The 57,671-nt window shown below is 32.7% G+C and carries 44 protein-coding genes (1 of these 44 running past the window's edge); 38 read left to right on the top strand and 6 right to left on the bottom strand.

Going from position 1 to position 57,671, the window contains the following annotated elements; genetic code table 11:
• The 3 genes from QWY78_RS05900 to QWY78_RS05890 all read left to right on the top strand — a co-directional run.
• On the top strand, positions 1 to 384 hold the end of the coding sequence (locus QWY78_RS05900; protein WP_290217507.1) for a SusC/RagA family TonB-linked outer membrane protein. It extends 2,628 nt beyond the left edge of the window; only the last 384 of its 3,012 coding nucleotides appear in the window; its start codon lies off the left edge, out of view; it ends in the stop codon at positions 382 to 384.
• A 192-nt stretch (positions 385 to 576) separates the two neighbouring features.
• On the top strand, positions 577 to 1,767 hold the full coding sequence (locus QWY78_RS05895) for a RagB/SusD family nutrient uptake outer membrane protein (RefSeq protein WP_290217505.1): 1,191 nt from the start codon (positions 577 to 579) through the stop codon (positions 1,765 to 1,767).
• The gene (locus tag QWY78_RS05890) at positions 1,767 to 4,241 is read left to right on the top strand and encodes an alpha/beta hydrolase family protein (RefSeq protein ID WP_290217503.1); all 2,475 of its coding nucleotides are present in this window, start codon (positions 1,767 to 1,769) and stop codon (positions 4,239 to 4,241) included. The genes QWY78_RS05895 and QWY78_RS05890 overlap by 1 nt, the downstream gene beginning before the upstream one ends.
• Positions 4,242 to 4,356: 115 nt before the next feature.
• Here the strand turns inward: QWY78_RS05890 and QWY78_RS05885 are convergent, their stop codons facing one another.
• From QWY78_RS05885 to QWY78_RS05870, 4 genes are all read right to left on the bottom strand, one after another.
• Positions 4,357 to 4,638, bottom strand: a complete 282-nt coding sequence (locus QWY78_RS05885; protein WP_290217501.1) for a DUF6520 family protein — start codon at positions 4,636 to 4,638, stop codon at positions 4,357 to 4,359.
• A gap of 27 nt (positions 4,639 to 4,665) precedes the next feature.
• Complete coding sequence (locus tag QWY78_RS05880) at positions 4,666 to 6,231, bottom strand: DoxX family protein (RefSeq protein ID WP_290217499.1); 1,566 nt, start codon at positions 6,229 to 6,231, stop codon at positions 4,666 to 4,668.
• Between the two features lie 154 nt (positions 6,232 to 6,385).
• On the bottom strand, positions 6,386 to 7,183 hold the full coding sequence (locus tag QWY78_RS05875; protein WP_290217497.1) for a hypothetical protein: 798 nt from the start codon (positions 7,181 to 7,183) through the stop codon (positions 6,386 to 6,388).
• Positions 7,184 to 7,193: 10 nt separating this feature from the next.
• The gene (locus QWY78_RS05870) at positions 7,194 to 7,820 is read right to left on the bottom strand and encodes an N-acyl amino acid synthase FeeM domain-containing protein (protein ID WP_290217495.1); all 627 of its coding nucleotides are present in this window, start codon (positions 7,818 to 7,820) and stop codon (positions 7,194 to 7,196) included.
• Positions 7,821 to 7,948: 128 nt separating this feature from the next.
• Here QWY78_RS05870 and QWY78_RS05865 point away from each other — a divergent pair, with 128 nt between their 5' ends.
• Positions 7,949 to 8,704: a helix-turn-helix transcriptional regulator gene (locus QWY78_RS05865; protein ID WP_290217493.1), complete on the top strand. Its 756-nt coding sequence runs from the start codon at positions 7,949 to 7,951 to the stop codon at positions 8,702 to 8,704.
• Here QWY78_RS05865 and QWY78_RS05860 read toward each other — a convergent pair.
• Complete coding sequence (locus QWY78_RS05860) at positions 8,696 to 9,472, bottom strand: ThiF family adenylyltransferase (protein WP_290217492.1); 777 nt, start codon at positions 9,470 to 9,472, stop codon at positions 8,696 to 8,698. The genes QWY78_RS05865 and QWY78_RS05860 overlap by 9 nt on opposite strands.
• A gap of 146 nt (positions 9,473 to 9,618) precedes the next feature.
• On the opposite strand from QWY78_RS05860, the gene QWY78_RS05855 reads away from it, so the two are divergent.
• The 8 genes from QWY78_RS05855 to QWY78_RS05820 all read left to right on the top strand — a co-directional run bounded on the left by QWY78_RS05855 (position 9,619) and on the right by QWY78_RS05820 (position 15,175).
• Positions 9,619 to 10,458, top strand: coding sequence for an RteC domain-containing protein (locus QWY78_RS05855; RefSeq protein WP_290217490.1), 840 nt, complete (start codon positions 9,619 to 9,621; stop codon positions 10,456 to 10,458).
• Between the two features lie 230 nt (positions 10,459 to 10,688).
• A complete protein-coding gene (locus tag QWY78_RS05850; protein WP_290217489.1) occupies positions 10,689 to 10,952 on the top strand; it encodes a helix-turn-helix domain-containing protein in 264 nt (87 codons plus the stop codon).
• A gap of 16 nt (positions 10,953 to 10,968) precedes the next feature.
• Positions 10,969 to 11,562 carry a hypothetical protein gene (locus QWY78_RS05845; protein ID WP_290217486.1) on the top strand — a complete coding sequence of 198 codons (594 nt, stop codon included), beginning with the start codon at positions 10,969 to 10,971 and terminating at the stop codon, positions 11,560 to 11,562.
• A complete protein-coding gene (locus QWY78_RS05840) occupies positions 11,516 to 11,767 on the top strand; it encodes a DUF3853 family protein (RefSeq protein WP_290217484.1) in 252 nt (83 codons plus the stop codon). Before QWY78_RS05845 ends, QWY78_RS05840 begins: the two co-directional genes overlap by 47 nt.
• A 1-nt stretch (position 11,768) precedes the next feature.
• Complete coding sequence (locus QWY78_RS05835; RefSeq protein ID WP_290217482.1) at positions 11,769 to 12,485, top strand: hypothetical protein; 717 nt, start codon at positions 11,769 to 11,771, stop codon at positions 12,483 to 12,485.
• Between the two features lie 54 nt (positions 12,486 to 12,539).
• On the top strand, positions 12,540 to 13,670 hold the full coding sequence (locus QWY78_RS05830) for a hypothetical protein (RefSeq protein ID WP_290217481.1): 1,131 nt from the start codon (positions 12,540 to 12,542) through the stop codon (positions 13,668 to 13,670).
• Between the two features lie 418 nt (positions 13,671 to 14,088).
• Positions 14,089 to 14,931, top strand: coding sequence for a DUF8464 domain-containing protein (locus QWY78_RS05825; RefSeq protein WP_290217479.1), 843 nt, complete (start codon positions 14,089 to 14,091; stop codon positions 14,929 to 14,931).
• Positions 14,932 to 15,028: 97 nt separating this feature from the next.
• A complete protein-coding gene (locus tag QWY78_RS05820; protein WP_290217477.1) occupies positions 15,029 to 15,175 on the top strand; it encodes a hypothetical protein in 147 nt (48 codons plus the stop codon).
• Between the two features lie 53 nt (positions 15,176 to 15,228).
• Here QWY78_RS05820 and QWY78_RS05815 read toward each other — a convergent pair whose 3' ends face one another.
• A complete protein-coding gene (locus tag QWY78_RS05815; protein ID WP_290217475.1) occupies positions 15,229 to 15,405 on the bottom strand; it encodes a BF3379 family histone-like protein in 177 nt (58 codons plus the stop codon).
• 645 nt (positions 15,406 to 16,050) lie between these two features.
• Between QWY78_RS05815 and QWY78_RS05810 the strand changes: the two genes are divergently transcribed.
• The 26 genes from QWY78_RS05810 to QWY78_RS05685 all read left to right on the top strand — a co-directional run bounded on the left by QWY78_RS05810 (position 16,051) and on the right by QWY78_RS05685 (position 56,841).
• Positions 16,051 to 16,449 carry a single-stranded DNA-binding protein gene (locus QWY78_RS05810; protein ID WP_290217473.1) on the top strand — a complete coding sequence of 133 codons (399 nt, stop codon included), beginning with the start codon at positions 16,051 to 16,053 and terminating at the stop codon, positions 16,447 to 16,449.
• A gap of 34 nt (positions 16,450 to 16,483) precedes the next feature.
• Positions 16,484 to 17,011: a prtrc system protein e gene (locus tag QWY78_RS05805; RefSeq protein WP_290217471.1), complete on the top strand. Its 528-nt coding sequence runs from the start codon at positions 16,484 to 16,486 to the stop codon at positions 17,009 to 17,011.
• Positions 17,012 to 17,035: 24 nt separating this feature from the next.
• Positions 17,036 to 17,254, top strand: a complete 219-nt coding sequence (locus tag QWY78_RS05800) for a PRTRC system protein C (protein ID WP_290217469.1) — start codon at positions 17,036 to 17,038, stop codon at positions 17,252 to 17,254.
• Positions 17,255 to 17,346: 92 nt separating this feature from the next.
• Positions 17,347 to 18,564, top strand: coding sequence for a hypothetical protein (locus QWY78_RS05795; protein ID WP_290217468.1), 1,218 nt, complete (start codon positions 17,347 to 17,349; stop codon positions 18,562 to 18,564).
• Positions 18,565 to 18,594: 30 nt separating this feature from the next.
• Positions 18,595 to 19,347 carry a PRTRC system protein B gene (locus tag QWY78_RS05790; protein WP_290217466.1) on the top strand — a complete coding sequence of 251 codons (753 nt, stop codon included), beginning with the start codon at positions 18,595 to 18,597 and terminating at the stop codon, positions 19,345 to 19,347.
• Positions 19,347 to 20,153: a PRTRC system ThiF family protein gene (locus QWY78_RS05785; protein WP_290217517.1), complete on the top strand. Its 807-nt coding sequence runs from the start codon at positions 19,347 to 19,349 to the stop codon at positions 20,151 to 20,153. The genes QWY78_RS05790 and QWY78_RS05785 overlap by 1 nt, the downstream gene beginning before the upstream one ends.
• Before the next feature lie 1,064 nt (positions 20,154 to 21,217).
• Positions 21,218 to 23,380 (top strand): hypothetical protein, encoded by a 2,163-nt coding sequence (locus tag QWY78_RS05780; protein ID WP_290217464.1) that lies wholly within the window; start codon positions 21,218 to 21,220, stop codon positions 23,378 to 23,380.
• Positions 23,380 to 26,016 (top strand): hypothetical protein, encoded by a 2,637-nt coding sequence (locus tag QWY78_RS05775; RefSeq protein WP_290217462.1) that lies wholly within the window; start codon positions 23,380 to 23,382, stop codon positions 26,014 to 26,016. Before QWY78_RS05780 ends, QWY78_RS05775 begins: the two co-directional genes overlap by 1 nt.
• A 4-nt stretch (positions 26,017 to 26,020) precedes the next feature.
• Positions 26,021 to 26,590 carry a hypothetical protein gene (locus QWY78_RS05770; RefSeq protein ID WP_290217460.1) on the top strand — a complete coding sequence of 190 codons (570 nt, stop codon included), beginning with the start codon at positions 26,021 to 26,023 and terminating at the stop codon, positions 26,588 to 26,590.
• A 775-nt stretch (positions 26,591 to 27,365) separates the two neighbouring features.
• Complete coding sequence (locus QWY78_RS05765; protein WP_290217458.1) at positions 27,366 to 34,076, top strand: hypothetical protein; 6,711 nt, start codon at positions 27,366 to 27,368, stop codon at positions 34,074 to 34,076.
• A gap of 12 nt (positions 34,077 to 34,088) precedes the next feature.
• Complete coding sequence (locus tag QWY78_RS05760) at positions 34,089 to 41,792, top strand: COG1470 family protein (RefSeq protein ID WP_290217456.1); 7,704 nt, start codon at positions 34,089 to 34,091, stop codon at positions 41,790 to 41,792.
• Positions 41,793 to 41,803: 11 nt separating this feature from the next.
• The gene (locus tag QWY78_RS05755) at positions 41,804 to 42,385 is read left to right on the top strand and encodes a hypothetical protein (RefSeq protein WP_290217453.1); all 582 of its coding nucleotides are present in this window, start codon (positions 41,804 to 41,806) and stop codon (positions 42,383 to 42,385) included.
• Between the two features lie 18 nt (positions 42,386 to 42,403).
• Positions 42,404 to 44,173: a patatin-like phospholipase family protein gene (locus QWY78_RS05750; RefSeq protein WP_290217451.1), complete on the top strand. Its 1,770-nt coding sequence runs from the start codon at positions 42,404 to 42,406 to the stop codon at positions 44,171 to 44,173.
• A 7-nt stretch (positions 44,174 to 44,180) separates the two neighbouring features.
• The gene (locus tag QWY78_RS05745) at positions 44,181 to 45,164 is read left to right on the top strand and encodes an SH3 domain-containing protein (RefSeq protein WP_290217448.1); all 984 of its coding nucleotides are present in this window, start codon (positions 44,181 to 44,183) and stop codon (positions 45,162 to 45,164) included.
• A 51-nt stretch (positions 45,165 to 45,215) separates the two neighbouring features.
• Positions 45,216 to 48,173: a hypothetical protein gene (locus QWY78_RS05740; RefSeq protein WP_290217446.1), complete on the top strand. Its 2,958-nt coding sequence runs from the start codon at positions 45,216 to 45,218 to the stop codon at positions 48,171 to 48,173.
• 2 nt (positions 48,174 to 48,175) lie between these two features.
• Positions 48,176 to 48,847 (top strand): hypothetical protein, encoded by a 672-nt coding sequence (locus QWY78_RS05735; RefSeq protein WP_290217444.1) that lies wholly within the window; start codon positions 48,176 to 48,178, stop codon positions 48,845 to 48,847.
• A gap of 289 nt (positions 48,848 to 49,136) precedes the next feature.
• Positions 49,137 to 49,382 (top strand): SH3 domain-containing protein, encoded by a 246-nt coding sequence (locus tag QWY78_RS05730; protein ID WP_290217442.1) that lies wholly within the window; start codon positions 49,137 to 49,139, stop codon positions 49,380 to 49,382.
• Between the two features lie 48 nt (positions 49,383 to 49,430).
• Positions 49,431 to 51,593, top strand: a complete 2,163-nt coding sequence (locus QWY78_RS05725; protein ID WP_290217440.1) for a hypothetical protein — start codon at positions 49,431 to 49,433, stop codon at positions 51,591 to 51,593.
• 80 nt (positions 51,594 to 51,673) lie between these two features.
• Positions 51,674 to 53,308 (top strand): hypothetical protein, encoded by a 1,635-nt coding sequence (locus QWY78_RS05720; protein WP_290217438.1) that lies wholly within the window; start codon positions 51,674 to 51,676, stop codon positions 53,306 to 53,308.
• Between the two features lie 3 nt (positions 53,309 to 53,311).
• Positions 53,312 to 53,932, top strand: coding sequence for a hypothetical protein (locus QWY78_RS05715; RefSeq protein WP_290217437.1), 621 nt, complete (start codon positions 53,312 to 53,314; stop codon positions 53,930 to 53,932).
• Positions 53,910 to 54,089, top strand: coding sequence for a hypothetical protein (locus QWY78_RS05710; RefSeq protein WP_290217435.1), 180 nt, complete (start codon positions 53,910 to 53,912; stop codon positions 54,087 to 54,089). Before QWY78_RS05715 ends, QWY78_RS05710 begins: the two co-directional genes overlap by 23 nt.
• Positions 54,090 to 54,095: 6 nt before the next feature.
• Positions 54,096 to 54,710: a hypothetical protein gene (locus tag QWY78_RS05705; protein ID WP_290217433.1), complete on the top strand. Its 615-nt coding sequence runs from the start codon at positions 54,096 to 54,098 to the stop codon at positions 54,708 to 54,710.
• Complete coding sequence (locus tag QWY78_RS05700; RefSeq protein WP_290217431.1) at positions 54,711 to 55,475, top strand: hypothetical protein; 765 nt, start codon at positions 54,711 to 54,713, stop codon at positions 55,473 to 55,475.
• The gene (locus QWY78_RS05695) at positions 55,459 to 56,076 is read left to right on the top strand and encodes a hypothetical protein (RefSeq protein ID WP_290217429.1); all 618 of its coding nucleotides are present in this window, start codon (positions 55,459 to 55,461) and stop codon (positions 56,074 to 56,076) included. Before QWY78_RS05700 ends, QWY78_RS05695 begins: the two co-directional genes overlap by 17 nt.
• A 142-nt stretch (positions 56,077 to 56,218) precedes the next feature.
• Entirely contained in the window at positions 56,219 to 56,440 is a 222-nt protein-coding gene (locus QWY78_RS05690; RefSeq protein WP_290217427.1) for a hypothetical protein, read from the top strand.
• Between the two features lie 131 nt (positions 56,441 to 56,571).
• Positions 56,572 to 56,841 (top strand): hypothetical protein, encoded by a 270-nt coding sequence (locus QWY78_RS05685; RefSeq protein ID WP_290217425.1) that lies wholly within the window; start codon positions 56,572 to 56,574, stop codon positions 56,839 to 56,841.
• Positions 56,842 to 57,671 lie beyond the last annotated feature (830 nt).

Below are 57,671 nucleotides of genomic sequence, written 5' to 3'. Positions count from 1 at the left end.
TATAATTACAACAGCCAAATGTCGTTGCCGGGAACCATGATCAATCAGCCTTCCGAGGTAAATAATGTATGGTCTGCAACAAGTCCCACAGGTTATTATATGTCTTACTCAACAGGAACTAACGCTGTGAAAAATATGTCGCATTATAACTTCACAAAAAGCACTGCAGCAGTGAGTGATGCTTCTTATATCCGATTAAAAAACGTTCAGGTGAATTACAAAATACCATTGCGTGATTCGGTTATTAAAGAAGTGAATATTTACCTGCAGGGACAGAATCTGTGGACGGTGACGAACTATTTCGGGCTGGATCCAGAGTTTATTGTGACGGGGTATTTACCTCCACTCAAAACATGGTCTTTAGGAACACAAATTAATTTTTAAACTTATCCAATGAAAAATTTTCAATTTATCATCTTATTACTCGGCATTAGTTTATCTTCAAACAGCTGTGAAAACCTCATCGATACCGACCTGCCCTACAACCAGATTGGTACAGAACAGGTGTATGCAGATACGCAGTCTGCTAATGCCGCACTTTCAGGTTTATATGCGGAACTGTGGCAATCGTCTGTATTGTCAGGGGATACTACAGGTTCGGGCGCGATTTTGGGAACTTATGCAGATGACCTCACCTGTTTTGTAGAACCCTCTTCCAATTCGATTACTGATCTCTACAACAACATTCAGCAGCCAACTAACAATGTAGTTTACAGTTTTTGGTCTAGAGCGTATCAGCATATTTACTATACCAATGCGATCATAGAAGGAGTGCGGGCTTCCACAGGTATTCCCCAGAGGGATAAAGATCGGCTGATAGGGGAGGCGGTCACTATTCGAAGCATCTTGTACTTGTATCTGCAGCAGATGTTTGATGAAATACCCTATACTTCAGTTACAGATTATAATTATAACAGCAAGCTGTCGAAACTGTCAGAACCCGCTCTGCTGAACCAACTGGAGAACGATTTGCAGTCGGCAATCCCACTGCTGGAAGACGCTTACAAAAATCCAGAAAGGATTTTTATTAACCGAAAAGTAGCAGAACTTCTTCTGGCTAAAGTTCATCTGCTGAAAGGGGATTGGCATAAAGCAGAGTTACTGCTAAGTGGGATTATACAAGCGCCCGAGTATACTTTTGAGAATGACCTTACTAAAGTATTCTTGAAAACAGGCAGCCATATACTTTGGCAGTTAAAGCCTGCTAATGCAACAGATGCTACTAAGGAATATTTGCTGTACAATTTTACCGTCAGTATTCCCAAAACTTTCAGCCTCAGTGATCAATTGGCTGATTCTTTTGAACCCAATGATTTGCGAAAGCAAAAGTGGATTCAGACTTTGGTATTTAATCAAAAGAACTATTATCGCCCCATAAAGTATAAAAATCCTGCGAATGCCAATACTAATGAATACTCAATCGTATTCCGATTAGAAGAGGTTTATCTGCTATATGCAGAAGCGCTGACGCAGCAAAACCGACCGAACGAGGCTGCTCTATATATTGACAAAATTCGACAGAGAGCCGGTCTTACGATACTCCCAATGCAAACCCCAGACACCATGCTTACGAAAATCAAAGATGAATGGAGGCATGAGTTTTTTGCCGAAATGGGGCATCGGTTTTTGGATTTGAAACGGCTGAATCAACTGCAGGATCTGAATATCAGCAAGCCCAACTGGCAATCCTTTCACAAAGCTTTACCGCTTCCCGGGAAAGAACTGCTGATTAATCCCAATCTTAAACCTCAAAATACAGGCTACTGATGAGAAGTTTATTTTTACAGCTATTTTTAAGCTTGGGTATCTGGTTTCATGCAGATGCCCAGATTCAAAATTCATTAGATAAAAGAGCGGAAACCACGTACCAGCCCAAATATCATTTTTATGATCTTGGGCATAAGTCGAGCTCTGAAAAAGGAGACTGGATCACTTTTTATAAGCTTTATGACGGTAACAATGATACGCTCATGATCAAAAACACCCAGTATAACCATTCTTTTACAAGGGTAAATACGAAGGAGCAATTGTGGATTGGAGATCATTGCATTGCCATCAGTACTCCAGAGAAGACAGAATTGCTGGATCTCCAAAACGGAAAAAGTAGTATGCTTCCGCCAGCAGATAAATTGTGGTTTTTGTCAAAATCTAAACGGCTGGTTTTATTGCATCAAAATACGCTGGTTCTCTACGATACCACCAGGAAGATGGTGACCGAAATTAGTGTAGATGTGGAAAAGGTATTTGTAGATGAAGAAAATGTTTATGCTGTACGCAAAAACGAAAAATCCCAGAGCTTGTATTATTTATCAGGGAATACTTTAGTGCCGGTGTATAGAACGGATAACTCTATAACCAATATTCAAAGCCTTGCTTCAGGAGCAGTACTCAGCTTTGAAAAACGAGATGGAAAAGGGAAAGATTTAAATTTTATTTCTTTACCTGACCATAAAGTCTTTCATCTGAGGGACGTGATCGATTTTGAGCCCAAGAGTATTATTGTTACTTCTCGTAAGGACGGGAGCCTATTTTTAAAAATTGAGGTTGGCATCCCTGACAGAAAAATAAACGAACCCGAAATCTGGTCAACCGCAGACCGGTTGCTTATTGAGAAATTCAGTAAGGTGAAAAAAAGATACTTTATATGGTACCCGGAGCAAAAAAAGATCACCGAATTGGGTAATAAAAATCAAAACCGCATTGCAGATATCGGGAATCCCAATTTTCTGCTGGCCTACAGTTCTTCGGAATTTCAAGATTATACGAAGCGCAAAGTGCCTTCGGTGATTTACCGGACTGATCGACAAAATACATCGCTAATCCCCATCGATACCGTGAGCGTAAAAATATATAGTGCACCCAATGGTGAAATGATTCTGTATCAAAAAGATAAGGTATGGAAACTTGTGAACCTCCATACTTTGAAGCTAATCGAAATCACTGACAAGGGCTTTCAAAATCCGTATTTCGGTAATGACGCTCAAATTTATTTTGACGGAAAGAACGGAATATGGAGATATAATCCCGTGACAAATACCCTAAAACCGCAATATGCCAATCAGCAAACGGATCATCATTACCGTATACTGAATGCTTCTGTAAAGAATATCGCTTTTGGGGACCTTATGGAGGTTGCTTTCTATGCCCCGATTGTGAATCTTCAAAATCTGCTTATAGAAACTAAAAATGATAGAACACAAGAAACCAGTATTTTGCTCGGTATAAATAGTAAAATACAGATAATGAAGGCGCCCACCAACTCGAGGTTAGTATACCGGAACGAATTATCTGTCGGCACGCAGTTTATTTTTGAAGAACAGAACTATAATGTGCCAAAACGTTTTATAAAACTGGAAGCTGGCGGAAAACCTGAACTGGTTTTTCAATCCAATATTTTGGATCAGGATGCCGCAAAAATTAAAGTGGAAACCATTCATTATAAAAACAGCAAAAATATCCCGTTGAAAGGGCTGCTCTATTATCCGCTGCATTTTGATGCCATGAAGAAATATCCCATGGTGGTTCATGTATACCACCATCAGAGCAATACGGTCAATAGGTATCCGGATCTCCGTTATGAAGAGTCAGTAGACGGTTTCAACATCAGAAGCCTTCTGGAAAAAGGTTATTTTGTATTGATGCCAGACGTGATATTTGATAATAGAGGCACAGGGTTATCATCATTAGACTGTATTAATAACGCGCTGGACGCGTTGCAAAATCACCAAAACATTAATTCTGAACAAATTGCATTGATAGGGCATTCGCATGGCGGTTATCAGACTGATTTTATTGCAACCCATTCCAACCGATTCAAAACTTATATCTCGGGAAGCGGAACCGCGGATATTGTCCGGTCTTACTATTCTTTCAATTATCACTTTTTGAGCCCTTTTTTCTGGCAGTTCGAAGAGGAACAGTATGAGTTTAACAATTCATATTCGGAAAATAAAAACCTCTATTTACAGAATAATCCCATCCATTTTGTGGAACAGGTGAGTGCTCCTATGCTCTTGTGGACGGGTAAGAAAGATCAAAATGTAGATTGGACTCAAACGATGGAATTCTATATGGGACTGAAAAGAAATCAAAAAAAAGCGCTGGCGCTTTTTTATCCGAATGAAGGGCATTATATGGTTAATTTGGTGAATGCCAGAGATCTTCATCAGCGTGTCTTAGATTGGTTGGATTATCATCTGAAAGGTGAAACATCAAATAAAGCTTGGATCACCGAGCTATAAACCTTAAAAGAAGCTTTCGAAACCATAAAGACGATAGCCGGCTTTACTGCTATCTTACTTCTTCAGCAAACGATGTACAAAAAAGGATGCCTAATGTTGTGGCATCCTCTTTTTGTTAGTTATTTCTATGAAGTGTCTGTCCACATTCCGTACTGTTTAAATACTTCGACATGACGCGCGGAACACCACCGACAATCTCCGTACATACAGGGCCACCGCTGCTGTTGCAGTTGACTTCCTGATATTCGATACATTTTTCGGCTGGTGCAGAGGGATCATAATAGAAGCCCAATTCTACGATTTTTTCACTTGCTTTTGCCTTATGAGTTGCAAAAGCACTTCCTGCGCCGAGGAATACAAGGGCTACAGGGATTAAAAATGACTTAACATTTTTCATGATAATAAAATTTAATTTTGCCTACGATTAATTCAGGTTTTCGGCTTTACCTGTTTGAAACTGCTTTGTTAACGCCTGTACACAACGGTATTTAACAATTTCATTATCTATGAGCGCATAGAATTCGTTATTGATGATCAAAAAATTTTTTAGAGGTTTGCTTTGCCGGTGTGGTACCAGGAAACTTCCAGCATAGTATTGCTGATCTGTCCTGTACAAATCAATAACACTAGCATTCTGCCACTGCCGGGTTTCTTCAAACTTTCCTCTGATGTTGGACTGCACCCATAAGAGATGATTGGCCAGATATGCATTAGAAAAGTTCAGAATCTGCGGGGCTTCTATTTTGGTCTTACCATTTTTCAAAGTGACCAACTTTTCAGTAATAGTTTGAGGAGGACTAATCAGTTTTAAACGTCTCTGAATAGAAAGGTCATTATTCATAACAAGGAAAGTATTGCTATAGTAATAGAGGTAAATCAGATTTCCCGTTTGATGAGGATTGGATAGTAATAGTCCATCATTTTGGATGTAACCAGTACTTTTTTGCCCGAGCACTTCAGGGCGTAACTTGAGCCGTTTAAGACTATCGATTGTGCCAAGTACAAAGTTATGATGGTCTTTGCTCTGCGCGCGGAATACCATATCTCCAGCGTTGATGATTAACAAATCAAAATACATATCCTTATAACTGATTATTTCGGGCGGACTATTATCACCTATTTTCCCTTTAAGAATGATGGGAACCTGCCCGTCAAATAAGTAATAAAACGGTGCGTGATATGCAAGTTTTATTGATTTGAAACTGTAGTTTTTGACGTCTAGCGGAATTCTGTATTTATAAGATTTATTAAGATCTCTACTTACGGTTAATATATTTAAGGGTGCAGTGGTATTACCCAGATAGATGTTATGATCATCGTACCCCATAAAATAGTATGAATTCACTTTAATATCCATTGCTTTTTGCAAGTCGAGAGCATGTGGAATATACCTCCGTGTAAAATTATTCTCCTTTTTCATGATATGTTCAGAAGAAAGAAAGAGGGCGACCATTAAACCTGCAGGCAAAACCAGAAGGGTCACCATTTTATAAGCAATCCATCGTCGGTCCTTTCTTCTCTGCCAGTAATTGGCCATCCAGTCTTCTTCAGTAACATACATAATAGGTGCTTTCGGAGTGATGGGATAGGCTGCGATTATAGCAAGACCCGCCAATACGACGCATCCAATATTAAAGATCAAATGCTCGGTCCAACCCATTTTCTCCAGAATCCCGCCGCAGGAGCACGGCACAAAATCGCTGTAATTCAAGATCAGAAAGATGTAAACCGTAAAAGCCACCATGATGGCAAACGAAGCATATAAACCCAAAAGTCGGGTAAGATTGAAACAGAGCAAACCGACAATCACCAGTTCCAGAATAATGACCGCATAAGATATGAATCCTGCATAAGCACTCAGCAATGGCGATTGAGCCAATTGCACCTGGAAGTTTTCAAAGTCGAACATTTTGCTCGCTGAAGCATAAATGAACAGGAGGATGAAAAAGAAGCTTACGATAAGCGGGATTATTTTTGTTAGGGTTTTCATGTCTGCATTTTTGATGATGTAAAATTGCACCATCACTATTTCAAATACATTTACTTTAGAGGCAGAAGTATGTTTAATAAAAACATTTTTATGTACTATAAAGGCTTGTATATGTAAAATAGTATCACCAGAATGAAAAGTCGGGACGGTGAAGTCACTTTTGCAGTGCGATGCGAAGAATCCGGTGGAAGGGAAAATGATAGGTTCGGTGGAACAGAATATAGAGTTGATAGTAATTTGAAAAGCCGTTTTTATAGGCAATTTCTTTATAACTTAAAGTACTCAACATAATGTCCTCGAGCACAGGAATCATTTTGATTTTAAGATAATGGTGATAAAAGGGACTTTCAAAAAAGGAAAAGCTGTCTTTTCTAAATTGGTGGTAAGATATCCCTTTGCTATTCACAAAAGTCTTTAAAGTTGCGTAATCGTCAGGATCATACGTTTCCATCATTTTCAGCAGATACCGGTACCGGTTATTTCCTATCGACGCATATGGTCTTGGATAGACCGTTTGATGGGTCACAATTGAAATGGTAAAATGGTGCTGATCTTTGGTGACAACCCCTATAAAAATCTGAATTTCCTCTGAACTGATCCTCTGCACATGAATGGGCAGAAAAAAACGATCTTTGGAAACCGAGCCAGCGATACGTTGATAAGAGTCAGTGAGAAGTTTCATAATATCAGCGCAATCCGGATTGGAGGTGAAATCTTCGTCCGTCTCCTTATAGGTAAAGATAAAACCGTGTTGATAGTATTCAGTTTGCCGATCTAAAAAATTGAGTGTCTGAAACAAATGGATATATTGTAGGACAATTTCTTTGGTTTGCGATAAGATAATTTCATTGGAATAGTACTGTCGGTCTGATGAAAAATCACAGAGTTGACAGTAGCGTTCTAAGGATTTTTTAAGATGCTTCTGTAAAAGATCAAGATGGTAGGTATTCACGGTGAAAGGTTTAAATCTGCACGTCCTTCTTCAATATCTGAAGTTTCCTATTTAAGACGTTCTTGTTCTTTTCTAGGAAAACCTGATACCCAGCCCATGGTAATTTTATCGGAACTGTTTCAGATCCCAGATAGAGGATAGGCGCACCGATCGATTCAGCCTCTATTCCTAAAAGCCGGATCGTTCGCAATAATTTAACGTCGCATTCTGCAAAGACAATTCCTCCTTGACCTTGTTGAGCAACTTGCAGTGCAAGTGCAATCAGCGTTTTAAAAATATGGAAACCTCTCTTGTCTGCTCCTTTGGATACAGCGAATCTGCCAATATGGTAAATGGGTGTTCCCGCACCAACTAAATCTTCAACATTAATATTGAAAATTTTTTCTATAGGTAAAATTTGGGTAACAGTTTTTTGGAATATTCTGATGCTCCCACAAATGATACTATCCGACATTGCAACGAAAATCTGGGAGTTAACATATTGTTTTTCTTCAGTACATAATAATTGTCTTGTTGAATTTATTTGTTCAACTGTTACAATTTCGCGATGATGGAGATGGTTTTCATTAATTACAAAATGAATTAATTCATCTACGTTTTCATGGCACATCGTATAATATTCTATATTTTGTATCATATTTATAATATTTGACTAAAAGTATTATGATGTTTTCATATATTTTCTACACTTTTGTGTAGATTTAATAAATAAACATAAAAACTACACGATAGTGTAGCCAAGTTCAACAATATTCCCTCTTCGTTATGGATGAAATAAACAGGTTCTTTTCAAGAAAGAATACGGTAGATTTTTTATCGGAAGAGGAGTATGCTCAAAGTGGCAATTATCTCGAAACGCTAAGAGCCGTCTGCAGGCTTTCTTACATGAGCATGTATATAATCGACTATGAGAGAAAGGAATTCGAATATGTGTCAGATAATCCACTTTTTTTATGTAATCATAGTCCTTCGGAAGTCATGGCGATGGGATATGCTTTTTACTTTAAATATGTTTCGAAAGAAGACTTGGAAATGCTGATTAGAGTGAACGAAATAGGATTTGATTTTTTTAACACCATCCCTCTGCCAGACCGGAAAAACTATAGTATTTCCTATGATTTTAATTTACACACTGGAACCGACACAATCTTGATCAATCACAAATTAACCCCGATATTTATTACTTCCGAGGGAAAAATATGGAAAGCATTGTGTGTCGTTTCTCTTTCCTCCCACGATGTTTCAGGAAATGTCTTACTTTCAAAAACAGGTGAAGATTCATTCTGGGAGCTCGATGTAGCCAGAGGAGTATGGAATAAAATAGAAAAAAGTACATTAACGGAACGGGAGCTGCATACAGTACGCCTCCATGCACAGGGATTAACAATAAGCCAAATAGCAGATAAAATGTGTATCGCTATTGATACTGTTAAGTTTCATCGAAGAAAGCTTTTTGACAAATTGAACGTTAGAAATATGGGGGAAGCGTTAGCTTATGTCAAAAATAACAAGCTACTTTAATAAAGAATCTTTTCCATTTTCTTCTTCCTGAAATAAAGAACTCAGGTAGAAATCCGGAAATTTTTTATAATACTTACCTGTAGCAATTTTTATTAAAAGATGGGTACACATAGCGGCGATATACCACGATCCGATAGCCAGCTGGGGCGGTGGTAGTGTGAGGTCTTCATTTCTGTATTGACCTATTACTTCTTCAAGCCAGATCTGTGGTTTCTGCCAATAACGTAGGTAACTTGCAGCATAGTCTACCATTTCCACTTCATTAAATTTGCTGGATTTTTCAATTGATTGCAAAGCGGGTCCGTCCGGTGAAAGAACAGTAACTAATCCTCCCCAACCGACATTATAAGGATGTAAAACTGGAATTCCACTTTTAAGACATGATTCATCAAATAGCTGAGGTGCTTCATTGGTATAATCCAATGCATTGATTCCGGCATGATATCTCCCTGTCTCTGGCATATTGTCGGTACTGATAAACTCATTTATAAAGCTGATTTCCGCATTCGCATTGATGCTTTTTAGCCTTTCGTAAAGAGCCGCAGCTTTTGAAGTTCCTAATTGGTCTTCAGTGTAATTTTGTCTATTGAGATTGGAGTCTTCGATAAGGTCACCATCAATCACACATATTTTTTCAAAACCCGTACGAAGTGCACATTCCGCGATATTGCTTCCGATTCCACTTCCGGCAATAATGATCGAGAAATTTTTTAATTTTTGTTGCTCACAATTACTGATGTAGATGCGGTTTCGTAGATAACGGTCCATGGCGAAAAGTTTGTCAAATGTAGTTTTTTTGAATATTCACCTACCTACACTTTAGTGTAGTTATTTCGGATTTTCGCGTTTCTTAATCTACAGTGTAGCAAATGAATAAACGATGGTTAATACATTTGAGTATAAATGAAATATCTATGGTTAAGTTCATTGGAAATCTCGAAAGTGAATTGGAAAGCAGATTACTTTTTCTAAGTTTAGAATCTGACAAACCTCTAAAAAGAGCAGAAGATTCAATGCTGGAAATTAATAATGCACTAAAAAAACTGAAATCTTTTGTTCTTCGCACTAAGTTTCCTTCAGACACTGAAGAAATAGATTTCTTTAAAAACCGTAAACCTATGATATTATCAAAATTAATTTATCATAATGAAGTCTATAGAATCGAAACACGCAAGCCAAGTGGGGGTGAAAAGATGATTCGAAAATACTATCAGACAGAACTCATTAAACTGAAAGAGTTTTTTGAGGAAAATGTCGATTTTTATGGATATTACAGAACGTGCAGTACCTACCTTGATCATAAATATTTTATCCGCAAAAAACTCGACGTTAAATTGAGTTTAGACTCTTTTGTTTTTGAATCAGATGTAAGATTTAGTACTTCGCACGACTATAAGGTCGCGAAAATTATGGCAAATGACCTTCTCGAAGTTTACCTGAATGATGAACTGCTGAAATTAAATAGGCAGGGGCAGGAGCATTACCGAATAGCTACACCCAAAACAAAACTAGCCTGGACAGATAATAAAACGTCATTGATTGAATTAATTTATGCCTTACACTGCAAAGGATCATTCAATAATGGTAATGCGGATATCAAGGAAATCAGCGCTTATTTTGAGGCAATATTCAATATAGAACTTGGTGATGTTTATCGGACCTACTTGGAAATAAAAAACAGAACATCCCGTACAAAATTCTTAAATAATCTCCAGAATTTGCTGAACAACAAAATGGATTCGCAGGATGAATAAGCAGTTTTTCTGATTTTAACAGCCACCTTGTAGCAACTCAATAAACTTAATGTCTTCGGAAAATATTTTATTGATTTTTGTTGGAAATTTCTGATGTTTAAAGAAAATGATCTGCAGTAATTCCTTTTAATTCAGCATTTTTTAAAATATCAATACCCAACTTGGGTACACCTTGGGGATTTAATCCATCAATATTACCAAAATTTGTCCTATAAAATAATTTTCAAATTATGGCAATAGCGATTATAACCAAAGAAGATCTTCAACAGTTTAAAGTGGAACTGCTCGAAAGTATTGAAAACTTACTTCAAGGAAAGACGACAGAAGAAAAGTTATGGCTTAGAACCTCCGAGGTCAGAAAACTCTTAAATATTTCTTCCGGAACCCTACAAAACCTGAGAATTAACGGAACCTTACCCTACAGTAAAATTGGAGGGTCACTATTTTACAATAAAAAGGATATCGAGAAATTACTTACGAGTTTCAAACATTAATAGTCATTGATTGATTATGAAAAGGTCTAATAATATCATCAGGTTTTTTGAACGGGTTGTGGAGGATGATCGACTGTACCCATCTCATATCAGCATGTATGTTGCTCTTTTCCAATTATGGAGTTCAAATCATTTTCAGAATTCTTTTCGGATTAGCCGAGAAGAAGTGATGAAATTAAGTAAAATAAAATCTATTGCGACTTACCACAAATGCATTAAAGAGCTTTGTGATGCTGGATTTATTATTTACTTACCCAGTTACGACTCGTACAAAGGAAGTTTGATCGACATTATTGACTTTGAAAGTAGAAATGTAGAAAAAAAACAGTCGTTTTCGAACAGAAGATTTCTACTGACAGCAGAGAACTTATTTTCCATACCAGCGCGATCTGAAGTCGAATTGTACTTTACAGAACGAAATGTGAATTGTAATGAAGCTGATCAGTTTTACTCTTTATATCAATCTGTGAATTGGAAACTGAGTAATAAAAAACCCATGAAATGTTGGCAATCCGCTGCAAGGAACTGGATTTATAAACTGAAAAACGCTAAAAATAACAACAATGAAAATAATAGATCCAAAAACTCCAATTTGGCAACTAACAGTTGAAGAATTCTTAGAAGTATCCAAAAATCTCAATGCTGAAAAAAAATATGAATATGGATTGAAAGGTTTGGCGAAAATTTTAGGATGTTCCGTTTCGAAAGCATCTGAGGTGAAATCTTCTGGATTATTGGATAAAGCCATTATTCAAAACGGAAATATTATCATTATTGATAAGGAAAGAGCTTTGGAACTTTTTGGAAAAAAATAAGATGTATTACCTTGAATTGATACAGCGGTTTTGGGATTTCAACCAAAGAAAATCAGTCGGTTCTACGGGAATTGCAATGTATTTATATCTCCTGAAAATTGCTTGCGATAATGATCGTTATGATTTCCAAATTTCTGATGTTGCAGTAAGCAAAGAATTAGGATTAACCAGGAAAACGGTGAAATCCACAAAAGAAAAACTCAAAAATTTAGGATTAATTCAGTTTCAAACAAAAAACGGACTTCCTTGTAATTATAGATTAATTTTAGATTATCCTTTGCTGATTTTCGAATCTAAAAATAATAAGAAAGAAGAAATTAAGGAAAATTTTATTCACAAAGTAGATAAATATATACTTCCATCAGCAATGGTTTCACTTGTTCAAACCCATTCAGGAGATACTAATCAAGAATTTGAAGAACAGTCTTTACTAAAATCATTAGCAGAAAATGATAAAACCCTTCCGAGCTTTGAAGAATTTATCAAGTATGCAAAAACATTAGAAATCTACGAGCCAGAGTTAGATTTTGATATAAAATCGAAATATGAAATTTGGAAAAATAATGGTTGGAAAAATAGTTCTGACCGCCCCATTACCAATTGGAAATCTTCACTCAAAAGCACTTTGCCATTTATGAAAAAAGTAATAGGAAAAGATCAACTTTCACTACAAACGATTCCAAATATAAAACGTCCAAAATCTCAAAATGAAAATTAATAGAATGTAGATAAATATTTATAATGGAATTTTAACAACCTTTGAAATACAATTATGGCTATTCCTGAGAAGGATTTACGATTAATCCGTAAGAAATTTGAAAATAAAAATGAGATAATTCCCGAAAGAATTAGACTGGGAAATCATTTCGTTGACGACTTTATTTTTGAAGATCATGAAACGGCGAATATTCCCATTAATGCGCTTCGCGTGATTTTCAATATTATTTCTATTATTAGCAACGAGCAATTTCGTCCGGAAGATCGACCGAAACAGCTTTCTCTGTTCGATGAAGAATTTGAAACTGAAAATAATACTTTTGCTTCAATAAAAATTAGAAATAATAAAATTTCTCCGAGTGGTTCCACAAAGCAAGTCATCGATGCTTATGAGTTTTTGACTAAATTTAAAATGACTTGGTATAAATCTGTGAATTCAAAAGGGAAAGAAATTAAAACTTTTGGAGGATTAATTTCTACACCAAGTTATGATAAACGAGGTTACACTACATTTTTAATCAGCAGTTATTGGCTGAAAAAACTATTGGTTATCCCGGAATACAATTATGTACTCTACAATTTGGTATATAATATCCGAAACAATAAGCATATTATTTTCGCAATCTGGCTTTCAAAAATCCCTGAAAATGGAACGGTTTTAAAACTTTCAACACTCAATAAAAAGTTCGGATTGAATTATAAATCTGCCAATGATTTTTGTTTTAAATTTTTGAAACCAGCAAGAATAAGTTTGAACAATTACAACAACTTGTCTTTCAATTATAAATACAGAAAGGATTCAATTTTCATCATTCCTTATAATACCAAAGCTATTTCAGATCAGAACTTATCTGCAAACTCAAGAGGTCAATTGGAATCAAGAGAAGTCTATCTTGACCAGAGGGAAAAAATCACGCGAAGACTTGTCTATTTCAGAAAGAGATATGGTTTACAAAAACATGAAATGATTCAATTGACACATCAGTACAAAAATATTCCTCAGACCAGAGAATTGATAGAAAAAGCTTTCATAGAATTCATCAAAATAAACCGATTAAAAGGTATAAAATCAACAGAATTTCAAGGAAAAGTGTTTCTGAACGAAATTCAATCACTCATCATAAAAATTTATCAGAATACAAAAATGGGAGAGTTGATACCGAACGGTTATCCAATAATTATATGAATTCGGATTTGCACTCATTCCAAATTCGGAATTGCACTCGCTGGAGTTAAAGAAATATTAAAATGTAAAAATTTTAGACTGTGTTTTCGGAATTGCACTCCTTTAAAAATTCAAACAACATTAAAAAAGTGAATAACTAAGGGAAATTATGGATAATTAAGAAAATGGACGAAAAAAGAATAATTCAATTCGGAATTGCACTCATTCCAAAATTAATGATTTTTCGGAATTGCACTCATTTCAATTTCGGATTTGCACTCATTTGGAATTCGGAATTGCACTCATTCAAAAATTGAGATAAAACCTTTGTGTTAAACCGTTACAACGAATTATTAAAAGTTCATCAAAAAGTAATTAAAAGTCTTTTTTTATTTAAAAGGAAAATGCGAATAAAAAATTTGCTTTAAAAAAGAAAAAAATGAATTGTGAAAAAATAAAAGAAAAAGTAAGTATAAGAACGGTTTTAGAATCATTCAACTTGTTTCCTGTGAAAGAAAACCACAAAACTGCTTTTTATTTTGCGCTCGACAGAGAGGAAAAAATTCCAAGTTTTTCAGTTGATTTTGTGAAAAACAAAGCGTTTGATTTCGGAACCGGGAAAAGTTATGATATTATTTCAATTGTTCAACAAATGAATAAATGTTCCGTTTCTGAAGCTTTGAAATATTTGGAGAAATTTGATTTTTCTGTTCAAAAAAATCATTATTTTGAAGAAACTATCCAACTCAAAAATTATTCAATAATTAAAGTGAATGAAATTCAACATCCTGCATTAATTCAATATTTAAAATCCCGAAAAGTGTATGAACAAAAAGATTTGGTAAAAGAAATTTACTATGAATTGAATGGTAAAAAGTATTTCGGAATTGGATTTTTCAATAATTCCAGCGGAGTGGAAACCCGAAATAAATATTCAAAAATTTGTTTGGGTAAAAAGGATGTTACTTTAATTAAAAACGATTTTATCGAAAGTAGAGAAATCATCATTTTTGAAGGTTTCTTCGATTATTTGACTTTTAAAAATTTGGAAAAGAAAGAAAAATCAATTTCGGATTATCTGATTTTAAATTCCACGGCGATGCTTTTTAAAGTTGAAGAGACTTTGAAAGATTATGATAGAATTTCACTTTTCTTGGATAATGATGCTAATGGAAATGCAACCAAAGAAATTATTCAAAAAAAGTATAATAATGTAGAAGATTGTTCTTTGTTGTACTGGGGTTTTAAGGATTTGAATGAGTGGGGTTGTACAAGAAAATAATAGCTCTATAATCAAAAATTGATTTTTCTTTCTTTTCCATATTGTAATTAAAATCTTAATGATGATCTTTATAAATAATTAACTTATATAAAAAATTATGGAAACAATTAAAGCCATTAAGCCTGGACCAAAACCAAAAAAAGAAGACGGAACGCCTGATAAAAGACCTCGCGTAAATCCCCCAAATCAGCCGAAACATCCGGATTTGAAACCGCACAAGCATAAGCCCGGAGATTCAAAATGATTAGAACGACAAATAAATCCCAGCTGAAAAAAGCTGGGATTTATTTTTTGTTACTATTTTTTAGATTCTTCAACAGATGTTTTTCTAAAATCTTTGAACAATTTACTCAGTTCTAAGGCAGATTTTCTTGCTCTTGTTCCTGCTGCTTTGTTTCCTTTTTCGGACTGTTGTTCTGCTTCTTTAGAGAAAGCGTCAAATTCTGCATTGATTTTTTCAATAAGTTCTTTCATAAGGTATATTTTAATAATTAATAAGATCGCAAATATAATTGTTTCTTACATTCTATGAATGTTTTTATGCTTATTTGCAAATATTTTCAACTTGATTTCCATTGTTAAAATAATTTGAATCAATATGTTAAAAAACTTTTCATTAATTGGATATTTGTTAATTTTATTATGATAATAAGCGCTTTATTAACCACTTCATAACTGAGGTTTTCTGCTTTTTACTATTGCAAATGTAGGAAAGCATCATTCACTCAAAAAAATCTTTTTGGGTTTCTATAAAAATTCTTTCCGCAAGCTTCAATAATTTTTTCAGACACTCCTAAATCCTACGGACAAAAAGATTTCAAGCCCGATTCAAAACTTGTATTCAATTACGGGAACTGAATCGGGTTTTGTGTGCCTGATACTTTCCTATAATCATCGGCAAAGAAAAAGCCGGAACCTCAGTTATACGAATCAATTCAATCAAAGTCGATCTTTTACATTAATGAAAATAATCAAAATGAAACAACGATAAATATTGCTTTTCCAATTTGGAAAAAAGTATAAAAAAGAAAAAAGCCGAGTGTCCTCGAAACCAAATCAATTCAATCGAAAATTTAAAATTAACAAAAAATTAAATATTAACAATCAAAAATTAACATTATGAACATCATTGGAAGAATTACAAAAAACGCAGAAATCAACACATTGAAAAATGACAAAAAAGTTGTGAATTTCTCAGTAGCCATCAACGACAGCTATAAAAACAAACAAGGCGAACGCATAGAACAAACGAGTTATTACAATTGCTCGTATTGGATAAGTCCGAACGTAGCGAAAATCCTTACCAAAGGTGCTTTGGTGGAACTTTCGGGCAGAGCAAGTTCGAGTGCGTGGATTGGAAAAGATGGAGAAATTCATTCGGGATTGAACTTCCATACTTCAAACATCAAAGTGCATGGTGGCGGAAAAAAATCTGATTTAGAAGAACAACCAATTGCTAAACCGCAGAAAGCACCTATTGCTTTGCTTGACGAAGCGGATGATGATTTGCCATTTTAATTTCTAAAATTTTTAATCTTTTAATATTAAAATTATGCAAACCAATTTTTTCAGACAAATAGCCAATATCAATCTTACAGGCGATTTACAAATCACATTTACCAAAACCACAACAAACAATTATGTTGTTTCCGTATTGCTCAAAAACGAGCAATGCGGAGACGAAGCAAGGAAAACGATTCCGCCCTTGAATTTACGAGGAACAGCCGAAGAATTGGACAACGGTTTTTTTGAAAGTATAACCACACCGCTACAAACCGCTTCGGGATTAATGGTTGATATGGAAAGTTTTATGAAGCAACTCGAAGAAACTAAAAAGAACTCGGCAATGGAAAAGGAAAAATCCGACAAGGAGAAAAAAGACAAGGAAGCCAAGGATAAAAAGTACAAAGAAACTTTGCAGAAAGCCGATGAACTTGAAAAAGAGGGCAAATACAAAGAAGCGTGGTCTATACTTCCGAAAGCATCAGAGTTTCCCGATTACGCCGAAATTATCCGCAAAAAGCAGAACGAATACGAAAGACATTTTGCACCAAGTCTTTTTACCGAAAATCAATCCTAAAATTTAATTTAATAATCAAAAAATATGTTATTAGCAACTCAATTAGAAAGAATTTTCATTCTCAAAGACAACGGACAGGAAATCCGATTAACCGACCCCGAATCGAAATGGAGCGTGGAAGCAGTGATGAATTTTTACGCCAACACGTACCCGATTTTAACCACCGCCAAAGTTTCTACACCACAAATTAAAGATGATACGATTCAGTACAAATTTGAAAGCGTGATGGGAACGAAAGGCTAAAATTAGTTGACAGTTGTTGGTTGATTGTTGATAGGAATTCTACCAATTCAAAGGCAACAACCGACAACTCTAAACCATCAACAAAACCAAAAATGAATGCAACGAAAAATAATATCGGGAAAAATAAAACCGCCCGAAGAACGAAAGCAAAAACAATTGCACCGACAGTTGGGAGCATTTTCGGAGTGGATGAAGCAGGAAAAAGATGCCTCAGAAATCCAAAAAGACCAAAGGAAATCAGTTCCGATAGCGCAACTTCCGATGGTTTTTTGAAAACCACTTTTCTTCCAAAATTAAAAGAAAATTTAGCTCAAAATGTGATAACAAAGCCACAGAATCAAAGGCAAACCAAGAAAACGGAAAGGGATTTTTATCAATCTCTTTCCCAACTTTCGGAACATTACTGCATCAATTCAATGCCGACAAAAGAGTTTGAATATCCGTACAATCTTGCGCTTTCACTTTGGGATACAGAAAATAAACTGAAGAATACGGTTGAAAATTGGGATAGCGTCCGATTGATTCAGAATAAAAACAGAACCTATTTTATCAGCGAAGAACGATACAATACAAGCACAAGTTTGTTTAACATTCCGGTGATTCCGCTTTATAAAATGCTGAAAGACAAAAATAGAAAAAAAACTGCCCAATTGCTTTTGTCGGTTTGCAGTTATTTGTACAGAAACGCTGATATTCCTTATTACCGACAGGAAAATTCTTATCTCTACGGGATATATGAAATGCTGACGGATTGGCTTGACCAAGATGAAGAAATAGATGAAAGCCATCTGTATAAAAAGGAACTTCAACAAGCAGAAATTATTGGGGATTTGATGGAACAGAAAATTTCACACCGTAAGAATTTAGAACTATTTGGGAAACGGCTTGAGCGATTTAAACCTAAAGATGATTTTGATAAATTATGTTTTCAATTTTCAGAAATGGCATTTCACCTTTACGCTGATTATCCCGAAGAAAGTATTTTCAGAAATGCCCATTTTAATAATATTTTGAAGCAGGAAAATATTGATGAAGATGAGTATTATGATGAAGATAGAGTGATTTCAATGGAAAAATATATTTCTTTTTTTGCGGATGATAAAGGATGGATTAATCAAAATCTCATCGAAAATGTAAATAATGAATTTAATGAATACGGAGAAGTTCAAGAACCAATGATTATCAAAACTTTTAATGGAAACGACATTACTAATAATAATCTTGATTTTGAAAATCGCCTTTTTGAGGTGTTAAGACGATTAATAGGAGTATTAGACCATTATTCCCAAATGAAAAAACAAGAAAATTGAACATTTGAAAGACAACTTAAAATAAAAAAAATGGAAAATAGATACAGCACAGAAATAGAAAATGAAGAAATTGACATCACTGATAATTTCGGAACGCTTTATCACCCGAAATCTGCATTAATTTTTTATCAAACTGAAAATTACAATTCTGAAACTTATGTAGAATTTTTCGATATGGATAAATCTGGAAATCCAATTAATTCTCATCCTTTGACTGTGAGAGAAGCACAAAGACTTTCTAAAACGTTGAATATTCAGAATAAGAAAGATAAAGTTTTTTTGAAACCAAAAGGCATTATTTCATCCAACATTTTGTTTACAGATTCTTCTGAAAATGGAAAAGTAATTTGGTTTACCAAAGAACAGGAAAGAGATTTGTTTTTTGTGAAAAATCTGAATATTCCTAATGGGAAAGCAAATGTTCCACCGTTGCTTTGGATTGCTAATAAACAGAATTTAAAAATTTTCGCTTTAGAAACTGATGAACGCCCTGATGAAAAAACACCACTTTTTCACGCTCCATTTTTCAATGTATATGATAACGGAAATGTTTGCATGGGAACGGTGGATGTGAAAGTAAAAAATTCCGCTTCTTTGGAAGAATTTACCGAGAGTTGGGAACATTATTTTTTCAATTCGTATTTCAGTCATTTGATGTATAATCATAATCCGATAAAAGGAAATTGCATTATTCTTTGGAAAAAGCAGATTGGAACAAAAGACACTTTCCCGAAAGAAATTTTAGTAAAAAATAACAGAACATTAAAAGAATTTTTGCAATGATACCAACAGAAAAAATAAAAGTTCATTTTACCGATAATGATTTGCTCAATCCCACAAATCCTGTAACGGTAAATTTAATCGGAGCAGGCGGAACAGGTTCGCAGGTTTTAACGGCATTGGCAAGAATGAATCATGCTTTAACCGAATTGAATCACGCAGGATTGTCCGTGCGATTATGGGATGATGATGTGATTACTGAAGCGAATTTAGGAAGACAACTTTTTGCAGAAAGTGAATTGGGATTGCATAAATCCGTTGCGCTAATCAATAGAATTAATCGTTTTTTCGGAACGAATTGGAAAGCAGAAATACGAAAATTTGAAAGGAATAATTTGGGAAGAGTACAGAATAATATGCAGTCTGCAATTTATATTTCGTGTGTCGATAATGTAAAATCTCGTTTTGAAATTGGCGAAATTCTGAATGAATTAAAAGAGAGTAGGAGACTATACAGAAACCAATGTAAATACTGGATGGATTTTGGGAACAGTCAATATTCGGGGCAAGTTTTGCTTTCAACAATCGGAAATATTCAACAACCCAATTCCGCGAAATATGAAACGATTCCCAACTTACCTTATGTGACTGAGGAATTTGGCGAACTTTTAAAGATTTCTGAATTTGAAGATGATACACCAAGTTGCAGTTTGGCAGAAGCATTGGAAAAGCAGGATTTGTATATTAACTCAACATTGGCGCAAATGGGAAGTTCTTTGCTTTGGAATCTTTTCCGCAATGGAATGACCGAAAATAGAGGATTCTTTCTTAATTTGAAAAACTTTCAATCTCAACCGATAAAGTTGTAAAAAGTCGCCCGATTTTTATCGGGCGGCAAAAATGCAATTTCTCCTATTGGTCGAAAACGCATTTTTGCGGAAATTGGAGCAACCACATTTCAAAAACATTCATGGCATTGGCTTTAGATGTTTTTGAAAAGAGGTTACGAACGTATTGACGTATCAGTAGTTTTTAACATAAAATTCTGGAGGATATTCAGTTCAATATTTTTTCCATGATAAGTAATATAACATATAAGAAATGTTAGTGCTATGATGAATATTATGATGGTGCTCTTTCCAATTTTATTTTTTTTAATTTTCATGTAATTTTTGATTATAATCTTAATAATAAATACTTTCATTTCCTTAAAACGTTTGTGTGTTCAACAATAATTTCAGGCACAAACTTCTTTTTTTTAAAAAATTCACGAAAGGACAAAATTTATTCATTAATATTTCCTTTAGTAGAAGGAGTTTTCAAAGTATCTTTCATTTTTTCACCGCAATTTATTTTTTGATTTACTCCAATGTTTTTTCTTTAATTCGCAAAACAAAGAATCTCTCGTTCACGAGAGATTCTGCCTTTAAAACGAAAATAAATAATGGATTTTTGTGAAACTATATATTTTGGAATGTTATAAAACTAATTTACAACAGTGTTTTTATTGCCATTTTTTTTGCACTTTTTTACGCATTTTTTTTGGTTTTTATTGTCAGATATTTTGCACAAATACAATTCCTCGCTGTGATCAGAAACGTATATTTATGGGAAAGAGGTTGTCCAGTTATTTCATCGTTACATAAATGAAATAATACGAAATAAAATAAGTCTACCTGACAGAAATCGACATGCTAGATGTCTTTGGATTTATGAGATGATAATTCTTGCTAGTTGCTACAATGTAGTTATAGTATGGTTTAATGTGTTTTGCGTAATTATTATCTTTAATTTCTATGTTTTAGTGTAAATTTATTTCATTTTGATAAAATTCTTTACTATATTTGAAAAGACACATAATGCTGATTTTGATAAAAAGAATGCCATGTTGTGTTAAGCGCATCATCTATCACTTTTAATATTTATATTTAGAATGCCAACCACAACATCCTCACCATCAGATTCTACAACTTCAGACAATGGCAGAAATATTCGTGCAGAATTGTATGCCGAATCTTATTTCTATTTAGATCCTTCTAAAGTCACTCAAAATCAAACTGCTGCTCAAAAGTTTGGAGTCCTTGACGAAAATATTTTCCGAACAACTTCTGTTCTTAATTATACAGGGAAGGTTTTTAATATTTGCAAAGGGCAGATTTTAGTGCAGCCAAGCAGCTCTGATGCTACTAAAGTGAATCTTATACTGAAACCCTTTTCGCAACCTATAAAAGGATTGGCTATTAAGTATTTCATTTATAGAGGTCTTAAAAAGTCTGATTTTTTCTCCGGAGGAAAAGTGGTTGCAAACAGTGAAACAGCTACCGGTTTTGTACAGGAAATCTGGAAAGATTTTTTGCATTTTAATCCGGGACAAACCAATTTTCCGCAAGAATTTATCGGTTATCCCCCAGAAGTTGGAAGTGAACAACAATTAGGAGATTTAATCGATGATTATTTTTTCAAGATTTCAAAAATAGTAGAAGTTGATGAAACTACTACGGAGGAAAAGAAATTTGCGTACGAATTGCCCATGATTCCCGAAGGAATTTATCTGGGAAATGCTGTAGAAACTTTAGGGATTGATATTGTTCTCAACGAAGGAGATTATACGGTAGAAAATGATCCTAATCCTTTCAAATTAGATTTAGCATTTGCTAGAGTCGGAGAATATCAATTGGAGACCGCAGGATATACGGGCATCCAAAAGAAACTCATTCAGGAATCTGCGATGCAATTTATGGATATTGCAGCATTTTATGGGCTTCATACCTATGGCAATGGTAAGGTTTATCTGTTGAAAACTGAAATCTTAGATTCTTCGGAAACCATATATGCTTTACTGAATAAGTTTGTTACGAAAAATACTACCTATCTGTATGTTCAAAGCAACCGCCAGCGGAGTTATAATTTCTATGGAAATTATAAGATATCTGATTCCAACAGCAACGATATTCGGATTGCATTAAATGGTGGTCAATATGCCGAGGAAAAATTTGGAGCAAGCTGGTCTGTAAAAGCATTTCAGAATGTTTCAAAGCTTTCTTTCAAGTTGACAACCGACTATAATAGTGGAGCTGGGTTGTACATTAAACAAGGCGTTATCGATACTTTGGTCACGCAGCATGAAGATTATTTTATCCGAAATAATAATCTGTTGAATGATAATAATGATCCTGAAAATGAAGATATTGTTTTTACCAAAGCCATTGGTTTTGTGACCAATAAAGTTGAAACAAAAGCTGTTTCTACCATCATACAAATGATCTACGAAGGCAAACAGATTTCGGTGACCCAAGATACACCAGAAGAATCTGCGGTCTATTATATGAAAGACATTGATGATGTTTTCGGACTGATTAATGCTGAACCACATATTCAGTCCAAATCTGCAAACGAGTTGCATTATATTGTAGATCAGAATCTGTTATTAATCAACTTTAATAATAAGGCAAGAGGGCAGGATATTGCTACGGTCACCAGCAAAAGAACAGAAGATTTGGTAGTGAAAGAGGGTGCCGAAAATCTCAAACGCATCACCTACGAAACATTACTTAATAGTATTCGCCAAAACACGGGATCTTTCTTTGAAAGTCGTTCTGCCTATCAGGATAACAGCAATAGCGGTACAATAAGTTATAGCCAAAGTCTTAATAATTTTTACCGTCCGGAGAAACCTTATTATCTGCAAACTGAAGTTTTTACGGGAAGTGACGGCAATACCATTACAGGCTTATCGCTGCATTTGCAAGATGTCAGTTTGCCCAGTAAAAAACTTTTAGGTATTACGGAACCAGAAAACACGATCTTCAAAGAACTTATAGGAACAAAAATTTTGAACAATCCTAAATTCTATTTTAAAAATGAATTGGAAGATGAAGAAAGTTATTATACCTCTTCTGAAGGAACAGCTTATAGGAAATACAGCCTTTGTGTGATTGGTGAGGACCAAAACGGAGAGCTTAAATTCTTTGAACCCACAACCAAAGTCTTTGTAACCACGATTGATAATATGCTTTTTGCAAGCGAGGAGTATAGTATGTGGATGCCTAAAATGACAACCGGTAATAATTGTTTAATAGAGAAATTAATATTCTAATGGAAGAGTTTGCAATTGTACTACCCAATGGAGATGTAGTATTAAACAAAGTTAATATAGGCAGTCAAATTAGATATTTACCTTATGACAGAATGGATTTTAATGAAATAGGTAGATTAAGTCGATTTTTTCTTGAAGAATCTAACACTCCATTTATTGCATTATATACCTTAAATAATTCGGGGCAACCTTTTTCATGTTTTTTCAATGAAATTGAGTTCAATAATTTAAAAGGAAAAAATAAAACAATTTCTACATTGGAATATCCTCAACACATTTTTAAAGGAAATTTTGTGTATGCTGAGGATGGAGCCGCTATCAAAGTTAATAAAAAATACATTAAAAATCAGGAAAGTCAAGATGTTAATAATCATCAACTATGTACAGCTACTTACACTTTGATATATGATCATAATGAACATTCCGTTTTTAAAGATTTTCCTGATCGACCAATTCCATTTCCTGCAAATTTTGATTACGAAGGTAATAGTAATTGTCTGTCTCCGAATGACACCCTTTTTAAATTTTATAAAATTCATGCAAGCAGGAAAGATGCATTGGGCCAGGATATAAATAAAAATGTATTATTGGATATTGCAGTTTTATTAGAAAGATACAGAAAAACTGATGGTGATTTTTATAAATTTTTGGACGAGAATAATTTGATAAATACTTGGAATGAGCAAAACATTTCTTGGGCAGATCAAAGTGCAATTTCTGAGTTTTATGAATATAGTAATCAAGATTTTATCAATTACAGAAATTGGTTAGAAAAATATTATTTGAACTTCAAATATTATAGAGAGAAAATAAATGCTCTGGAAGACCCAGATGATAAATTTTTTATAGCAGTTTCTTTTTTTAGTGAGAAAGTATTAATGCATTTGCAAATTGAAGAAAAATTAAAAATTCTCAGAGTATTTTGCAAAAAAGCTATTACAGATTGGTGGAGTACAGCTTTTCAAGGAGGAAGTAGAGAACATATCGTTCTTAAAGTTGTAAAATCAATTAAACTTGAACAATACAATGATTTTCTTGATGGATTAACTAAAACTACCGTTGACCATATTTCTTTATACCAAAAATTGTACGAAAAAATAAATGGAGATAATAAAAAAATCTTTGCAAATACAATTTTAAAATATTGGAAAGATAGTAAGTATAGTCCATATTCTCCTGATGGAATATACATTGAGTCTAGAATGGCTCAATATACCTATAATGAAAACACACTATTTACATTAAGCTATAGATCTAATGAATTTTTAGGGATTTTTAAAAATAATTTTGATTTCAAATTTAGTGAAGATACGAGCAATATTATTGCATATACTAATAAAGCTCCCAAAATTGATGCAGATGGTAACTATATTATTCATACAAAATTAGATGAGTTTTTTGGCAGTTATTCTGTGTTTCAACCAGTTTCTTTGTTAGATACTAACTTTGATACCACGGTAAAAATGCCGGTTTTAGGATCGGGAAACTCTCAACAGCTTAATTCTTTAATACCAATTTTCTATTTGAAATATATAGACGATACCAATGACTGGGAATCTTTTAAAAACGAAGTTGGTGTATTTTTGGACGTAGCTCTTACATTTTCGGGGATTGGGAATTTGGCAAAGTTAAGGCATTTGAGGAATATGACTAGATTAGCTCAAGTAGCCACCTTTTTAGCTGCTGCAAATGTATCCTTAGATGTGGTTAGCCTAATGTTTAAATTTGCTACCGATAATTGTGATAATCAGCAAAATGAATTCTGTAAAAAATATCAAAAATATTTATTTTGCCTTCAGATGATTACAGGGGCTACAGACTTTTTTGCAAGTTACGCATTACGAAAATCTGCAAAAGAATTGGTTGACAGTAATATATATCCGGCTAATTTTTCTAATAATTATAAATTAATTATAGCAAAACACGCAGAAAATGCTGTAGAAGACCTTTCGGGTTTTCTTATTAAGACAAGAAACAAAATAAGAAACAGAATATCCTTAGATGATGAATTTTTGAATACTCATTTTACAGACACACAAATTGATGAACTAATTCAACACGGTCTCTATCAAAAAATGAATGAAAGAGAAATTGAAGATTTTATTTTTATTGCGTGCCGAGAAAAAAAACTTATTCATTATAATGATTTACAGCAACAGATGTTTGCTTGGAAAAATATTGTTGAGCCAAGAGGATATCCATTTTCTTTTAGTAATATTCAAGAATTTAATTTCTTTAAAAATAAATTAAAATCTATAGTTAATGATTGGGGGCTCCCTGTTGCTGACATTAGGGTTCAAGGGTCTTCTCTTCGCAGGGCAAATGCAAAAGATGTTGATATTGCAATTATTATTGATGAAAGTCAATTGCAACAACTAAAAAATATGCTATTTGATAGAGCTAAAACATTAGAATTTAAGGGAAGGAGTGTTGAATTTAATAACTATAAATTAAAGTTAAATAAACAAATTAATGAAGGAATCATAAAAAACAGGCAGTTTGGTATTCTTGAAGAAAAAGGCAAAACATTTATGCAAAAATGTTACAGTCAAGACATTGTTCCTTTTGGAGGACTAAATGTTTCTATTATTATCAATGGTAAATCATTCGATGTCTCACCATATATAAAATTTTAAAATAATGAGTACAAATATAGTATATAAAAATAACTATGGTATAGAAATACCTATTAATCAGGCATTACAACTAGAAGAATATTCTAAATACATTTCAATAGATAATAAATTAAAAAAGATTGAATCTTTCGAAAATGGAATTATAAATAATATTAATTATTATTTAGATATAAATGAAGATCCTGCTTCCGTTTTATCTCAATATGCACAAATTGAAACTGTCGTTTTAATTAAATCGGAACAATTGTTCAATTGCGTTAAAGGCGAGGGCTATACCTATGAAAATGGACAATTGACAGGAAGAACAGTATCTATAATTAAAGACAATCAAACGATTTGTTTCAGATTACTAAATTTACAGGAACAACCATTAAGAACAACAAAATATTTCTATGAAAATGGAGAAGAAAAATATGATTTTGAATATAATGAAGATGGCACCTGCTTTATGGTTTATAAAACCAATGAATTTGGAGAAGACATTCTTGCTGCAAACATAGGGCAACCCGGAGTAAATTTTTCTTGGGATGAAGTAGGAGATTATTATAAAAATGCAGAGCCCATAATTCCTTAATGACAACTACAAATTTTTTAAATCAATTTTTAGAGCCTATTACTAGTAATCAGGCGTTGATGAGCAAAATATATAAAGCAAATAATGGTAATGTTCCACATGTGTTGGTTTGTTTTATACATAGGGGTTTTTAAAAGAAAATTACCGATAACGTTAATAAAAAATTGCAGGCATTTGCCTGCAATTTGTATTTTTAATCGTAAAAACGTCAGTAATAAATGAGGGTCGAAATTTATTCGTGTTCCAATTGTGTTGGTAAAAGTATAGAATCCATAAATAACTCATTTGAAAAGATTTACCAGCAGAACAATTTGTTTTTGCAGAAGTACGAAAATTACAATTGCGATTTTAAAAATCTATTTTTGGTTATGATGAAAGTTTCACCGAGGAATATGAAAGTAAAACATTAATACTGATCAATTGAAATGAAAATTAGAAGATCCAAAGTGTATGTACTAGTTTATAGATGACTGTTTTTTTTGATTTCCAAAAATGTGATTATAATGCAGTTTAAAAGCATTCCATATCAATATGAAATTAAATGTATTTGTTTTGTGTAAATTTATGGTGTTTTGATGGAATTCTTTACTATATTTGAAAGAACGCATAATGATGATTGAAGACTTTATAAATGTAGAAATTTCTAATTCTTTTTGAAATTCTATCTGCAAAATCTTTCGAGATACTGAATAGATTACAGAAATATCCTTTGCCATAATCATTAGACGGGCTTATCAAGCAATAAACCCAAACAACAAATAACACGAAATAAAATATGTCTAAGCCACCAATACCACATCGATATTATCCGAGGTTATCATCTGTAGTATCAGAAAAAGACATTCCGGATATTTTAGGATTTATAAGAACAGGAGTTATTAATTTACTTGATAAAATTTATTTTAAGGATTTGCAGTACAGCAAAAGTCCAAAAGGAGATTCTGCGTTCTACAGTTTATCAATCGTCTCAAAACGAATAGATATAGAAATTCCTGGTACTGGTATATTTCTGGTCTTGAATCCCGACTTTCAAGGAAGCGATAACAATATCTCGGCTTTTCCGATTACCATAGAATATCAGTGGAAAATTCTGGCTTATCTTCGTTTTTTCAGTGTAGGTAATTTTTCTTTTGATCCTCAACAGATTTTTGAGGTGGCACTTCGGGTTCTTAATATTACTGAAGAGCAAGCTATTGCGCACTTTGTCAACACCTTCGTAGATCCAGAGGATCAGGATATTTCACCTTTGCAACAGTTCGTTAAAGACATTAATGAAGCAGGGCTTTTAGATAGTCCATTAACATTACCTACAGATGCAACAACGTTGCAGGATCTTGTTGCAGAAATGTTCAATAAATCAGGTGGTAAATATGCTTCTTTGATAGCATTTAGCGCTTATTTATCAACCGCAGATTTAGAAGAGACTTCGGCGAACGTAAAAGTTTATTTTCGATCATTAATTCCGCAGGATATAGACGCATTTATAAAAGATGTGATTATACCAAAATTTAGAGCAACATTACTTTTATCAGCGGGAATAGAGTTTCCAAGAAATATTTTAGTACCCGTTTATCCAGAAGGTACAAAGATTGGTGATGATGATGATGATGTTTCTTTAGAGCCAATTCCAGAAAATACGGAAGGTTATGATAACAAAGTTATGTTGCTTTTTGGGGAAGCCTTATTCTATGCAGATACAGAAAAAGGTTTCGGCTATAATATGGATTTGGTATTGGATCTTAATTGTCCAGCAGGTATTGGCAAAACAGGTTTGGTTATTGATATTAATAATCTTAAAATAGATCTTAGTACCACAGAGAATATTGCTGAAGCAGATGCTGATGGAAGACCAAAAGAATTTATGGGAGTGTACATGGAATACACCGAAGTTTTTCTTCCTAAAAAGTGGTTCAAAAAACAAGATGGACAAACAATAGGAATTTCTGCCAATAATCTTTTGGTAGGTACTGGTGGTATCTCAGGGAATATCGCCGTACGGGCTACTTACAAGGCAGCAATTGTTGAAGGTAAGACGAAGGTGGTAGACTATTTCCAGGATTATTTTGACCTAGTTTATCCTTTGAAAGTACAAGGACGGGAAACTACTATTACGAAGCATGCGGATCTTGTTCTTTTTATGAATACAGATCTACCTTCGCCATCCATGATGAAATTTGAGTTTCCTTTTAAGCTCAAAATGAAGGTGACAAATGAAGAAAAAGAATTTAAAACGGAACAAGAATATTACCAGTTTTTAAAAAATCTACTGCCAGTTTCTCCAAATAACGAACCAATGTGGTTTAGTCTAGGAGATAAAAAGAAGGAAGATCTTAAAAAATGGCGTCTTGGATTTTATAGATTTGATATTGATTTTCACCACGGTCAAGTAGTTCAATCTTCTCTTCGTGCTGCGTTAGAAATAAAAAAATTTAAAAAAGTTGGTGAGGAGGCTAATCCTCAACCTACACGGATAGAATTACTCGGTGAATGGGAAAGCAGTGAAAATTTTAAACTCACAGCTAGTTTTGTGCCTGGTCTTAGCATAAGTTTGTTTGATAAAATTGTTCTCACCTTACAAACTGCAGAATTAGGAAGAGAAGGAAAAGATTTTTTTATTGGAGCAGATACCAAGTTAAAATTCCCTAATGATGGTGCGATTGGTAGAATTTTCAAAGGAAAAGAGATTGATCTTCCGGCGATAAGAATTTACAGCAACGGGAGATTTGAAATCGCTGGTGGTATTGGTTTTATACCCACCAATTTCACTTTGCCTTTAGGGCCAGTAGAAATGTCGGTTACAGGAATACATTTGGGTTCTATACAGAGAGAATTTGATGGAAAAATAAGGAACTATAACTATATCGGTTTTGACGGAGCATTAAGTGTAGATCCTATCGGGTTAGACATAATGGGTAATGGAATCAAATACTTTTATACTGTCGATGATGAGGAGTATTTAGATACTGAAGGAAAACCAACAGGGGATCGTTTTCTTCATATTTCAACATTATCAATAGATTTGATTATCCCGGGGAATGCTTCAGAAGAGCAAGCGATTGCTATTATAAAAGGTTCATTAACTATTCCTGACCTTGGTTTCAGTGATGAATTTGGAGGTAGTGTATCAATAAAGATTCCAAAAGCCAAAATCGCAGGACAAGCTTATATGAAGCTTAATCCTAAAAATAAATCATTTTTGGTAAGCGCTGCGGTGGAACTAGGAACTCCCATTCCATTGGGTCCTATTGGGATTTATGGTTTTAAAGGTCTTATTGGGAAAAAATATGTAGCAGATAAAAAAGCGGTTCCTGGTCTTACAGAAAATAATACATGGTACGATTATTATGTTGCTCATAGAGCTGGAATCAATGAAGAAAAATTAAGAAACCCTTTAGAGACTGAAGGTTATACCAATCCTTTTTCTGTAGGTTTAGGAGCTTCTATGGCAACCATTGCGGACAGTGGAAAAATAGTTTCACTGAGAACAATGATGCTTCTTTCCATTCCAAATATGTTTGCTATTGATGCGGGATTAGCCATTCTCAGCGACCGTTTAGGTCTCATAGAAAGTGATAAGCGAGTGCCTCCATTTTATGCTTTTTTAATTATCGGAGATGATTCTTTAGAATTCGGCGTAGGGGCAAATTATCAAATTAATAAATCTTCAGGCTGGTTTATTGACATTAAAGGAGAAATGCAGGCGGGCTTCTTTTTTAAAAATCAAAGACCTTGGTATATTAATTTCGGAACAAAAGAAAAACCGATTACGGTACTAATGTTCAAAGATATATTGAATATTAAGGCTCAAGGATTCTTAATGATTTCGGCTGCCGGAATTGAAGCTGGAGCAAGAGTTGGTTTCGATTTTGACTTGTATATTGCAAGGGCGTGGGTGATGATAGAGGTAGGCACTCAAATTAGTTTTGAAAAATCTCAAGTTGGTGGCTATCTTTATATAGAAGGTGGTTTTGCACTTAATTTCTGGTTTCTGCAAGCCAGTTTTGCTGTAAGTATTTTTTTTAGTGTGGAAATGGTAAAACCATTTTTAATATTTGCACAATTGAGAATTGATATCAGGGTTAAAGTGACTTGGTTGTTTACTTTTAAGTTGAAGGTTACTCTTACTTTCAAGTGGCAAAAACCAGGTGCAATTGATCGTACAGCAATTGCCGCTTTAACTTACCAAGCGGTGTCTAATCCCGATTATGCAAAACAAGTTCGTACAAATGATTCCGTGAAAGGAATTCATATGTTAACCAATGAATCTTTTGATCTTACCCTGATGAACGTATCTCAAAATGAAATAGGGGCTGCTCCGATTTATCCTCGTATTACAGCAACTATTGATGCAATCATTCCAATGGATACCTTTATTGACATTAAAATGGAAAAGGGATTAGTTCCTTCTGCATTAGTTGATGCTATTATTGGCAGTCATACCAGTGTCGCAAATAATTGTATGGAATTTATTCCTCCAAAAAATATCGTAAAAGGAAATCTTACCTTGCAACAAGTTAAACATAAATATTCTATCGAAAGTATCAATGTTAAAATGCGAACAGACGATTCTTGGGTTGATTATCATCCTTATGAAGCATTGTTTCCTTTGGGAGAAAATAGTGATGTAACTGCTCTTAAAATCGGACACTGGCAAAAAAATACAGATCGGTATGATTCCATTCGCCTTCTGGCAACATCTCCGTTTTCTTATATGGATCCTGGAGAAGCTGGCTGGGTGATTCCTGAGCAGTATGGCATAACCCCTTCTTCATTGTTCTGTACCCAACTTGCAACACAATGGCATATTTCTAATTTCTTAAATATTCCTTTTGGAACAGAGTATACTCCACCGGCAGGTTACAATTCATATCTTATTTGTGGTGCTTATTACAATATTGAAGGAACTTACGCCCAAACTATTGAAGTAGATGAAGAAGGAAATACTACTCAGATTACATCTGATGCGAAGATGGTTGTAAAAAATTCTTCTAATCCATTTAATTATGATCATTCATTAGAGTTCAGTAATGGAGATAATCTTATCATTACTTTTCCGGAAGATTCGGCTCAAGTGAGGTTGAATTTAACAACGTATGCAAGAGGAATTATTATCAAAGTGTATGAGAGTGTAAAAGGCAATACCATCAAGCCAAAATATATTCAAGTAGATGAAATTTCTTTTACAAAACAACAATTAGCTCATCAGATAGAAATCGGAAATCCTAAACGTGATGTTGAGAATGGTGTGATACCACAAATCTTTTCGAAAATAGAAATTATCCCGGATACCAATGACAAGGATAGAATTAGTGCTATTCATCAAGAAATTGCTGCGATTTGGTTGGAAGCTGAAGCAAATGCAGGAGAAGGTAATATGGTTATCCTTACTCCCTCCCAATCTGCTCAAATAGATACGCTCAATGCCGAACTTGCAATTTTAAGAAGTGCTGCATGTTCAGACGTTAATTGTAAAAGTATTGTTTTTAGTATTTTGGCAAATCATTATGTAGATGTCGTATTTCAGGAACCAGAATCTTTTATCAATGATGAAAATACTCTTTTAAATGTTCTTACTACAATTGGATATTCCAGTAACATTAATGTTGATTTCAATAAAAATAGTGTTCTCATTTTAAATCTGTCATTAGATATTGCGGATTATGGCTTTGTAACGAATGGTATTAAAAAAATTGTAGATAAAGGAGATTATTTGTGTTTGAGTGAGTTTGAAGAAAGTAGGGATGGCGGTGGTCATGGTCCAGGAGATCCGGGTGAAACCGGAAAATCAGGTACTAATGGAAACTTAGGAAAATATAAATACTCCATTATTCAAATAGAAAAAATGCAGGCGAAGCCAATAGAAGAAACCTATGCGGATTGCGGATGTAATGAAAATTCAGATCCTTTTACTTCTGTTTGCACCACTTCTGTTCAGGAGGTCAGTTGGAGGACAATGACAGAATTTGAATATGAACAAACCATTCCAGGTCAGCCGGCAGTAACTGAAGACATGGAAGAAACCATTAAAGCTATGAATAAAACTGTTCAGCCAATTTGGAGACCCGACACAACATTCATGTTGCATTTCAGATTAAAAGATGAAGTAGATGGAGGAAGTACTGATTCCAAAGTTTTTGATTATTTCTACGGATTTAAAACGATGGGACCTGTTGGTCATTTTCATAAACAGAATGACGAATATTTAAAGTATAAAGAATACAATGAAAATACGGAAACGTATGAGACCAAAACTAGAAAGGACGATGAATCTTCTTTGACCTCTTTGCTTTCCTATATAGATTATCAACGTTCATATCCTAATCCTGACGGCAATATTTTGGGGTCAAAACCGCTATTTTTTGGCGATGAACAGTGTAAAATCGAGTTGTTCTTTGATAAAGCATATGTTTCACATATGTTCAGCGATTGGAGTGATTACAAAGGACGTAGTGCCATAAAAATGGAAATGCCTATAATAATTAAAGACCCTGTTTCGGAAGCAATAATACCCTATCCAATTCCAATTGGATGGAATGAAGAAGATGTTCCCGGAGCTGCTTATGAGTGGACTGATGATAAAGACCCAAAACTTCCTATTAGCGTGCAGACTTATTTAGATTTGCTTGAGGAAGCACAAGAAACTCAAGGTGCAGTTAATTGTGAGGTCAAACTTGGGTTTCCAATTTCTCCATCAGTAAAAATGAGAACAGTCGCACTTACCAACCTAAAACCTGAAAAACTATATACTGCGATGGTTTACAGTGCTTATGATGCTGATGGCAATGGCGAAATTAAAAATCAAATGGTTGGTGAAAAAATTGTTTATGAAGAAATCCAGAAGGTTCATGAGTTTGCTTTCAGAACATCACGATACGAAAACTTCAGAAAACAGGTCTTGAGTTACCAGTTGAACGAAAGGGATGAAAACCTAAATCTTATTCAGAGCAGGCAGGCAGTATACGAGGTGAGATTAGATTTAACGACCAGTCAGGTTAATAATTTGTATGCTTTGGTCGGTAAAACTCCAAATAATGAAACCGACCTATTGCGAGAAAAATACATTCATGAATTTGACAGAGCGATGGAAGGAATTTTAAAAATAAGTCCGCTAGATCCACCAAGAAATACAGATTTTCTGAAAATTATAAATAGCACCAACAATAATGTTGTAGCCTTACTTGTAAGAAATCCAGAGCCATTCAATGATCCACGAATTGTTGTACAAGACATTGTCACTACCTTGATAATCCTTGGTGCAAAAGGAGCCGGGGCAAAATATAAAGTGCTTTGGAACAAAGATTATTCACAGGCTATTGTTATGCATGAAACAAAAAATATCACTGCGAAAGAACTCCAATTCCAATTCGTTTATAAGACTTGGGATGGAAATAAACGAGAATACGTAGTCAAGGACGAAACGGGAATTCCCAATGAAGATGAGAGATTAAATACCGTGTTTACTGAACCAATAATTATTAATCAATAAAAATTAATACAAATGTCAAATTTTGTAAAAAGATATAATAACCCTTTAAATCTCTATCCAACAATTAGAAAAATACTTGAAATAAATTCTAATGTTTATAGTGTTGGAGCGGTAACAATTAATTCAAAAGCACAACCTTATATATGCTGTCGAGATTACAATGGGAGTATTTTATGGGAGAAAGTATTTGACCTTAATAATGTATATGGAGCAATATTCGAGAATGTTTTAATACAAAAAAATGGCTCAATTTTATTATTAGCGGCAGTTGTTGTAATGAATGAAAGACAATTATGGCTCATAAATATAACTACTAGTGGTGAGAAAATTTGGGTGAAAAAGTATTATGATTATACTTATTATATACCTAACGAAAATTACAATGATAGTTTTCCTTCAAAGTATTTTGTCAATATATTGGAAAACGGAAACATAGCTTTATCTATACTTGAAAATTTGACATACTATAATGGCAATACAGATGTTAGACGCATGAGGTATTTCAATTTTTACAAAATTAATTATGAAAATGGAGAGGTTTTATATTCGAAGAAGACAAATGATTTTAAGTTTTACCCAAGTGCTATTATATCTCGAGTAAATTCAATTTTAGTTATTTCAGAAAATTTGTATTCAAATAATAATAGCAGGAGAATTAAGTTTTGTGAATTTGATGAAAATTTTAATAATTTAAAAAATTATGATATTCATATTTCTGGTGAAGAACCATATAAAGAATTAAGTTTTGTTAATATAAGTAATGTAATAAATAATAAGGCTTTAATTCTAGGTCATTTTAAAGTTTATAATACAGAAAACGATAATCAGTATTATAAAATTTGTTTTATTGAATATGATTTTTTTAATGATCAAATATTAAAAATTTATAAATCAGATTTGAATCACACTTCATTTTTTGAAAGACAATTATTTATTAGACAGGATACGAACTTTATATATTTTTTTAATAGTCAATTTTTTTATAAAATTAACAAAGCGGATATGTCCGTTATATTAAGTAGAGAATTATTATTTAATAAATTTTTAACTAATTCAATTAATGATTCAAGTATTTATGTTGCTTGTAGTGAAAGTAATTTTGATACTAATTTTATAAAAAGTGATCTTAATTTTATTAATTGTAAAACGGTTCAAAGCAATAATTTTAATATTTTTTTATCAGGTTTTTCGAAAATTAATGAAGATATAATTGCTACAATTGCTAATAACAATCCTAATTATTCAATTCCTAATTGTACAATAATTAATATCTTAGATAGTTCTCAAACAGACGCTTGCCCTCCAACTTATGATTACAACCTCAAATTAGAATCCTCCACTATTTATGTTAATCCATTAATCAGGAATCGTCCTATTTCTGAAGCATATGTAAGAGATATAATTATCTCAAATTCGGGTACTTCTGATGCTACATTATTCGCAAAAACTGTAATTGCCACAGAAAAAGGTGTTACTTTCAAAACCGAAAATGTTAACACGATAATTCCAGCAAATGGTTCTGCGATAATTAAAATATTCATATCAGGAACTCCAATCCAAGCAGGTTTTTTTTCACCTCTAGTAGAAATATCATCTCCTTTTGTTGATAACTTATTACATAGTATCAGGATTCCGTTCGTGGTTAATGAAGATACTATTAACGGAGAAATTATATCTTCATTATTATCCGAAAAAACTTATTTTAAAGGGAGTGTTGTAACTCCAAATCCCGATTCTTATGGTAGTTTCACTGTTAAAAATAATGATCCACTTCGAGTATTGATAATTCCTGCCGGAACTATTCTTTATCAAGAGATAAGTAACAAATTTGAATTTAGAACGGCAGAATTAGTAAGTATTCCACCACTTGGAAATTTACCGGTCTTCGTTACCGTTTCATGTGATATTCCAAGAGAAAATGGTGATTTTCGACATGAAATTGTTCTGTCAAATCAGCAATATAATATCATTAATCTCAATGAATATGAAATAGTTTTTCATGTGGTTGACGAACCGCTCGATATCCAAATCACAAAACTTGATATTCAACAACCCCTTATTTTCATACAAGGATATAACTACCCTCGCCAATTTCCGCGGTTCATAGGGAAAATGAAAATAAAAAACTTCACACAATCTCGTGAAATTACTCTTGGCAATACAATTTTAGGTGCTGATATTGATGGATTACAATTTAAAACTAGACCTTCCGTTACACTAAAACCTGGTGAAGAAAAAGAAGTTGAAATAGTTGTAACTAAAGCCGGCGAAGCTATAGGCAATTTTACATGCCCAATCGATCTAACACCTGAAATTACACCAAATACTTACAATATTCCTTTTACGGTGATTGAAGATGTGCTAGATGTCGAACTTACCAATTCAGAGTTTCGATTCCCTCGCTTCATCAAAAACACTATGGTAACTGACAGGATTAAGGGGGTCATTACCATTCAAAACAACAGCTTAGTCAAACCATTTACATTAGAGGCACATACAATTATTCACAATGATGTAGATGATATTGCTGGACTTGTTTTTCAGACGGTAAATGACATTTCCATTGAGCCAGGAATGAGTGAAACAATTGAAATTGAATTAAACCCTTTATCTTCGGTACCTACGGATTTTGGTCATTTTTACCATTACATTAATATAGGTGATGTAAAAAACACAGTTCCTTTCCTTTTAGATTTTGAAGTATTTAATAATGGCGTTCAAGTAGATGTAAATTATAATACTTCATTGCAATCTCCAAGTTTTGCTTTACAAGCGGTTGGCTCAAAAGGGATAGACAGTCCAAAAGGAATTCAATTACGCTGGTTGTTTGGCGGTAATTTAGGAAATAAACATTTACCGAAAGGTGATATGGCTACAAACGAATATAATTTTAATAAACCTAATGATTATGTAAATGCTTACAGAGTTCCGTATACAGATAACGTAAGAGTAAGATTGCACTTAGATTTAACTGAAAAGCCCCATATAGTAAATAATTCTGGTTATTATTGGCTATACAAATTAGATGTTCCTATTTCAAACAATGATGATACTTCGGCAAAGTTTGTAGTAAATGAAAAAAATATTTATGTGTATTTCAGAAATAAATTTAGATATAATGATGTAATAGCAATGATAGACCCTTTTAGAGATCCTTTTGGATTTATAGAAGCTTATGGTGAAAATATTATTGAAATCGAAAGTAAAAATGACTTGTTTTTTAGGGTTTCTCCTCTTACCAATAAATTATTTACTGGTGATTTATATTTAGAGGTTCTTTCTGTGGAAGAAAACAAACCCATTGTTTCTAAATTTTTATCTTACCGAAAAAAAATGACTCCTGCGGAAGTTCGGGGAGCAAAAATTTTGGTAGAAAATGGAAGAAGTATTCGATTTAAAAAACAGGGAACTAAAATTCATCAATTTGATTTTGAATTTTATAGTGATTTTATATCATCTGCTTCGTATTGGAATGCATGGCAGGATTATGGGAATTATGCGCTTACAACAACAACTAACATTAAGACCCTTAATCTTATTTTAGGTAATATTAACGGAAAATGGCTTCGTTATAATGAGGGAGAATTTGTTAGAAAGCAAAACTATGTTGATAAGTGGAATTATACTTCTCGTAGTGTGAGTGATCCCAAAAGAGGAATACGGGAACTGATTGAAAAATATCTTTCTTTAAGTACTTTTGCAGATAATCCAAGAGCTGAAGATTATTTGGATATAAATTTTTCGGCTCCTAATGGTGAAATAATTACAGAAACTACAGATCCGAATGAGGAGAATGGTACCACCAAGATTTCTTATTTGGATTTACTTCAAATAGCTGCATTGGATTATCACATTGCGCGATTACTTGGTTTGGGTATTTTAGATAACATTGAAGAGGCAAATTCTGCAGATGATTTTATTTATTTAACTGAATATAAAACTTTAAAAGATCCATTAGACGAAAGCAAACCAAAACCATCTCAACTTCTTTCGATGTCTTTGCCAACATCTTGCGATACAGAGCGTTTGCCAATACCTATAGAAATAGCCGAACTTTATAAAGGTATTCCTAATAAACCTAATGAAGATATTCCGGTGTTTTATGATGATGAAGGGTATACTTTTGACGGTAAAAATAGGATGATCAGTATCATCAGTAAACCTCTACCGTCAGCAGAAATAAATCCTTCGTTTTTTTCAAGTGCGAGTTCTTGGGATGCATCACTTTATTCGCCTCCTATATACGCAGGTTTAGAATATAAAATAGGGAGTGCTGGTAATAGTTTGCTCACTTGGAAAAAGCCTGAACTTTCACACGATATAGCTTATAAAAATGTTGGATCAGATGGACAACTATCTAATTTTGAAACTGTACCGATTATCCTACCAGAAAATTTTTGGGATCCTTTGTACGTGCATCGGCAAACAATGACTGGGGATTATTATTATTCTACTTATAGTATTAATATATTCTCAAGAGCGAGATCTAGTAATTTCAGCAGTAATATTAGCACTACAATAAAGCCTAAAAATACTTTGCTTCCGCCTTCGGATATAAAAACGTGGCTTATTTTACCAGAAAAACCTTTAATGTTTACTTCTGAATTTGAACAGGAAAAATATGCCGAAATTGAAGGTGATGACAAAACCTTTGTGAGAATCAACTTTGATTATAATGCTTATCAGGATTTGGTGACACACTCTATCCCCTCAGATTCTGGAATTGGGGATGATAAATATATTGAGGAAATAGAAACATATTTTCCTGATGAATATGACTTGTTTGCAGATTATATCGAAACGTATTACAGGAAAGAAACGCCAAAGAGTATTTCTGCACGATTGTTTGAAATAAAAGCAGATCCTAAAGACAAACTATGTGCAGTTTTCAAAACCATGAAGTATCATTTAGCAAGTACGAATGAAGATCTTTTATCTATTCTTCCCCAGGGTACGACATTCGAAAATTTTATTGGGTCAATTTTCTTAGTAAATAATAAAACCTATGTAATCAAAAATGTAGAATATGATACTAATGGATTAAAGTTTACGGTGTACAAAGAAGAAGTAAGCCAAGCAATTCTATCAGGTGGCACCATTGCAGTAAATTTCACTTCATTAACACTGCCCACAACTTCAGGAAATGATCTGTTTGTAGTGATGGAAAACATGCAGTCAACTATAGTTTGGGGCAATAAATATCCAAATTTATTTACCGTTCCTTTGAATTTTCCGATAATTAAAAGAGAAATTATTACTTCAACTTCGGAAAATGGAAGTGTGCAAAAGTATCTGGAAAAATCCAGAGGTTTTTGGACGGAAGCTGAAATTAGACAATATCCCGAAAGCGGCGTTCATATGGGAATGTATGAAATTATAATTAGGAATTTTGGATTTGGAGAGTCTTTAGGCATTACAGATCAAGGATTTTACGAATTGAATAATGGTTATGTAAGAGCTTTCAGAAATAAAAATGTTGTTGGAAATACTTTTATAAAATCGCGAGATGTTTTTAAAGTAATAAGAACACAACGGTTGGGAAAAAGTTCCTATATATTATATGTTTATGATAGTGAATTTAAGTTTGATGAGAATGGTAATCCTGTAAATAATTTACCAAATGAGCAAATCCAAACAGGAAGTGACATAAGTATAAATTACTATCCGTCCTATTTTCTGTACCTGTATAAAAATGATTTGCATGATTTAACAAAGGATTCAATATTGCCAACTGGGGATCATCTTATCAAACAGTCTATATTTGGTTTTCGCTCTGTGGATGAAAATAATAGGGAAATGGACAACATTCCTTATAAATCTAAATTTTCTGCTCCAAGTATTATTCTAGGTCAAAAAATTATTGATCCTCAACCGCCAGAGCAACCAATTGGAAGTTTATATGCCACTCGCCCTGATTTTTATGGTAAAGCGACTTATAGTTTTACGACTAAATTTCAGCAAAAACCATACGGAGTTCAGTTTTGCAGAACCGATAATAATGCTTTATTGTCAGCACTATATGAGTCTGAAAAAGTAAAAGAAATCTATGAAAGTTTGGCATCATTAGGTGGAAATAAGGAAGAATTTCTTGCCAATCGTTGGAATAATTTCTTTGATTATAAATATTTGGGAGCATTTAATCATGAAGATGGTTCTATGCCTGGAGTATATAAACCTTATCCTGAAGTAGTTTCGGATGAGGATAACCCATCTCCGATTCTCCCTTATGCATTTCCTCTTCCTGACAAAAAAGAATTTTTTGAGGGAATTAACAAATTTATAAAATCTCACAATGAAGCCTTTGGAACAAATGATGATTTGATAGATTTTGAGGAAACCCCTCTCGGAACAATGAAACTGAATACCTCAATCATCGAAGGAGTGGATGGAGATGGAACTCTACTTATTGATTTTGTTAGGGAAGTTGTGGAATATACTTTTGTTCCTCTTACAGAAATTCCAATAATATATCAACATATTAAAACATTTCAGCATCCACAACAGAATCTTTCCTATTTGCCACTTAATAAAAAACAAAGGGTTCGTGACGACTCGGGTTATCTATTAAAACCTGGTTTAGATCCAAATCAAGATCCTGTTTTTGATATGGCTCCAATGATGACTATTATGGATAAAGCTGAGAACATAACACTGTTCACTGATTTCACATTGAATGGTACGACAAACAATCTTTACTTCTATGCTTCCCGAGAAATAGGATCACAAATGACTATGAGTGACTTAAGTCCTGTTCTTGGTCCTGTGAAATTAGTTGATTCTAATCCTGCTGAAGCACCTAAAATTTTAAGTGGACTAACTGTTTTGGAAAATAAAGTTTTAGGAATTCAGCCCAAGATTAAAATCGAAGTTCAGTCATATCCTGAAATTGCCAGCATAAAGAAAATTAATCTTTATCGTGCAGAAAATAGGTTAGATGCTGAATCTATTCTTTCAATGAAACAAGTTGAGCAATTAGAAATTTCCGATATAGAAATTTCTGAAATGGGTACATGGAACATTAATGATAGTTTGGAAGATTTTGATCAGATTCCATTTGGTGATACCCTGTTTTACAGAGTTACTGTTGAAAAAGAAATTCAGTACGCAGATCCTCTTCCTAATACAGATGGTACACCAATTATTATTACAGATTATGTCCCATCACAAGCTTCAAAAATATTGGTATTGTTGCTTACGGAAACCAGCAATCCTGATGCGCCGGTGATTGAAAGTTCCGGAATCCGACCGATGAATGAAGATTATGTAAACCATGTTACACTCGAATGGAATACCACGTGCTACAAAGGAATTTATCATTTATATTCCATGTCTTCCCAAGGAAACTGGAAAGAAATAGCAAGATGTATCGTGAATTCAACTAATGATAAAATACAGCTACAGGTTTATAATTCTAATCCTGCTCCTAACCAAGAGGTTTGGGAAAATAAGGAAATTATAGATATTGCTGATGGAAAAATCGCGATTGCTCTCGATACATTAGATCCCGAATATCTGCAATTATTACTCTTTGATGAAAACGGGAACCGCAAGTATTATCATTTTAAAGTAGTTGTAGAGAACACATCAAATATGTTCAGCATAGAAGAAAATATATTAACTCTCTTTACAGATGACATCTGGAACGACCTTCAGGGAATCTCTTCCAACGGAACTTCCAATGGAATGATTATCGAAAAAACATTCATCATTAAATAAAATATACAATCATGACAATACGAGACACACTTAAAAGTTATTTTCAAACAGGAAAACGCCCAACACAATCAAATTTCGCGAATCTAATAGATAGTTTAGCTCTTGTTTCAGAAATAGCACAAAGAGAGGAGAAGCCATATTTAAGTATTTCTTTACTTTTGAACTGCGATGGTTCTGGATTAGGCAGACCAATTATAACGCATACTTTGTTAGAAAATACACTAACCAATTTACAATTTCGTATACAAGACAACCGTATATCCATTACTTCGACCGATACTATTTATGAATTTAATTTAGATAGAATATTTATTAACATAGGTATTTTAAGTGATACATGCGGATTTGATAAGGTTGTTTTCTCATTAAATGAATCTACTAGTACAGAGTTGGTGTTATACTGTGAAGCAATTGAAACCAATACTAAAGATCCTGGAGATTTAGAAGGGGGACCTGTTATTGTAGATCCGGGTATGGAATTGCCTAATGCAGCTATTTCTTTCCAACAACTTCCTATAGAGATTAGGGTTTATAATGAAATAATAGAGGAGGAATTACCTATTTTATCGAATCCACCTGTAATAACCCCATAGAAGTTTTATTGATTTTGTATGGTGAAAAATTCTAAAGAATCGACAGAAGAAAAAATACATATAGGACTTGTTTTGGCAGGCGCAGTAAGTGCTGGTGCATATACAGCTGGTGTACTAGATTATCTCTTTAATACCTTGTTTCTTTGGGAAGAAAAGTATAAAGCTGATCCTGTTAATATTCCAAAACCAAATGTAATTATTGATGTTTTTACTGGGGCATCAGCGGGCAGTATAGCAGCAGCTGTTTCATTGATTGGTCTTGCAAAAGTCTCCATAAAAGAAGTGACTGATCCCAATTCTGCAGAAGCTAAAAATAATATTTTATTTGATACATGGGTTAATTTTGGTTTAAAAGAGGAAGAAGATATTTGCGAATATCTTCTTTCATTAGAAGATATAGAAAACGGGAAATTAGATTCTTTACTGAATGTGCGGTTTATGGATCAACTGATTGATAAAATTGTATTAAAATCAAAATCCATTCAAATCAATATTCTTCCGACTTTTATTAACCCCAATTTAGATGTTTTATTTACTTTAAGCAATCTGAAGGGAATTCCGATTGATCTTTATTTTGACTCTGATCAAAGAAGAGTAGCACACACAATGTCTTATCATAAAGGATTTGCTTATTTTCAAAATAATAAGATTAACGGAGATACTTCTAAGCTTGATCTTGATTTAAATGATGAAGAATCTTTACGTTTTTTTTTGAAATGTGCAAGAGCAAGTGGTGCTTTTCCGTTAGGGCTGAAAAGTATTAGTTTTGAAAAAATCCCTAAAGATTATATTATTGGTAATCTTAAAAGAATATTTGGAAATGAATTTAAATTTATTCCAAGAATTGATGAAAATTACAGTTTTACTGCAGTAGATGGTGGTTTGACAAATAATGAACCTATTGCAGAAGCATTAAGGGTCATTGGTAAAGAGTTTAATAAAAACTATAAACTTATCATGATTGATCCTTTTCCCAATTATATTTCTGCTAATCCATTTAAGATAAAAGAGATAAAAGAAGATTTGTTTCATACGATTCCACAACTGATTTCCACTTTGCGCAATCAAGCGTCTTTTAAAGAAAATGATGTCACGGATATGTTTGATGATAATACTGATAAGAATATGATTTGGCCTACCCGATATGACGAAAATAACAAGCCTTTAAAAAATACCATTGCTTGTGGTTCTTTATCAGGATTTGCTGGTTTTATCAATAGGGATTTTCGCGTTCATGATTTTATGCTGGGAAGGAAAAATTGTCAAAGTTTTTTACGACATTATTTTCATTTAGAAGAAGATCATCACCCTTCTGTAGCACAGTGGAATGATTCTTTGAAGGAAAAATATGCTTTTGTGGATTCCAATACAAAAAAAATAATGATTCCAATTATACCTGATTTTAGAATTGAATCAAAACAAATAGAAAATGGCAGAATGCGTTTTTATCCTTATACCAATGAAAACAATACCAATGGCTTAACTTTTCCTTCTATAAACTACAGTGAGAATATACTTCCTTTGGAAAAAATTTTAAATAAAAGGATAAAAACTATTGTAGATGTTTCGTATGATTATCTTCGAAAAATGGATAACAATGCAACTATTCCAATAATAAAAAAACGAAATGATCTGCTTTTCATTAAAAATATTAAAGTTAAAATATGGAAAATATTGGGATATACTTTTATGAAAACAGTCGGGAGTAGGTTTATTGCAAAAACAATTTCAAATAAAATTACCAATATTATCATTGAAGAATTATATAAAAATAAACTATTAAGATAACTGTAATATGGAAACGAAATATGGCTTCACAAAAATGACTGTTTCGGAGTTTGAAAAGTATATTGCTAACTTAAAAATAGGAAGGACTATTCTTCGCATTCAGCAACATCATACTTATATTCCATCCTATATCCATTTCAAAGGAGATAATCATTTTGAATTGCAGAAAAGTATGAAAAACACCCATGTTAATGTCAATGGATGGGCGGATATTGGGCAGCATTTCAGTATTTTTCCAGACGGAACAGTGCTTACTGGACGAAGCATAGAAAAATCACCCGCCTGTATCACTGGAAATAATGCCAATGCCATTTGTATTGAGAATATTGGCAACTTTGATAAAGGTGCAGATATGATGACTGATGCTCAGAAAATGGCTGTCCTCAAAATTACAGCGGCTTTGTGTAAAAAGTTCAGTCTAACACCCAATACCAATACAATTGTCTACCATAATTGGTATGATTTATCTACAGGAGCTAGAAATAATGGAACAAAAAACAACAAATCTTGTCCTGGAACCAATTTCTTTGGTGGTAACAAAGTAGAAGATTGTGCCAAGTATTTTATCCCATTAGTTGCTCAAAATATTCAACCCATTGTAGAATATTTGCCTAAAGTTTTAAAGTATGTATCAGTCACTTCAGATATACTCAATATTCGGACGGGTTCATCTTCTTCTAAGCCCAAAGTTAAAGAAAGAGAACCTGCACTTTTAGGTGCTGTTTTAAGGGTATATGAAGAAAAAAACAATTGGTACAAGATTTCATCATCAGCAGAACATTGGGTGTATGCTAATTATACAAAAGAGGTAAAACGTGCTTTAGTTAATACGGATATTCTTAATGTTCGTTCCGGATGTGGAACTGCTTTTCCAAAATTAGGTTCGCTTACAAAAGGAACGGAAGTCTTTATCTATGCTCAAGAAAACGGCTGGTCGCAGATTAGTATGGAATCTAGGTGGGTAAAAGACCAATATTTGGATTTTATGTAGTGAGGAAAGAGCTAATAGAAATAGTAAAGAAATATAAAAATCCAAATAAATATGCATTTTTTCATAGATCACACCCAATTAATAGAACAAAATATTGCAGATAGTTCTGGGGTCAATAGCTCGAATTCGAAGCTATTTAAAATAACTTCTGAATTTCAATTAACAGCTAAAGCCCAAACTTTTGCCTGCCAAGATGGAATGATAATAGTACAACAATCAAATTCGGATTCAAGTTTGGTAAATGTTATTTTAAAGCCAACAAAAGGTTTAAATATACAATTCAGTTCTGTAAAATATTATGTATATCGAGGGATTTCGAAAGACAGTCTTTTTATTAATGATCAAATTATTCCAAAATCACAAGTACCTGAAAATTTTTTTCTACAAAGGATATGGAAAGACATAGAAGAATTTAGAATTAATTTTAATCTTCCCAATTACCCAGATCCTGTCCCGAAAGATTTTGGATATGATGAAACGTTATCAAATACGATAGAGATTGAAAAACTTTTTGATAATTCGCAGTCGGTTACATTTCCAATATATGTAAAAGAAGGAGAATGGATTGGGAATTTCGGAAATTCAAAAAAAATTGGGTTTGAAATTATTTTGGAAAGTGATAATCTTGAAAACCCGTCTTTTGACAACCAAATCAATTTAGAATATTTGAGGAAACAAAATCACACGATTGATGTTTCCAATCTATCGGGTTTTGAAAAAAGAGCAAAGCAGGAACTCATATTATCATATTTGGATCCGTGTGCTTTTTTTGGTTCACATTATGATGTTGGGGTAAATATCTCTGTTTTTTCGGGCGATACTAAAACCATTCAAAACAAAAAACAAGAAGAGCTGTACAACGATTTACTTAGTAAATTCTACAACAAAAACAAAGTTTATCTTGATATCAGGAGTGAAAATGGCTATTCCTATAATTTTTATCAAAATTATAAAGACTCAAATAATAAAAATATAAAAGTAGAAAATTCAGCTTCCGAATACGGAACTCATTCTTGGCCAATCCTGATTCTTGACGCTCTGAATAAAGAACAAATCAATCTGAATTTGCGGATAGATGACAATCTAAAACCGATTTTATTTTCAGAAAACAGAGAATTATTTGATAATTTTAACAACTCTTGTTTTTTGGATGACACCAAATTATTGGAAGAGAATTCGACAGATTGGAGCAAAGATATTGCGCTTAAATTGCCTGTAAACAGCACGAAAAGTGTGGCTTTTTATGCTAAGCTGTACTATTACAGACAAGAGAATAATATCAATTTTCATAATAAGACTCTAAAAAGCCAATCCACTTTTAATACTATTTTTGCTTCCTTGGATGTTCCAAATTTGGGAGATGCCGATAATATATTTCAGCAAGCTTCAAATGCCAATTATTCTTTTTTGAAGGGAAGTTTACCAAGTGGAGAAGACTTTTCGGGTGTAGTGATTTGTGGAGCTAATTTTGATGATAATCGTGTGGTTTTCCACACCCAAATGCTTTTCCCCAATGAAAGTACGGAAGAATTTTATGTTAGCACAGATACAGGAGCTAATGATGGCTTTGATTTAGAAGGTGATTTTAACCAAACGTCTTTTCTGAAAAAGGATATGTATTGTACGGCTGATATCATTCAAGAAAATGCCACTGTGGAGCCTGTTAAAATTTTGGATGTTTCTGCCTATAATGGCTATCCAAATAATAAAGAAAGTCTTTTTATCCTTGGCATCACGCGAAACGAGTTGGAAACATTAAAAAATATAACAGGATTATCGGACAAGCACGCAACATATATTGGCTTCGAGGATGTCTCGCCCGATCCGGCAATAGACATAGACGGGAAAACTTACAGAAAATATAAACTGAATGCACAAGGCTTGGATGATAATGGAAATATTGCCGTCTTAGAACCAACTGCGGATGTTTTTGTTTATACTATGGGTGGGGTTATATTCTGCTCGAAGGATTTTGCTGATGCTGAATCAGAGAAAGAAGTAATAAATGGAAAATGCCCAAGATGTGCAGAAGAATTCACTGCCGAATTAATACGTAAAACAATAGGTATTAAAGAACTTAGTGAAAAACAAAATAATATAGTTTCGTCTATTCTTCCTTACTTGAATAAATATCGAAAAGATTTAGGATTGGATACTTGTCTGCGAAAAGCCCATTTCATTGCACAAATTGCATTAGAGTCTGGTCGATTTACAACGTTTGAAGAATCCGAAAGCTACTCTTCAAGTATTACACTTGGTATTTTTAGTAATAGTCTTATCACAATAGATTCCACTATCATTGATTCTCTCATAAATTATTTATCATTAATTTTTAAAATTGTTGACAATAATAATAAAGAATTGATAAAGAGTAACGGAGAATTGGCTAACATATTATCTACCGTAAAACCATTAATTATAGATGGAGAATTATATGGAACTTATAAAAAAGATAAGTTAGTAAAGCAAGTTTTTAATGCTAATAATATCTTACAGTATAGCATATTTATAAGGCAACACTCTTATTTTGGCGTTCCTTTGATGTCGAGAGCTTATGCTCCATACACAGGAGACACAAGAGGATTGGGAAATGGAAATGAATTAACTAGGGATGGTTGGAAATTTAAAGGACGTGGATTAAAACAAATCACAGGAAGAGCAAATTATAATACCTTTTCGAAATACCGTAATGAAAACCCATTTCCAGATGATAATAGTGGAAAAATAGATTTTACTGAAGAAAAAATAGAACCATTAAAAGGTAATTATTTAATGGTTTCTCAAGACGCTAAATATGCAACTCAGTCAGCTATTTGGTTTTGGAATGGTGGTACAAAGTATAATAAGAAAACTGCTAAAGAATATGCTGATATTGATGATGTAGATTCCGTTTCTAAGGCGATTAACCGATATGATACCAATGGTCTTCCAATAAGAAGACAATTTTATGCTAATGCAAAAGTTGCATTTGATATTTTAGGACACAAAGAATATTTAAAAAATAAATAAGAATGAAATTTTTTCTTTGTTTTCTAAAAATATGCTTCTTATCATTTCCTTTGTTTGTTTACTCTCAAAAAATAGAGATTATAAAAGATACGGTCTGTTTGTCAGGACAATGTTTTGAGTTTCAAGAATTAAAAATAAATAAACCTCTGATATATAAAGAAATACAGAGTGCTTATCATCTTTTTGATAATAAGACTTTCACAAAATATGAAGACCGTTTAAGCTACAAAAAGAGACTATTTAAAGAATACAAATCCGAAAAAACTCTACAAGAGTCACAATATGGATTTGAGAATTATGAAATTTATTTCAATAAAAACAATTTATTAAATATGTCTATTTCGTTACAAGTGTATGGTTCTCCTTATGAAGATACTAAGTATTTTACTTTTGATTTGAAAGAGGATAAAAACATAAGTAATTTATTGTTTAAAAACAAAAAAAATCTTATTAAAGCCTGTTTAAAAAAACTTGAAAAAATATATCAAATAAAAATTTCTCTTAATTTTGATAACCTTTCTAACTACAAAATAAATGAGAATGAAAGTGGAGATATATATAATTTGATATTTGTATTTACTAACCCTAAAAATAGAGGTGAATCCTACGAGGTGAATTTTTCATATGATGAAATAAAACCTTATATAAAACAAAAATATTTAACATTACTCTAATGATTTTGAAAAAGAGTCAAAAAATACAGTATAAACTAAAATAATTAGATTATAATGGAGAAATTGCCGTCGTAGGACTAGGACAAGATATTTTTGTTTATATTATTGATGGTGGTTTTATATTCTGCTCAAAGGATTTTTCTGATGCGGAAATGATAAAGAGGATAATGCCGAATACGTTTATTATACGAAAGATGGATATTATTCGGGTGGGAATGAAAACATTATCAATGTTTACTTATCTACACCAACAGAATATGACATAGCAAAAAAAGATAAAAAGTGGAATTTGGTTAATAAAGAAGTGAATTTACTAAAAGGAAATAACGGAGCGAATTATACAAAAGAGGTAAAACGTGCTTTAGTTAATACGGATATTCTTAATGTTCGTTCCGGATGTGGAACTGCTTTTCCAAAATTAGGTTCGCTTACAAAAGGAACGGAAGTCTTTATCTATGCTCAAGAAAACGGCTGGTCGCAGATTAGTATGGAATCTAGGTGGGTAAAAGACCAGTATTTGGATTTTAAGGAGTAAGCAAAGAATCAGTAGAAAGGAGAAAACAACAACAATCAGTTTATAAATATGCCATCAACAATAGCAAACCAAAGTTTAGGATCAATGTCAAACAGCGGACGGAATGTTCGGGGGGAACTCTATGCAGAATCGTATTTTTTTCTTGAGAAGAATAAAGCCTATTCACAAACGGCTGAGAACAAATTTGGAATTATTGGACATGAAAATTCAAAATTTAGTACGACTTCAAAAATTACGTTTTCGGGAACTGTAAAGGTATTTTCGATTGCTCAGGGACAGATTTTTCTCCAGCCCAATAGCAAGGATTCGGAAAAAATAAACCTTATTTTGAAACCATTCCGACAACCAATCAGCGGTTTGGGAATCCGCTATATTGTTTACCGAGGACTTATGAAAAGTGATTTTATGGATGAAAATCTCAAGATCAATCAGGAAGGTGTTTCTGCGACAGGCTTTGTGAATCATGTTCAGAAAGAATTCAAAGACTTTTACAAATTGATCAATCAACCTGCTCCAGAATTCACGGCGGAATTTTTGGGTTATCCTGTACAGGAAAGTCCGCAGCCAGAGATCGATCTTATTGACAATTATTTTTTCAAAATATCCAAAATCAATGAAGAAAATGGAGAAACAACGGAATCTCAACCTTTTGATTTTCCGATAACTCCTGCCGGAACTTTCTTGGGGAATGCTGATGGAGAATTGGGAATTGACATAGTTCTAAATGAAGGTAATTATCATATTGAGAACGATCCTAATCCATTTCAGTTGAACCTTTCGTATGCGAGAGCTTCCGGATATATATTGGATCCGTCACCATATACGGGAATACAAGAAAAACTGATAAAAGAAACTTCGACGCAGTTTATAGATGTTGCAGCATTTTACGGATTACACACCTACGGAAAAGGAAAAATTAAAGTATTTTCCGGCAATCAGGAAACCATTCTGCAAGATGAAAATGAGATTTCTGATCTTTTGGATAGTTTCAACACCAAAAATACCATTTATCTCTACATCCAAAGCAATCGCCAACGCAGTTATAATTTCTATGAAAATTATAACTTGAATGAAAAAAACATGAAAATAGGAACTGATGCTGATCATTTACAGGAAAAACAATTTGGGACTGACGGATGGCCTGTGGAAATTTTATACAATAGTTCAGATTCCGAGACACTTTTGGTCAGCTTAATCAATAATAAAAATTATTTTGATAAAATATTCTATATAGATATCGGAAATCCACAGGAAGAAAATAAAGATGTATTATTTATAAAAGAGCTGAAAAATATTTCGAATAAAGAAAGAGATTATTTAGAGGCTGTAAATTTCAAAATAAATAAAACATCAGGTATTATCAAACTGTTGTACATTGGGGAGAATATAGATGAACCTTATTTGACAATCGAACCTTATTTTCTAGATAAGCACCACAATGTTGTAAGGGAACTTTATCCTTTAATTAATGTTAAATCTTTTTTGGATTTGGAGGGAAATCTCACCAGTATTTCTTTTAATAAAAAATCCTTTATTAATTTGAATTCTTTTTCTGAATTACAATCAATGTCGGTTATTAATAACAGTATCTTTTTTTATGAAGGGAAAAAACAAGAAGAAGATGATTTCTTGTATAAAGAAAAAGTTTTATTCCTTGCCAAAAAAGAAGATACGATAGATAGTAACCTCACTAATAATAGAGATTTGATTTTCGGGACAAGAAGCTCTATGATTACCAATATTCCGAGAAATAATGAAGCCAGTTTTTTAATGATGAAATTATATGGAGATAGAAGTTACCGTTATTATTACAACGAAATAAAAGATAGTTCTAAGACAATTAAACTATTAAAGCTAAAACTCAACGAAGAAATTGATACTACCTATTTTTCCGTAGGAATTTTGAAGGAAGAGTATGAGAAATTGATGCAGATTATTCCGGCAGGGGCTGCTTCCAATGTGAAATTATATTTGGATGAAGAAGAGCAGAACCCTTTGCTGGATGATGAAACACACAGATATTATTTTAAATATTCTTTGGGAATTAATTATGAAGACGAAAATGGGACACTGCAAATTTTATTTCCGAATGTGAAAATATATGTGTATGGCGAAGGAATATCTTTGTTAGCCTCTTCAGGTTTTGTTGAATATGAGTATCCAATAACTTTAGAAAATGAAAAAAGATGGACAATCGGTATATTAATTTAATAGAAAAATTCAAATATTTTTTAACTATAAAATCAAAGGATTCTTGGATCACTTTTAGTGGTTCAAAACCGAGAGATTTATTGATCAAAAATGAAAAAATTATTACTCCTGAACAAAAAGAATTTTTTATTGAAAAATTTCTGATTTGCTATGAAGAATCCGGATTTTCATTTAATTCGGAAGAGATAGGTGAAATAACTGGTGGACTTCAAAAAAATATAACAGGTTTAAGATTTGCCACTAGACAATTTGATGCGGAATATGATTTTGATGCAATTGCAATTTCATATAAACCTGACGAAATAGATAGAAAATGCTACATTTTTACTTCAGAATATTATAATGGTTTACCAGATGGGTTTCTTTACAAAATAAGATCAAAATACCGTCATAAGGATTTCTTTGAAAACAATAACACACACGCTTTTTATCCCTACTCGTTAATTATTGTCATTAAAGACGAAAGTGGCACAGGAAGGGATTTTACAGCATTTGAAGAATTCCTTAAATTGAATTACAATGATTGGAAAACGGAATTTCAATCAGCAATAAATATAGCATTAAGTCAAGAATTTAGCAATTTTGAACTTTTAGCTAATTATGACCCAGATATTTTGATTTATGAACTTACATTTGATGAGAGAATACAGTTGATAAACAAAATTTTAAACCAGTATTGGGGAGTGGGAAGCGATTGGTGGTATGAATTTGACCAGCAGAAATTTATTATCAATCTGATTGAAAAAGTAAAAGAAAGCGAAGCACACTCTTTATATGAGAAGATTTTTGAAAATGGGGCAACTCTTTTTAAAAAAATAGATGAAAAGTTTGATAATCAAGGAAATCTCAAGTTTGTTTTGCTCCTTATGAAAATGAGATATAATAAAGAACTAAAGGAACGAGGAGAAAAAGGATTAGAAGACTACCTGACTACGATTCCCGAATCACACACCATTCCTGTAAGAAAAATGAAAGCTTATTATAATGCTGTTAGTTATATGGGACCCGACCCTATTATTGTATTGAAAAATTCTACAATATTCTTACAAGATATCAGATTTGAGGTTGGAGATGGAACGATATTAAATTTTACAGATTCTAACCCCAATCCTTTTAAAGTCTTAGGTCTCTTTAAAGAATATCCTTATGATGAAATGCTGAAAGTATATATTTGGTTCGAGAATACGGATTTAGGATTGGCGCAAGGAAGGATAATACCCATGCCTGCTTTTGCCATAAAAGCATTTCATAAAGGAATCTCCGATGAAATTACCATTTTGGATATTATAAATAAAGCAGTAGAGATAATAGGTATTATTATCCCATATATAAAGCTGATAGAGCTGGTACAGATAGGAAGCAGATGGTACAAAATTGTAGAAGGTGGGATTGCTCTTTTTGCGCCCATTACTGCAAATTTCATAAGCAACCCACCTATAAAAAGAGCATTGGAAAGCAGTGATGCAGGTATAAGATTTTTACAAGGTTATAATTATCTTTCCTTTATTTATGGAACAAAAGATTTAAAAGGATTGACAGCAGCAATTGCAAGAGGAAATTTTTCCGCTTTCAAAGATGGCGAAAATTTAATGGCTTTGTGGAGCACTTTTATTGCTCCGCCAGATTTTGATCCGAAACCTTTTGAGAATACAGAAATGGGAAGAGATTTAAATAGACTTTTGTTTGAGATTAATCACTATCATCGAAAAAAATAAAATATGAAATTTGCAAAAATAAATAATAAAAAATTTTTATTTGTTGTTTATAGTCTAATTTTTTTGATTGCTTGTAACGCAAGAAATGAATTAAATTTAAGTGACTATGAAATTATAGAGAAAGTAATTGAAAAAGAAATTATTCTTTATGGTTATGATTTACAGGATGATAAAGCTTTAAAAGACTTTAAAAGAAATACACCAGAATACGAAAAGAAAATAAAGGAACTTTATTTAAACCAGAATTATGAGAGCGATTATTATTTTTCATTAGATAAAACCTTATTTGTTTATAAAGATAATTGGTATGTACAGGAGTTATTTGCAAAAAATAATTTTAGCGGGAGCACAAAAAATTTAATTCCTTTAAAAATAGATTTTTCAAAAATCAAAACAAAAAAAAATTTGATAAGAATTGATAAGAATTCTAAACTAGCAAGGTCACAAAACTATATTGGAGACTTTAAACTTTCTAGGATTATATATAATGGTGACAAGGCTGTAATTCTTATGGAAAACAATGGGCGACTATTAATTTTTTTAGAGAAAAAAAATAACGAATGGTCGGTTTATAAAGAAGCAGGAATACCGTATGAAATATATGAAAAGAAAATTGATTTGTAAAAAATTAGCCTTAAAAGACGGTGAAAATTTAATGACATTGTGGGATGATTATTATGATGTAAATAAAGCTATATATGATGCAATTAATAAAACAGAATCAATTAGAATAAAAATTGAGATGCAAAGACTTCAACAAGAAATAGACAGAGTAAAATAATATCATATGAAAAATTTACAATATTTAGTAATCTATATTTCTATATTTTTTTTATTGGGCTGCAAAAATAAAAATGTTTTAACGGAAGATGATTATAAAATAATGGAATTAATTATTCAAAAAACAGTGACAGTTGATGATTTGTCTTTATTAGAAAAGGATTCAGCAATGCAGAACTTAAAACCTGGCACATCCCAGTACCAGCAAAAATTAAATGATTTGTTTGATATGCAAAACTATGAGAGTGATTATTATTATTGTTTAGAAGATTCTCTATTTGTTTTTAAAAACAATTTTTATTTGAAAGAACAATTTGAGAAAATCGATTTTGACGGAGATAGGAAAAATCTAATTCCTCTTAAAATTGATTTTTCAAAAATTAAAACGAAAAAACACTTAATCCGAATTGATAAAAGTTCACCATTAATAAAATCTGAAAGATATATAGGAGAAGCAAAGTTGTCAAGAATAGCTTATGACGGAAATACTGCGGCTATAATTATTATAATTGATGGTTATTATCGTGCAATAGGTTTTTATAAAAAAGACGGAGATAACTGGATGTTATTTTTTGGTGATAGGATTCCCTTTAAAATTGGAGAAAACAAAATTGATTTGTAGTTGACAATTGTTGATGGTATGTACGATTATGGTGCTACGCCAATTGTTGAATACGAAGATACAAGAGTCAAGATAAAATTTGTGTTGCTGGAAACAATGGACGGAGATGGACATCGTTGGGTTTATACCTATGATGATGCTTCTAATCCTTATAAATATTTGCAAGGAAAAACTTACAATTATAATGAAATTGTATATGCCTTTTGTATGTTCAGTAAATTGGATGTTGGTATTGTAGCGGGACAAATCATTCCTTTGCCCGCTTTTGCATTAAAAGGAATTAATAATACTTTGTCAAAAAAATATTCCGTTAAAGACCTTCTGTCGGATATTAGTTTTACGGTAGGTTTTATTATGCCTTATTTCGCTCTTGCAGAGCAATTGAGCTTAGGTGTTATTAGTAAATGGTCCGTGGCAAATAATGGAGCGGCATTATTTCTGGCTTTTAGTGATTCTCTTTTGGGGGACTATTTAAAAGAATACTTAAATCGGACAGATGAGGGAAAAGCATTTTTGAGAGTCTACAATTTTATTACGTTTGCTTATGGATTAAAAGACAGCAAGGAAATTTTCCCTTTGCTTAAAAATTTAAAGAAGACAGGAAAATTATCTTCTACAGATTATGAATTCCTATTATCAGCTTGGGGAACTTATGAAAAAACCAACGAGTATAAAGAATTAAAAAACCAAAACGAAGAAGAATACAATAAAATCACGAATGAACTTAACCAAATAAAGCGATATTACGATGAGTTTATTAAGTAAAAAAACATTTTTTGCGATTATTGTTTTATTTCTATTTGTTGGTTGTAATAAAAATGTCAATAATGATGAGTATGAAATCATAAATATTCTCAATAAAACCTATATAAAACCTATTATTCGTACTAAAATTTTAAGGCATAATCAAATAAAATTATCTCAACAGGATTATGATTTAGCAGAGGGTATATTTCCAGATCGATTTTTGTTAGATTCACTTTGGTATTCAAAATTTATTTCCAATAACAAGTTTTGCTATATTTTATCAGATTCTTTAATTGCTGCAATAAGGAATGATAGAACGACAAAAGAAATGAATGCTTTTTTAGGAATAGATATGAAAGTTCAAACATCTAAAACGAATAAAATTGATTTTTCTAAAATTGAAGAGAATCAAAATATAATTCGGGTGCAAGATTCCACTCAAATAGGAGAGAAAATATTCTTAGGGAATTTTATAATATCTCAAATTTATTTTGATAATAAAAAAAATTATGCGTATGCTGAAATTACCAAAATACATTATAATAAGGATAATCATCATTCTATAGAAAGTCTTCCAATCACTTTAAGAAAAATAAATGGGAAATGGAGTATGAAATGAAAATTAAAAAAAGACTGAAAAATCAGCTTCTTCTGAAATTGTAGAGGGCGGGATTGCTCTTTTTGCGCCCATTACTGCAAATTTCATAAGCAGTCCACTTATAATAAGAGCATTGGAAAGCAGTTATGCAGGCATAAAGTTTTTGCAAGGTTATAATTATCTTTCTTTTATATATGGAACAAAAGATCTCAAAGGATTAGCAACACAAATTGCAAAAGGAAACTTTTTGGCTTTTAAAGATGGCGAAAATTTAATGATTTTATGGAGCACTTTTGCTGCTCCACCAGACTTTGATCCAAAACCATTTGAAGACAGCGAATTAAAACCACTAATAGAACGATTAAAAAATTTTAAGAGGAGATGAAATTTAAAATAATAAGATTTTTAATAATTAGCTTCTTTGTTTTTTCCATACTTAATAGTTGTAGAGCAACAAATGAATTAAATGAAGATGATTACAATATTTTGTAAGTTGTAATTAAAGCAGATGTAATAGTGTCAGTATTAGAAAACGACAAAGCTTTAGAAGGTTTACAAGACGAAAGCGAAGAATACAAAGAAAAAATAAATGACCTTTATTTAAATCAAAATTATGAAAGTGATTATTATTTTTCGTTAGATAAAACTTTATTTGTTTATAAAAATAATTGGTATGTGCAGGAATTGTTTGTAAAAAATAATTTTAGCGGGAGCACAAAAAATCTCATTCCTTTAAAAAATAGATTTTCCAAAAATCAAAACAAAAAAACATTTGATAAGGGTTAATAAAAATTCTGAATTTACAAAATCTTCCAATTATCTTGGAGATTATAAGTTTTCCAGAATTATGTATGATGGTGACAAGGCTGTAATTCTTATGGAAAACAATGGGCGATTATTAATTTTTTTAGAGAAAAAAAAAAACGAATGGTCGGTTTATAAAAAAGCAGGAATACCTTATCAATTATATGAAAGAAAGATTGATTTATAAAAAATTAGCATCAAAAGATGGCGAAAATAAAATGACATTATCGGATGATTATTATGAGGTGAATAAAGCAATATATGATGCAATTAATTGCACAGAATGCTAATGTTCCACATGTGTTGGTCTGTTTTAGGTATAGGGTTCTTAAAAAAGGAAATTTCCGATAATTTTAATACAAAAGTGTAGGCATTTGCCTGTACTTTGTATTTTTTTTAGGAAAAATAGCAGCAAATGCAGGTCAAAATTTATTAATGTTTAAGATTACAGAATTTATAAAGTATGGCAAAACATCACTACTAGAATCATCCAGTTTACCAAAGAAGGGGTAAGTATCCGTTTCAGACTAGGATTTTAAAAATGCCTATGAAAACTAAACAGTTACACATAAACCTTCGAAAAATACTAGATACTAAATCTTTTAACTGCACAAAATAACACAAGGTCAATCTAGAACCTGCGTAAAATATCACTAGGTAAAACCCTGCGTAAAATAAACACAGCTACTGAATAAAATAAGTACAGGTGTAATCTCACCCATCTTAGGCACACTCAAAAGTAGAGTTTTTTGTTAATAATTTATTGTTGTCATTGTTAAAATTTTGTTGGAATGTGGGAAACTCGTTGGCCT

This window comes from Kaistella yonginensis, from assembly GCF_030409525.1.
In the GTDB taxonomy this organism is placed as follows: domain Bacteria; phylum Bacteroidota; class Bacteroidia; order Flavobacteriales; family Weeksellaceae; genus Kaistella; species Kaistella yonginensis.
Note: the sequence above shows the minus strand (reverse complement) of the source record. Positions and strands in the feature narration are given on the sequence as shown.

Coding starts and splice junctions, on each gene's coding strand:
- QWY78_RS05795 (WP_290217468.1), top strand. CDS start 17,347: ATGAATGCAACGAAAAATAATATCGGGAAAAATAAAACCGCCCGAAGA.
- QWY78_RS05805 (WP_290217471.1), top strand. CDS start 16,484: ATGCAAACCAATTTTTTCAGACAAATAGCCAATATCAATCTTACAGGC.
- QWY78_RS05865 (WP_290217493.1), top strand. CDS start 7,949: ATGGATGAAATAAACAGGTTCTTTTCAAGAAAGAATACGGTAGATTTT.
- QWY78_RS05705 (WP_290217433.1), top strand. CDS start 54,096: ATGAAAAATTTACAATATTTAGTAATCTATATTTCTATATTTTTTTTA.
- QWY78_RS05775 (WP_290217462.1), top strand. CDS start 23,380: ATGGAAGAGTTTGCAATTGTACTACCCAATGGAGATGTAGTATTAAAC.
- QWY78_RS05745 (WP_290217448.1), top strand. CDS start 44,181: ATGGAAACGAAATATGGCTTCACAAAAATGACTGTTTCGGAGTTTGAA.
- QWY78_RS05845 (WP_290217486.1), top strand. CDS start 10,969: ATGAAAAGGTCTAATAATATCATCAGGTTTTTTGAACGGGTTGTGGAG.
- QWY78_RS05815 (WP_290217475.1), bottom strand. CDS start 15,405: ATGAAAGAACTTATTGAAAAAATCAATGCAGAATTTGACGCTTTCTCT.
- QWY78_RS05830 (WP_290217481.1), top strand. CDS start 12,540: ATGGCTATTCCTGAGAAGGATTTACGATTAATCCGTAAGAAATTTGAA.
- QWY78_RS05790 (WP_290217466.1), top strand. CDS start 18,595: ATGGAAAATAGATACAGCACAGAAATAGAAAATGAAGAAATTGACATC.
- QWY78_RS05725 (WP_290217440.1), top strand. CDS start 49,431: ATGCCATCAACAATAGCAAACCAAAGTTTAGGATCAATGTCAAACAGC.
- QWY78_RS05740 (WP_290217446.1), top strand. CDS start 45,216: ATGCATTTTTTCATAGATCACACCCAATTAATAGAACAAAATATTGCA.
- QWY78_RS05855 (WP_290217490.1), top strand. CDS start 9,619: ATGGTTAAGTTCATTGGAAATCTCGAAAGTGAATTGGAAAGCAGATTA.
- QWY78_RS05885 (WP_290217501.1), bottom strand. CDS start 4,638: ATGAAAAATGTTAAGTCATTTTTAATCCCTGTAGCCCTTGTATTCCTC.
- QWY78_RS05800 (WP_290217469.1), top strand. CDS start 17,036: ATGTTATTAGCAACTCAATTAGAAAGAATTTTCATTCTCAAAGACAAC.
- QWY78_RS05735 (WP_290217444.1), top strand. CDS start 48,176: ATGAAATTTTTTCTTTGTTTTCTAAAAATATGCTTCTTATCATTTCCT.
- QWY78_RS05765 (WP_290217458.1), top strand. CDS start 27,366: ATGTCTAAGCCACCAATACCACATCGATATTATCCGAGGTTATCATCT.
- QWY78_RS05810 (WP_290217473.1), top strand. CDS start 16,051: ATGAACATCATTGGAAGAATTACAAAAAACGCAGAAATCAACACATTG.
- QWY78_RS05860 (WP_290217492.1), bottom strand. CDS start 9,472: ATGGACCGTTATCTACGAAACCGCATCTACATCAGTAATTGTGAGCAA.
- QWY78_RS05850 (WP_290217489.1), top strand. CDS start 10,689: ATGGCAATAGCGATTATAACCAAAGAAGATCTTCAACAGTTTAAAGTG.
- QWY78_RS05820 (WP_290217477.1), top strand. CDS start 15,029: ATGGAAACAATTAAAGCCATTAAGCCTGGACCAAAACCAAAAAAAGAA.
- QWY78_RS05760 (WP_290217456.1), top strand. CDS start 34,089: ATGTCAAATTTTGTAAAAAGATATAATAACCCTTTAAATCTCTATCCA.
- QWY78_RS05695 (WP_290217429.1), top strand. CDS start 55,459: ATGAGTTTATTAAGTAAAAAAACATTTTTTGCGATTATTGTTTTATTT.
- QWY78_RS05715 (WP_290217437.1), top strand. CDS start 53,312: ATGAAATTTGCAAAAATAAATAATAAAAAATTTTTATTTGTTGTTTAT.
- QWY78_RS05750 (WP_290217451.1), top strand. CDS start 42,404: ATGGTGAAAAATTCTAAAGAATCGACAGAAGAAAAAATACATATAGGA.
- QWY78_RS05825 (WP_290217479.1), top strand. CDS start 14,089: ATGAATTGTGAAAAAATAAAAGAAAAAGTAAGTATAAGAACGGTTTTA.
- QWY78_RS05710 (WP_290217435.1), top strand. CDS start 53,910: ATGAAAAGAAAATTGATTTGTAAAAAATTAGCCTTAAAAGACGGTGAA.
- QWY78_RS05880 (WP_290217499.1), bottom strand. CDS start 6,231: ATGAAAACCCTAACAAAAATAATCCCGCTTATCGTAAGCTTCTTTTTC.
- QWY78_RS05890 (WP_290217503.1), top strand. CDS start 1,767: ATGAGAAGTTTATTTTTACAGCTATTTTTAAGCTTGGGTATCTGGTTT.
- QWY78_RS05780 (WP_290217464.1), top strand. CDS start 21,218: ATGCCAACCACAACATCCTCACCATCAGATTCTACAACTTCAGACAAT.
- QWY78_RS05755 (WP_290217453.1), top strand. CDS start 41,804: ATGACAATACGAGACACACTTAAAAGTTATTTTCAAACAGGAAAACGC.
- QWY78_RS05770 (WP_290217460.1), top strand. CDS start 26,021: ATGAGTACAAATATAGTATATAAAAATAACTATGGTATAGAAATACCT.
- QWY78_RS05835 (WP_290217482.1), top strand. CDS start 11,769: ATGTATTACCTTGAATTGATACAGCGGTTTTGGGATTTCAACCAAAGA.
- QWY78_RS05840 (WP_290217484.1), top strand. CDS start 11,516: ATGAAAATAATAGATCCAAAAACTCCAATTTGGCAACTAACAGTTGAA.
- QWY78_RS05870 (WP_290217495.1), bottom strand. CDS start 7,820: ATGATACAAAATATAGAATATTATACGATGTGCCATGAAAACGTAGAT.